The organism is Streptomyces sp. KPB2 (assembly GCF_003950055.1).
In the GTDB taxonomy this organism is placed as follows: domain Bacteria; phylum Actinomycetota; class Actinomycetes; order Streptomycetales; family Streptomycetaceae; genus Streptomyces; species Streptomyces salinarius.
The window spans coordinates 3487927-3544803 of the sequence record NZ_CP034353.1 but is presented as its reverse complement, the minus strand read 5'-3'; the positions used below and the strand labels follow the sequence as shown (position 1 = coordinate 3544803).

51 protein-coding genes and 1 riboswitch (2 of these 52 cut by a window edge) are annotated in these 56877 nt (G+C 71.9%); of the genes, 27 read left to right on the top strand and 24 right to left on the bottom strand.

Annotation, left to right across the window (positions count from 1 at the left end; genetic code table 11):
• On the bottom strand, positions 1 to 229 hold the 5' portion of the coding sequence (locus D1J63_RS15570; protein ID WP_102928295.1) for a C40 family peptidase. Its footprint begins 605 nt before the window's first position; only the first 229 of its 834 coding nucleotides appear in the window; it begins with the start codon at positions 227 to 229; its stop codon lies beyond the left edge, outside the window.
• Positions 230 to 1006: 777 nt separating this feature from the next.
• On the opposite strand from D1J63_RS15570, the gene D1J63_RS15565 reads away from it, so the two are divergent.
• The 14 genes from D1J63_RS15565 to nuoN are packed head-to-tail and all read left to right on the top strand — an operon-like array spanning position 1007 to position 17152.
• Entirely contained in the window at positions 1007 to 1366 is a 360-nt protein-coding gene (locus D1J63_RS15565) for an NADH-quinone oxidoreductase subunit A (RefSeq protein ID WP_003974383.1), read from the top strand.
• 12 nt (positions 1367 to 1378) lie between these two features.
• Positions 1379 to 1933 (top strand): NADH-quinone oxidoreductase subunit B, encoded by a 555-nt coding sequence (locus tag D1J63_RS15560; RefSeq protein WP_031035164.1) that lies wholly within the window; start codon positions 1379 to 1381, stop codon positions 1931 to 1933.
• Positions 1930 to 2685 (top strand): NADH-quinone oxidoreductase subunit C, encoded by a 756-nt coding sequence (locus D1J63_RS15555; RefSeq protein ID WP_102928296.1) that lies wholly within the window; start codon positions 1930 to 1932, stop codon positions 2683 to 2685. Before D1J63_RS15560 ends, D1J63_RS15555 begins: the two co-directional genes overlap by 4 nt.
• Complete coding sequence (locus tag D1J63_RS15550) at positions 2682 to 4004, top strand: NADH-quinone oxidoreductase subunit D (protein WP_102928297.1); 1323 nt, start codon at positions 2682 to 2684, stop codon at positions 4002 to 4004. Before D1J63_RS15555 ends, D1J63_RS15550 begins: the two co-directional genes overlap by 4 nt.
• On the top strand, positions 4001 to 4873 hold the full coding sequence (gene nuoE / locus D1J63_RS15545) for an NADH-quinone oxidoreductase subunit NuoE (RefSeq protein WP_125629316.1): 873 nt from the start codon (positions 4001 to 4003) through the stop codon (positions 4871 to 4873). The genes D1J63_RS15550 and nuoE overlap by 4 nt, the downstream gene beginning before the upstream one ends.
• Positions 4870 to 6219 carry an NADH-quinone oxidoreductase subunit NuoF gene (gene nuoF, locus D1J63_RS15540; RefSeq protein WP_176154238.1) on the top strand — a complete coding sequence of 450 codons (1350 nt, stop codon included), beginning with the start codon at positions 4870 to 4872 and terminating at the stop codon, positions 6217 to 6219. Before nuoE ends, nuoF begins: the two co-directional genes overlap by 4 nt.
• Complete coding sequence (locus tag D1J63_RS15535; protein WP_125629315.1) at positions 6216 to 8720, top strand: NADH-quinone oxidoreductase subunit G; 2505 nt, start codon at positions 6216 to 6218, stop codon at positions 8718 to 8720. The genes nuoF and D1J63_RS15535 overlap by 4 nt, the downstream gene beginning before the upstream one ends.
• Positions 8717 to 10096, top strand: coding sequence for an NADH-quinone oxidoreductase subunit NuoH (nuoH, locus tag D1J63_RS15530; RefSeq protein WP_125629314.1), 1380 nt, complete (start codon positions 8717 to 8719; stop codon positions 10094 to 10096). The genes D1J63_RS15535 and nuoH overlap by 4 nt, the downstream gene beginning before the upstream one ends.
• The gene (gene nuoI / locus D1J63_RS15525) at positions 10089 to 10784 is read left to right on the top strand and encodes an NADH-quinone oxidoreductase subunit NuoI (protein ID WP_186776977.1); all 696 of its coding nucleotides are present in this window, start codon (positions 10089 to 10091) and stop codon (positions 10782 to 10784) included. Before nuoH ends, nuoI begins: the two co-directional genes overlap by 8 nt.
• Positions 10781 to 11650, top strand: a complete 870-nt coding sequence (locus tag D1J63_RS15520) for an NADH-quinone oxidoreductase subunit J (protein WP_102928025.1) — start codon at positions 10781 to 10783, stop codon at positions 11648 to 11650. The genes nuoI and D1J63_RS15520 overlap by 4 nt, the downstream gene beginning before the upstream one ends.
• The gene (nuoK, locus tag D1J63_RS15515; RefSeq protein ID WP_006133113.1) at positions 11647 to 11946 is read left to right on the top strand and encodes an NADH-quinone oxidoreductase subunit NuoK; all 300 of its coding nucleotides are present in this window, start codon (positions 11647 to 11649) and stop codon (positions 11944 to 11946) included. The genes D1J63_RS15520 and nuoK overlap by 4 nt, the downstream gene beginning before the upstream one ends.
• A gap of 9 nt (positions 11947 to 11955) precedes the next feature.
• Positions 11956 to 13920: an NADH-quinone oxidoreductase subunit L gene (gene nuoL, locus D1J63_RS15510; RefSeq protein WP_102928024.1), complete on the top strand. Its 1965-nt coding sequence runs from the start codon at positions 11956 to 11958 to the stop codon at positions 13918 to 13920.
• Between the two features lie 5 nt (positions 13921 to 13925).
• A complete protein-coding gene (locus D1J63_RS15505; RefSeq protein WP_102928023.1) occupies positions 13926 to 15497 on the top strand; it encodes an NADH-quinone oxidoreductase subunit M in 1572 nt (523 codons plus the stop codon).
• The gene (nuoN, locus tag D1J63_RS15500) at positions 15494 to 17152 is read left to right on the top strand and encodes an NADH-quinone oxidoreductase subunit NuoN (RefSeq protein ID WP_125629312.1); all 1659 of its coding nucleotides are present in this window, start codon (positions 15494 to 15496) and stop codon (positions 17150 to 17152) included. Before D1J63_RS15505 ends, nuoN begins: the two co-directional genes overlap by 4 nt.
• Positions 17153 to 17244: 92 nt before the next feature.
• Here the strand turns inward: nuoN and D1J63_RS15495 are convergent, their stop codons facing one another.
• The gene (locus tag D1J63_RS15495; protein ID WP_125629311.1) at positions 17245 to 17844 is read right to left on the bottom strand and encodes a Uma2 family endonuclease; all 600 of its coding nucleotides are present in this window, start codon (positions 17842 to 17844) and stop codon (positions 17245 to 17247) included.
• A 192-nt stretch (positions 17845 to 18036) separates the two neighbouring features.
• Here D1J63_RS15495 and recQ point away from each other — a divergent pair, with 192 nt between their 5' ends.
• A complete protein-coding gene (recQ, locus tag D1J63_RS15490) occupies positions 18037 to 20022 on the top strand; it encodes a DNA helicase RecQ (protein ID WP_125629310.1) in 1986 nt (661 codons plus the stop codon).
• Between the two features lie 38 nt (positions 20023 to 20060).
• Here recQ and D1J63_RS15485 read toward each other — a convergent pair whose 3' ends face one another.
• Together D1J63_RS15485 and fahA are read right to left on the bottom strand one after the other, a co-directional pair.
• Positions 20061 to 20999 carry a M56 family metallopeptidase gene (locus D1J63_RS15485; RefSeq protein WP_102928019.1) on the bottom strand — a complete coding sequence of 313 codons (939 nt, stop codon included), beginning with the start codon at positions 20997 to 20999 and terminating at the stop codon, positions 20061 to 20063.
• 255 nt (positions 21000 to 21254) lie between these two features.
• Entirely contained in the window at positions 21255 to 22490 is a 1236-nt protein-coding gene (fahA, locus tag D1J63_RS15480) for a fumarylacetoacetase (protein WP_125629309.1), read from the bottom strand.
• Between the two features lie 299 nt (positions 22491 to 22789).
• Here fahA and D1J63_RS15475 point away from each other — a divergent pair, with 299 nt between their 5' ends.
• The gene (locus D1J63_RS15475; RefSeq protein WP_102928017.1) at positions 22790 to 23599 is read left to right on the top strand and encodes an HAD family hydrolase; all 810 of its coding nucleotides are present in this window, start codon (positions 22790 to 22792) and stop codon (positions 23597 to 23599) included.
• Between the two features lie 22 nt (positions 23600 to 23621).
• Here D1J63_RS15475 and D1J63_RS15470 read toward each other — a convergent pair whose 3' ends face one another.
• Positions 23622 to 24113, bottom strand: coding sequence for a transglycosylase SLT domain-containing protein (locus D1J63_RS15470; RefSeq protein ID WP_125629308.1), 492 nt, complete (start codon positions 24111 to 24113; stop codon positions 23622 to 23624).
• A 4-nt stretch (positions 24114 to 24117) separates the two neighbouring features.
• Positions 24118 to 24274: riboswitch (cyclic di-AMP (ydaO/yuaA leader) on the bottom strand.
• Between the two features lie 739 nt (positions 24275 to 25013).
• Between D1J63_RS15470 and D1J63_RS15465 the strand changes: the two genes are divergently transcribed.
• From D1J63_RS15465 to D1J63_RS15450, 4 genes are all read left to right on the top strand, one after another.
• Positions 25014 to 26024, top strand: a complete 1011-nt coding sequence (locus D1J63_RS15465) for a polyprenyl synthetase family protein (RefSeq protein ID WP_125629307.1) — start codon at positions 25014 to 25016, stop codon at positions 26022 to 26024.
• Between the two features lie 325 nt (positions 26025 to 26349).
• Complete coding sequence (locus tag D1J63_RS15460) at positions 26350 to 27588, top strand: outer membrane lipoprotein carrier protein LolA (RefSeq protein WP_125629306.1); 1239 nt, start codon at positions 26350 to 26352, stop codon at positions 27586 to 27588.
• Between the two features lie 63 nt (positions 27589 to 27651).
• Positions 27652 to 28650, top strand: a complete 999-nt coding sequence (locus D1J63_RS15455) for an ABC transporter ATP-binding protein (protein WP_125629305.1) — start codon at positions 27652 to 27654, stop codon at positions 28648 to 28650.
• Positions 28637 to 29575 (top strand): ABC transporter permease, encoded by a 939-nt coding sequence (locus tag D1J63_RS15450; RefSeq protein WP_232250503.1) that lies wholly within the window; start codon positions 28637 to 28639, stop codon positions 29573 to 29575. The genes D1J63_RS15455 and D1J63_RS15450 overlap by 14 nt, the downstream gene beginning before the upstream one ends.
• A 12-nt stretch (positions 29576 to 29587) precedes the next feature.
• Here the strand turns inward: D1J63_RS15450 and D1J63_RS15445 are convergent, their stop codons facing one another.
• Positions 29588 to 30919: a hypothetical protein gene (locus D1J63_RS15445; protein WP_125629304.1), complete on the bottom strand. Its 1332-nt coding sequence runs from the start codon at positions 30917 to 30919 to the stop codon at positions 29588 to 29590.
• 74 nt (positions 30920 to 30993) lie between these two features.
• A complete protein-coding gene (locus tag D1J63_RS15440) occupies positions 30994 to 33594 on the bottom strand; it encodes a hypothetical protein (RefSeq protein WP_125629303.1) in 2601 nt (866 codons plus the stop codon).
• A 43-nt stretch (positions 33595 to 33637) separates the two neighbouring features.
• On the opposite strand from D1J63_RS15440, the gene D1J63_RS15435 reads away from it, so the two are divergent.
• Positions 33638 to 34192 (top strand): hypothetical protein, encoded by a 555-nt coding sequence (locus tag D1J63_RS15435; RefSeq protein WP_125629302.1) that lies wholly within the window; start codon positions 33638 to 33640, stop codon positions 34190 to 34192.
• Here D1J63_RS15435 and D1J63_RS15430 read toward each other — a convergent pair.
• The 10 genes from D1J63_RS15430 to D1J63_RS15385 all read right to left on the bottom strand — a co-directional run bounded on the left by D1J63_RS15430 (position 34173) and on the right by D1J63_RS15385 (position 43445).
• Entirely contained in the window at positions 34173 to 34712 is a 540-nt protein-coding gene (locus D1J63_RS15430; RefSeq protein ID WP_125629301.1) for an NUDIX hydrolase, read from the bottom strand. The genes D1J63_RS15435 and D1J63_RS15430 overlap by 20 nt on opposite strands.
• Before the next feature lie 44 nt (positions 34713 to 34756).
• Positions 34757 to 35161 carry a DUF4913 domain-containing protein gene (locus D1J63_RS15425; RefSeq protein WP_125635491.1) on the bottom strand — a complete coding sequence of 135 codons (405 nt, stop codon included), beginning with the start codon at positions 35159 to 35161 and terminating at the stop codon, positions 34757 to 34759.
• A 5-nt stretch (positions 35162 to 35166) separates the two neighbouring features.
• Positions 35167 to 36924 (bottom strand): type IV secretory system conjugative DNA transfer family protein, encoded by a 1758-nt coding sequence (locus D1J63_RS15420; protein ID WP_125629300.1) that lies wholly within the window; start codon positions 36922 to 36924, stop codon positions 35167 to 35169.
• Entirely contained in the window at positions 36921 to 38417 is a 1497-nt protein-coding gene (locus tag D1J63_RS15415) for an ATP/GTP-binding protein (protein WP_176154226.1), read from the bottom strand. The genes D1J63_RS15420 and D1J63_RS15415 overlap by 4 nt, the downstream gene beginning before the upstream one ends.
• Entirely contained in the window at positions 38414 to 39907 is a 1494-nt protein-coding gene (locus D1J63_RS15410; RefSeq protein ID WP_102930654.1) for an SCO6880 family protein, read from the bottom strand. Before D1J63_RS15410 ends, D1J63_RS15415 begins: the two co-directional genes overlap by 4 nt.
• Positions 39908 to 40039: 132 nt before the next feature.
• Entirely contained in the window at positions 40040 to 41257 is a 1218-nt protein-coding gene (locus D1J63_RS15405) for a hypothetical protein (RefSeq protein WP_125629299.1), read from the bottom strand.
• A 1-nt stretch (position 41258) separates the two neighbouring features.
• Complete coding sequence (locus tag D1J63_RS15400; protein ID WP_125629298.1) at positions 41259 to 42023, bottom strand: hypothetical protein; 765 nt, start codon at positions 42021 to 42023, stop codon at positions 41259 to 41261.
• A 34-nt stretch (positions 42024 to 42057) separates the two neighbouring features.
• On the bottom strand, positions 42058 to 42357 hold the full coding sequence (locus D1J63_RS15395) for a hypothetical protein (protein ID WP_061443122.1): 300 nt from the start codon (positions 42355 to 42357) through the stop codon (positions 42058 to 42060).
• Positions 42358 to 42649: 292 nt separating this feature from the next.
• Positions 42650 to 42904: a hypothetical protein gene (locus tag D1J63_RS15390; RefSeq protein ID WP_125629297.1), complete on the bottom strand. Its 255-nt coding sequence runs from the start codon at positions 42902 to 42904 to the stop codon at positions 42650 to 42652.
• Positions 42905 to 42914: 10 nt separating this feature from the next.
• Positions 42915 to 43445: a DUF6668 family protein gene (locus tag D1J63_RS15385; protein WP_233645940.1), complete on the bottom strand. Its 531-nt coding sequence runs from the start codon at positions 43443 to 43445 to the stop codon at positions 42915 to 42917.
• 185 nt (positions 43446 to 43630) lie between these two features.
• Between D1J63_RS15385 and D1J63_RS15380 the strand changes: the two genes are divergently transcribed.
• The 5 genes from D1J63_RS15380 (at position 43631) to D1J63_RS15360 (ending at position 48856) form a co-directional block, all read left to right on the top strand.
• Positions 43631 to 44671, top strand: a complete 1041-nt coding sequence (locus D1J63_RS15380; protein WP_125629296.1) for a peptidoglycan DD-metalloendopeptidase family protein — start codon at positions 43631 to 43633, stop codon at positions 44669 to 44671.
• A 22-nt stretch (positions 44672 to 44693) separates the two neighbouring features.
• On the top strand, positions 44694 to 45395 hold the full coding sequence (locus tag D1J63_RS15375) for a hypothetical protein (RefSeq protein WP_176154224.1): 702 nt from the start codon (positions 44694 to 44696) through the stop codon (positions 45393 to 45395).
• Between the two features lie 8 nt (positions 45396 to 45403).
• A complete protein-coding gene (locus D1J63_RS15370) occupies positions 45404 to 46699 on the top strand; it encodes a tetratricopeptide repeat protein (protein WP_125629295.1) in 1296 nt (431 codons plus the stop codon).
• 175 nt (positions 46700 to 46874) lie between these two features.
• On the top strand, positions 46875 to 47357 hold the full coding sequence (locus D1J63_RS15365; RefSeq protein ID WP_125629294.1) for a hypothetical protein: 483 nt from the start codon (positions 46875 to 46877) through the stop codon (positions 47355 to 47357).
• A gap of 197 nt (positions 47358 to 47554) precedes the next feature.
• On the top strand, positions 47555 to 48856 hold the full coding sequence (locus D1J63_RS15360; protein ID WP_164712848.1) for a tetratricopeptide repeat protein: 1302 nt from the start codon (positions 47555 to 47557) through the stop codon (positions 48854 to 48856).
• A 26-nt stretch (positions 48857 to 48882) separates the two neighbouring features.
• Here the strand turns inward: D1J63_RS15360 and D1J63_RS15355 are convergent, their stop codons facing one another.
• Both D1J63_RS15355 and D1J63_RS15350 read right to left on the bottom strand, forming a co-directional pair.
• Positions 48883 to 49836 carry a M28 family metallopeptidase gene (locus tag D1J63_RS15355; protein WP_125629293.1) on the bottom strand — a complete coding sequence of 318 codons (954 nt, stop codon included), beginning with the start codon at positions 49834 to 49836 and terminating at the stop codon, positions 48883 to 48885.
• A gap of 162 nt (positions 49837 to 49998) precedes the next feature.
• Entirely contained in the window at positions 49999 to 50469 is a 471-nt protein-coding gene (locus tag D1J63_RS15350) for a VOC family protein (protein ID WP_125629292.1), read from the bottom strand.
• 135 nt (positions 50470 to 50604) lie between these two features.
• Here D1J63_RS15350 and D1J63_RS15345 point away from each other — a divergent pair, with 135 nt between their 5' ends.
• Positions 50605 to 51177 carry a CGNR zinc finger domain-containing protein gene (locus D1J63_RS15345; protein WP_125629291.1) on the top strand — a complete coding sequence of 191 codons (573 nt, stop codon included), beginning with the start codon at positions 50605 to 50607 and terminating at the stop codon, positions 51175 to 51177.
• An 18-nt stretch (positions 51178 to 51195) separates the two neighbouring features.
• On the opposite strand, the gene rarD is transcribed toward D1J63_RS15345, so the two are convergent.
• The 5 genes from rarD to D1J63_RS15320 all read right to left on the bottom strand — a co-directional run.
• Positions 51196 to 52266 (bottom strand): EamA family transporter RarD, encoded by a 1071-nt coding sequence (gene rarD / locus D1J63_RS15340; RefSeq protein ID WP_125629290.1) that lies wholly within the window; start codon positions 52264 to 52266, stop codon positions 51196 to 51198.
• A gap of 136 nt (positions 52267 to 52402) precedes the next feature.
• On the bottom strand, positions 52403 to 53257 hold the full coding sequence (locus tag D1J63_RS15335; protein WP_125629289.1) for an SDR family oxidoreductase: 855 nt from the start codon (positions 53255 to 53257) through the stop codon (positions 52403 to 52405).
• Between the two features lie 167 nt (positions 53258 to 53424).
• Positions 53425 to 54483, bottom strand: coding sequence for a 2-oxoacid:ferredoxin oxidoreductase subunit beta (locus tag D1J63_RS15330; protein WP_125629288.1), 1059 nt, complete (start codon positions 54481 to 54483; stop codon positions 53425 to 53427).
• Positions 54476 to 56413: a 2-oxoacid:acceptor oxidoreductase subunit alpha gene (locus D1J63_RS15325; protein ID WP_125629287.1), complete on the bottom strand. Its 1938-nt coding sequence runs from the start codon at positions 56411 to 56413 to the stop codon at positions 54476 to 54478. The genes D1J63_RS15330 and D1J63_RS15325 overlap by 8 nt, the downstream gene beginning before the upstream one ends.
• A gap of 267 nt (positions 56414 to 56680) precedes the next feature.
• Positions 56681 to 56877, bottom strand: the 3' end of a protein-coding gene (locus D1J63_RS15320; RefSeq protein WP_276209026.1) for a response regulator transcription factor. The gene runs 463 nt beyond the window's last position; the window shows 197 of its 660 coding nt (coding positions 464–660); its start codon lies off the right edge, out of view; the stop codon is at positions 56681 to 56683.

Here is a 56877-nt window from a genome sequence, read left to right as displayed (position 1 = left end):
CCGCCTGCTGCGTGACGTCCGCGGACTGGGCGACCTGAGCGGCCAGGTCGGCCGTCAGGGTGGGCAGTTCGAGGGTCTGCGTCACCGGTTCGGCCGCGTGGGCCGCCCCCGACGCACCGGCCACTGCCAGGGTGCTGAGGACGCCACCGGCAACTCCGGTCCGCATCGCGATCGTCGACGCGCTGCGGCGGGGCTTCCGGTGGCTGCGTATGTGAGCGGTGTGGGACATAGGGACAACCGGTATCAGTAGCTCCTCCATACCTTCAAGAAACGTGTGCTGCGCCACAGTTGTTCAATCAGGCCGCCGAATCCCGGGCGTGTCGCTCTTTATTGACGCCGTAACGGACATTGCGGACGGGCCGTAACCGGCCTGTGATCACGGTCTTTGATCGTTACGCCCGAATTGCCCCGCGCTTACCACTTGTTGGGACACTTGGCCAAGCCCGGTTCTCAGACGCCTCTCATGGATGTGGCACAGGTCACGGAACGGTTACCCCGGCGCGCGCGTCCGTCGCGTGCGAGGCGCCCGGGCCGCCGCGGTCCGCGAGAGGCCGCGCGCTCGTGAACGCGCGCACGTGTCCACATCGCCCCCGGCCCCTCCCTCTCACGTGTGAACGCCTCCTCTATCAAGGGTGGGCGTCCAGCGCCAATTTGCATGCAAGGGAACCATCTTGATATGGAGACGCCCCTTGCTCGCCCCCTCTGGCCAGCAGCGACGAGCGAAATTGTCACCTCTGGTGATCAGGTGAACGCTTCTTGTGTGAAGATCACTGCTCATCCGACTTCATGATCGTTCGGCAGGTGGTGGAGATCACAAAGCTTGTGCAATACCCCGTGTCGCAGATCACAGAGCGTCGGGCATAGGATGCGAGGCAGTTGGGCTTGTGACCTGCTTCACATGTTCGCGATCTTCGTCGGGACGGGCGTGGCTCGTGGGGCTGTTGGGGCGGCTGTGAGTCCAGTGCAACCGCCAGCAGTCAGTGCCGACTGAGAGGAGCGAGGAGCGGTGAACGCGTATGCGCCCATCCTCGTACTGGGAGCCCTCGGGGCAGGCTTTGCGATCTTCTCCGTGGTGATGGCCACGCTGATCGGTCCGAAGCGGTACAACCGGGCGAAGCTCGAGGCCTACGAGTGCGGCATCGAGCCGACCCCCACGCCGGCCGGCGGCGGGCGCTTCCCCATCAAGTACTACCTGACGGCGATGCTCTTCATCATCTTCGATATCGAGATCGTCTTCCTCTACCCCTGGGCCGTCACCTTCGACGCCCTGGGGATTTTCGGGCTCGTGGAGATGCTGCTCTTCGTGCTCACCGTCTTCGTCGCGTACGCGTACGTATGGCGGCGCGGCGGCCTGGAATGGGACTGAGGGGCCTTTGACATGGGACTCGAAGAAAAACTGCCGAGCGGCTTCCTGCTGACCACCGTCGAGCAGGCCGCGGGCTGGGTGCGCAAGTCGTCCGTCTTCCCGGCCACGTTCGGCCTCGCCTGCTGTGCCATCGAGATGATGACCACCGGCGCCGGCCGCTACGACCTGGCGCGCTTCGGCATGGAGGTCTTCCGCGGCTCGCCGCGGCAGGCGGACCTGATGATCGTCGCGGGCCGGGTCAGCCAGAAGATGGCGCCGGTGCTGCGGCAGGTCTACGACCAGATGCCGAACCCGAAGTGGGTCATCTCCATGGGGGTCTGCGCCTCCTCCGGCGGCATGTTCAACAACTACGCCATCGTCCAGGGCGTCGACCACGTCGTCCCGGTCGACATCTACCTCCCCGGCTGCCCGCCGCGGCCCGAGATGCTGATGGACGCCATTCTCAAGCTCCACCAGAAGATCCAGGGCTCCAAGCTCGGGGTGAACGCGGAGGAAGCGGCCCGCGAGGCGGAGGAGGCGGCGCTCAAGGCCCTGCCCACGATCGAGATGAAGGGGCTGCTGCGGTGAGCGACGCGAACAACACCGCGGGTGACGCGGGCGACGTCAATCCCGAGAAGGAACTGTCCGCCGAGAACCTCCCGGGCCAGCGCGGCCAGGGCGGCGAGGAGATCCGCGTCCAGCGCGGCATGTTCGGCGCCAACAACGGCGGCGACACCTCCGGCTACGGCGGCCTGGTCCGCTCCGTCCGGCTCCCCGGACCGGCGACCCGCCCCTACGGGGGCTGGTTCGACGAGGTCGCCGACGAACTCGAGGGCGCGCTGGAGGAGCAGGGGCTCCTGCCCGACAACGCCATCGAGAAGACGGTCGTCGACCGCGGCGAGCTGACCTTCCACATCGAGCGCGAGCACCTGGTCCGCGTCGCCCGCACCCTGCGCGACGACCCGGCCCTGCGCTTCGAGCTGTGCACCGGCGTCAGCGGCGTCCACTACCCGCACGACAAGGGCCGCGAGCTGCACGCCGTCTACCACCTGCGCTCGATCACCCACAACCGGCTGATCCGCCTCGAAGTCAGCGCACCCGACGCCGACCCGCACATCCCGTCGCTCTTCCCGGTCTACCCGACGAACGACTGGCACGAGCGCGAGACGTACGACTTCTTCGGCATCGTCTTCGACGGTCACCCGGCCCTGACGCGGATCATGATGCCGGACGACTGGCAGGGCTTTCCGCAGCGCAAGGACTATCCCCTCGGCGGCATCCCCGTCGAGTACAAGGGCGCCCAGATCCCGGCTCCGGACCAGCGGAGGTCGTACTCGTGAGCACTTCCCACGCCTCCCCGAGGGAGACGACCGAAGGCACCGTCTACACGGTCACCGGCGGCGACTGGGACGAGGTGGTCCAGTCCGCGGCCCGCGCCGACGACGAGCGCATCGTCGTCAACATGGGCCCGCAGCACCCGTCCACGCACGGCGTGCTCCGCCTCATCCTGGAGATCGACGGCGAGACGGTCACCGAGGCCCGCTGCGGCATCGGCTACCTGCACACCGGCATCGAGAAGAACCTCGAGTACCGGACCTGGACGCAGGGCACCACGTTCGTGACGCGCATGGACTACCTGACGCCGTTCTTCAACGAGGCGGCGTACTGCCTGGGCGTCGAGAAGCTCCTCGGCATCGAGGACCAGATCCCGGACCGGGCCACGATCATCCGGGTCATGCTCATGGAGCTGAACCGGCTCTCCTCGCACCTGGTGGCCATCGCCACCGGCGGCATGGAGCTGGGCGCCACCACGATCATGATCTACGGCTTCCGCGATCGTGAACTGATTCTCGACATCTACGAGCTGATCACCGGCCTGCGGATGAACCACGCGTACATCCGCCCGGGCGGACTCGCCCAGGACCTGCCCCCGGGCGCGGTGGACCAGATCCGCGAGTTCGTGAAGAAGATGAAGAAGAACCTCCCGGAGTACGACAAGCTCGCCACCGGGAACCCCATCTTCAAGGCCCGCATGCAGGACGTCGGCTACCTCGACCTGGCCGGCTGCATGGCGCTGGGCGCCACCGGTCCCGTCCTCAGGTCCACCGGTCTCCCGCACGACCTGCGCAAGACCCAGCCGTACTGCGGCTACGAGACGTACGACTTCGACGTCCCGACCGCCGACACCTGCGACTCCTACGGCCGCTTCCTGATCCGGCTGGAGGAGATGCGCCAGTCGCTCCGCATCGTCGAGCAGTGCCTGGACCGGCTCCAGCCCGGCCCGGTCATGGTCGCCGACAAGAAGATCGCCTGGCCCGCGCAGCTCGCCCTGGGGCCGGACGGTCTCGGCAACTCCCTCGACCACATCAAGAAGATCATGGGCACCTCCATGGAGGCCCTGATCCACCACTTCAAGCTGGTCACCGAGGGCTTCCGGGTGCCGCCGGGACAGGCGTACACGGCGGTCGAGTCGCCCAAGGGCGAACTCGGGGTGCACGTCGTCTCCGACGGCGGCACCCGCCCCTTCCGGGTCCACTTCCGCGACCCGTCCTTCACCAACCTGCAGGCCATGGCGGCGATGTGCGAGGGCGGCCAGGTCGCCGACGTCATCGTGGCCGTGGCGTCCATCGACCCCGTGATGGGAGGCGTCGACCGGTGACCACCTCTTCTTCGGAGCGGGGCGTCAGCCTGGGCATGCCGGAACTGCCCGCGCCCGCCTACCCGGACGACGTCCGGGCCCGGCTGGAGACCGACGCGCGCGAGATCATCGCCCGCTACCCGGACTCCCGGTCCGCCCTCCTGCCGCTGCTGCACCTCGTGCAGTCGGAGGAGGGACACGTCACGCGCACCGGGATGCGGTTCTGCGCGGACATGCTGGACCTCACCACCGCCGAGGTCACCGCGGTCGCCACCTTCTACACCATGTACCGGCGCGGGCCGAGCGGCGACTACCAGGTCGGCGTGTGCACCAACACGCTGTGCGCGGTGATGGGCGGCGACGCCATCTTCGAGTCCCTCCAGGAGCATCTCGGCGTCGGCAACGGCGAGACCACCGAGGACGGCAAGGTCACCCTGGAGCACATCGAGTGCAACGCGGCCTGCGACTTCGCCCCGGTCGTGATGGTCAACTGGGAGTTCTTCGACAACCAGACCCCGGCGAGCGTCAAGGCCCTCGTCGACGACCTGCGCGCGGGACGGCCGGTGACGCCCACGCGCGGTGCGCCGCTGTGCACCTTCAAGGAGACCGCCCGGATCCTGGCGGGCTTTCCCGACGAGCGGGACGGCGCCGTCGCGGCCGGCGGCAGCGCGGGTCCCGCCTCCCTGGCCGGGCTCAAGCTCGCCAAGGGCGAGGCGTCCGCCGCGCGCGTGGTGCACCCGCGGGACGGCGGACCGCACGACGCGTCGCAGGACCGGGCCGTGCACGACCCGTCCCCGACGGAACACCTCAGCTCGCACGACGCGCCGCAGGACACATCGGCATCCGACCCTTCCCACCCGGCAGGGCCTACCGCCGAGGAGGGGGAGTGATGACCGTGGCAGCCGAGATCAGGGGCAGCAGCCCGGAGAAGCTGCTCGCACCCGTGCTGTCGGCCTTCTGGGACGAGGACGAGTCCTGGACTCTCGACGTCTACCGGAGGCACGAGGGGTACGAGGGGCTCCGCAAGGCGCTGGCGATGGCGCCGGACGACCTGATCGCGTACGTCAAGGAGTCCGGTCTGCGCGGACGCGGCGGTGCCGGGTTCCCGACGGGGATGAAGTGGCAGTTCATTCCCCAGGGGGACGGCAAGCCTCACTATCTAGTTGTCAACGCCGACGAATCGGAGCCGGGGACCTGCAAGGACATCCCGCTCCTCTTCGCGAACCCGCACAGCCTCATCGAGGGCATCGTCATCGCGTGTTACGCCATCAGGTCTTCGCATGCCTTCATCTACCTGCGTGGTGAAGTCGTCCCAGTGCTGCGGCGGTTGCACGAGGCCGTGCGCGAGGCCTACGCGGCCGGCTTCCTCGGCGAGAACATCCTGGGCAGCGGACTCGATCTCGAACTCACCGTGCACGCGGGCGCGGGCGCGTACATCTGCGGTGAGGAGACCGCACTGCTCGACTCGCTCGAAGGCCGCCGGGGTCAACCGCGGCTCCGTCCCCCCTTCCCTGCTGTGGCCGGCCTCTATGCCTGCCCGACTGTGGTGAATAACGTCGAATCGATCGCTTCGGTTCCCGCGATCCTGAACAAGGGCAAGGACTGGTTCAGGTCGATGGGCAGCGAGAAGTCCCCGGGCTTCACGCTCTACTCGCTCAGCGGCCACGTCGCGGGACCCGGCCAGTACGAGGCCCCGCTCGGCATCACGCTGCGCCAGCTCCTCGACATGAGCGGCGGCATGCGGCCCGGCCACCGCCTCAAGTTCTGGACGCCCGGCGGCTCCTCGACGCCGATGTTCACCGACGAGCACCTCGACGTCCCCCTCGACTACGAAGGGGTGGGCGCCGCCGGATCCATGCTCGGCACCAAGGCGCTCCAGTGCTTCGACGAGACGACCTGCGTCGTGCGGGCCGTCACCCGCTGGACCGAGTTCTACGCCCACGAGTCCTGCGGCAAGTGCACGCCCTGCCGCGAGGGCACGTACTGGCTCGTCCAGCTACTGCGCGACATCGAGGCCGGCAAGGGACAGATGTCCGACCTCGACAAGCTGAACGACATCGCCGACAACATCAACGGCAAGTCCTTCTGCGCCCTCGGCGACGGTGCCGCCTCGCCGATCTTCTCCTCGCTCAAGTACTTCCGCGAGGAGTACGAGGAGCACATCACGGGCCGCGGCTGCCCCTTCGACCCGGCCAAGTCGACGGCCTGGGCCGACCGCACGGAGGTGAAGGCATGACCGTGACCACCAATACTCCCTCGGGAGGGGGAGCGGCGGCGGTCCCGCCGGAGGATCTCGTCACGCTGACCATCGACGGCGCCGAGATCAGCGTGCCCAAGGGCACCCTGGTCATCCGGGCCGCCGAGCAGCTCGGCATCGAGATCCCCCGGTTCTGCGACCACCCTCTCCTCGACCCGGCCGGCGCCTGCCGCCAGTGCATCGTCGAGGTCGAGGGCCAGCGCAAGCCCATGGCGTCCTGCACCATCACCTGCACCGACGGCATGGTGGTGAAGACGCAGCTCACCTCGCCCGTCGCGGAGAAGGCCCAGCACGGTGTGATGGAGCTGCTGCTCATCAACCACCCGCTGGACTGCCCGGTCTGCGACAAGGGCGGCGAGTGCCCGCTGCAGAACCAGGCCGTGTCGCACGGCCAGGCCGACTCCCGCTTCGACGGCAAGAAGCGGACCTACGAGAAGCCGGTGCCGATCTCCACGCAGGTCCTGCTCGACCGTGAGCGCTGCGTGCTGTGCGCCCGCTGCACCCGGTTCTCCAACCAGATCGCGGGCGACCCGATGATCGAGCTGATCGAGCGGGGCGCGCTCCAGCAGGTCGGCACCGGCGAGGGCGACCCCTTCGAGTCGTACTTCTCCGGCAACACCATCCAGATCTGCCCGGTCGGCGCCCTGACCTCGGCGGCCTACCGGTTCCGCTCCCGCCCCTTCGACCTGATCTCCTCGCCGTCGGTGTGCGAGCACTGCTCCGGCGGTTGCGCGACCCGCACCGACCATCGGCGCGGCAAGGTCATGCGGCGCCTCGCGGCCAACGAGCCCGAGGTCAACGAGGAGTGGATCTGCGACAAGGGCCGCTTCGGCTTCCGGTACGCCCAGCAGCGCGACCGGCTCACCACGCCGCTGGTGCGCAACGCCGAGGGCGAGCTGGAGCCCGCCTCCTGGCCGGAGGCGCTGCAGATCGCCGCACAGGGACTGCTCGCCTCCAGGGGCCGTACCGGCGTCCTGACCGGCGGGCGGCTCACCGTCGAGGACGCCTACGCGTACAGCAAGTTCGCGCGCGTGGCGCTCGACACCAACGACATCGACTTCCGCGCGCGCGTGCACAGCGCCGAGGAGGCCGACTTCCTGGCCTCCTACGTCGCCGGGCGCGGTCGTGACCTCGACGGCGCGGGCGTCACCTACACGTCGCTGGAGAAGGCGCCCGCCGTCCTGCTGGTCGGCTTCGAGGCAGAGGAGGAGGCGCCCGGCGTCTTCCTCAGGCTGCGCAAGGCCTGGCGCACGCACGGGCAGAAGGTCTTCTCGCTGGCCACGCACGCCACGCGGGGCCTGGAGAAGGCGGGCGGCACCCTGCTCCCCGCCGCGCCGGGCACCGAGACCGAGTGGCTGGACGCGCTCGCCGCCGGCGTCGGCCTGGAAGAGGGAGGCTCCCAGGCGGCCGAGGCGCTGCGCGCCGAGGGCGCCGTGATCGTCGTCGGCGAACGGCTGGCATCCGTGGCCGGCGGCCTCACCTCCGCCGTACGGACCGCCGCCGCGACCGGCGCCCGGCTGGTGTGGATCCCGCGCCGGGCCGGGGAGCGCGGCGCGATCGAGGCGGGCGCGCTGCCGTCGCTGCTGCCCGGCGGACGCCCGGCGACCGACCCGCGTGCGCGTGAGGAGGTCGCCGCCCTGTGGGGCCTGGCCGACCTCCCGCACCGCTACGGCCGCGACACCGGCGAGATCGTCGAGGCCGCGGCCCGGGGCGAACTCCAGGCGCTGCTGGTGGCGGGCGTCGAGGTCGCCGACCTGCCCGACCCCGCACGCGCGCGTGCGGCGCTCGACGAGGCCGGGTTCGTGGTGTCGCTGGAGCTGCGGCCCAGCGAGGTCACCGAACACGCCGACGTGGTCCTGCCCGTCGCCGCGGTCGCCGAGAAGCCGGGCACCTTCCTCAACTGGGAGGGCAGGGTGCGCTTCTTCGAGGCCGCGCTCAAGCCCGATCAGATGACCCGCCGTCTCGCCCCCACCGACGCCCGCGTCCTGCAGATGCTGGCCGACGCCATGGACGTACATCTGGGCCTGCCCGATCTGCGCACCACGCGCGCGGAGATCGACCGGCTCGGCGCCTGGGACGGGCCGCGGGCCGGCGAGCCGCTGCAGACCGCGGGCGCGCTGCCGCGGCCGGCCGCCGGGGAGGCCGTACTGGCCGGGCACCGGCTGCTCCTCGACCAGGGGCTGTTGCAGCAGGGCGACGAGGCGCTGGCCGGCACCCGGCACGCCGCACACGCGCGCGTGTCGGCCGCCACGGCCGCCGAGGCGGGCGTCAAGGACGGCGACGTCCTCGCCGTGACCGGCCCCGCCGGAGCCGTCGCGTTCCCGCTCCAGGTCACCGAGATGCCGGACCGGGTGGTCTGGCTCCCGCTGAACTCGGCCGGCACCGGCGTCGCCTCCGACGCCGGGGCACTGCCCGGAACCCTCGTCCGCATCGGTCCGGCGACGCCCGAGGGCGCCGCCCCCAAGGAGGTGGAGGCATGAGCCCGTACCTCGCCGCTGAAGACCTGTCGATGTTCGGCACCGACCCCTGGTGGCTGGTGGTCGTCAAGGCGGTGTTCTGCTTCGCCTTCCTGATGGTGACCGTGCTGTTCTCCATCGTGTGGGAGCGCAAGGTCGTCGCCTGGATGCAGCTGCGCATCGGCCCGAACCGGCACGGCCCCTGGGGCATGCTCCAGTCGCTCGCCGACGGCATCAAGCTGATGCTCAAGGAAGACGTCGTCGTCAAGCGCGCCGACAAGGCGGTCTACGTCCTCGCGCCGATCGTCGCGGCCATCCCCGCCTTCATGGCGATCGCGGTGATCCCCTTCGGACCGGCCGGCAACGAGATCTCGATCTTCGGCCACCGCACCGCCATGCAGCTGACCGACCTGCCGATCGCCATGCTGTTCATCCTGGCGGTCGCCTCGGTCGGCATCTACGGCATCGTGCTCGCCGGCTGGAGCTCCGGATCGACCTACCCGCTGCTCGGCGGACTGCGTTCCTGCGCGCAGATGATCTCCTACGAGATCGCGATGGGCGCAGCGTTCGCCTCGGTGTTCCTCTACTCCGGGTCCATGTCCACCTCGGAGATCGTCGCCCAGCAGAGCGACCGCTGGTACATCGTGCTGCTGCCGGTCTCCTTCATCCTCTACATCGTCACGATGGTCGGCGAGACCAACCGCGCCCCCTTCGACATGCCCGAGTCCGAGGGCGACCTGGTGGGCGGCTTCAACACCGAGTACTCGTCGATCAAGTTCGCGATGTTCATGCTCGCCGAGTACGTGAACATGGTGACGGTCTCCGCGGTCGCCACCACGCTGTTCCTCGGCGGCTGGCGGGCCCCCTGGCCGATCAGCACCTTCTGGGAGGGTGCCAACCACGGCTGGTGGCCGCTGCTCTGGTTCGTGGTCAAGGTCCAGTTGCTGCTGTTCTTCTTCATCTGGCTGCGCGGCACCCTTCCCCGGGTCCGCTACGACCAGTTGATGAAGCTCGGCTGGAAGGTCCTCATCCCGGTCTCCCTGGTCTGGCTGATGCTCGTCGCGACCGTGCGGGCCCTCAGGAACGAGAACTACGGCTTCAGCGACATCGCCCTCTACATCGGCGGCGGCGTCCTGGTCCTGCTGCTGTTGTCCTTCCTCGCGGACATGTACCGCGACAAGGGCGCGAAGGCCGCCGAGCAACCGGCCGAGAGCGAGGCCGCGTTCGACCCGATGGCCGGCGGATTCCCCGTGCCGCCGATGCCCGGACAGCAGGTGCCGCCGGTGCCCAGGCGCCGTCCCCGCCGGGAGCGGGAGCTGATTGTCAGTGGTGGGCCCGATACTCACAGTGACGGACCTGTGGGCGGATCTACGGATGGAAAGGAGGCGTCCGATGGCTGAGGAACACAAGGGACACGAAGAGAACGCGGAACACCGGGACCACGCGGAACACGGTGAACACAAGGGAACCGACCCCGGTTTCATGAACCCGGTGGCCGGCTTCGGCGTGACCTTCAAGGCCATGTTCAAGAAGCGGCTGACCGAGCAGTACCCGGAGCAGAAGAAGACCACCGCTCCGCGCTTCCACGGACGGCACCAGCTCAACCGCCATCCGGACGGCCTGGAGAAGTGCGTCGGCTGCGAGCTGTGCGCCTGGGCCTGCCCCGCCGACGCCATCTACGTGGAGGGCGCGGACAACACCGACGAGGAACGCTACTCGCCGGGCGAGCGGTACGGCCGCGTCTACCAGATCAACTACGCCCGCTGCATCCTGTGCGGCCTGTGCATCGAGGCGTGCCCCACGCGCGCGTTGACGATGACCAACGAGTTCGAGCTGGCCGACTCCAGCCGCGCCAACCTCATCTTCACCAAGGACCAGCTGCTCGCCGGTCTGGAGGAGGGCATGGTCGACTCGCCCCACGCCATCTACCCGGGCACCGACGAGCAGGACTACTACCGGGGCCTGGTCACCGAGGCCGCGCCCGGCACGGTCCAGCAGGTCGCGCACTCCAAGGGCGAGGTGGTCCAGGAGGGCGACTCGACCTTCGGCGGGACCGAGCCGGCGTCGGAGGAGGTGATCCGCCGATGAGCGCGCAGCTCGCCGCCTACTCGACCTCCACGGGAGAGGCCGTCCAGTTCTGGATCCTCGGCACCGTGGCGGTGATCGGCGCCCTGTGCACCGTCTTCATGAGGAAGGCCGTGCACAGCGCGCTGTGCCTCGCCGGGACCATGATCGTCCTGGCGGTGTTCTACCTGGCCAACGGCGCCTACTTCCTCGGCATCGTGCAGATCGTCGTCTACACCGGTGCCATCATGATGCTGTTCCTGTTCGTGGTGATGCTCGTCGGCGTCACCGCGGCGGACTCGCTGAAGGAGACCATCAAGGGCCAGCGCTGGCTCGCCCTGCTGTCCGGGCTCGGCTTCGGCATCCTGCTGATCGCGGGCATCGGCAACGCCTCCGTCACGGAGTTCACCGGACTCGCCCAGGCGAACGCGAACGGCAACGTGGAGGGCATCGCGTCCCTCATCTTCACCAAGTACGTCTTCGCCTTCGAGATCACCGGCGCGCTGCTCATCACGGCCGCCGTCGGCGCCATGGTGCTCACCCACCGCGAGCGCACCGAGCGCGCACGCACCCAGCGCGAGCTGTCCGAGCAGCGCGTGCGCGACGGCAAGTACCTGCCGCCGCTGCCCGCCCCCGGCGTGTACGCCCGGCACAACGCGGTCGACATCGCGGGCCTGCTGCCCGACGGCACTCCGTCCGAGCTGACCGTCAGCAAGACGCTGCGGGAACGCGGCCAGATCCGCGACGTGTCGATGGAGGCGCTGAACGACCTGAAGGCGCTGGAGCAGCGGGCCGAGGAGCGGCTGGAACGCAAGGCCGTCGGCCCGGCGGGCTCCGGACGGCCCGACACGCGGCCCGACTCCAAGCGGTCCGAGGAGGCGTCGAAGTGAACCCCGTCAACTATCTCTACCTCGCGGCCCTGCTGTTCACGATCGGCGCCACCGGCGTGCTGATCCGGCGCAACGCGATCGTGGTCTTCATGTGCGTCGAGCTGATGCTCAACGCCTGCAACCTCGCCTTCGTCGCGTTCTCCCGGCTGCACGGAAACCTGGACGGCCAGATCATCGCCTTCTTCACGATGGTCGTCGCCGCCGCGGAGGTCGTGGTCGGGCTCGCGATCATCGTGTCCCTGTTCCGTTCCCGCCACTCGGCCTCGGTCGACGACGCCAGCCTGATGAAGCTGTGAGGGGCTGAAGTGGAGAACCTGATTGCGCTGCTGGTGGCGGCGCCCCTGCTCGGAGCGGTCGTCCTGCTGTGCGGCGGACGCCGGCTGGACCGCGTCGGCCACTGGATCGGCACGCTGCTGGCCGCCGTGTCCTTCGTGATCGGCCTCGTGCTCTTCGCCGACCTGCTCGGCAACGGCGCCGAGGACCGCACCCTGACACAGCACCTGTTCAGCTGGATCCCGGTGGAGGGCTTCCAGGCCGACGTCGCCTTCCGGCTCGACCAGTTGTCGATGACGTTCGTCCTGCTGATCACCGGCGTCGGCTCGCTCATCCACCTGTACTCGGTCGCGTACATGGAGCACGACGAGCGCCGCCGCCGCTTCTTCGGCTACCTGAACCTGTTCCTCGCGGCGATGCTGATCCTCGTCCTCGCCGACAACTACCTGCTGCTGTACGTCGGCTGGGAGGGCGTCGGTCTCGCCTCCTACCTGCTGATCGGCTTCTGGCAGCACAAGCCCAGCGCCGCCACCGCCGCGAAGAAGGCCTTCCTGGTCAACCGCGTCGGCGACATGGGCCTGTCCATCGGCATCATGCTGATGTTCCTGTGGTTCGGCACCTTCGCCTTCGGGCCGGTGCTCGGCGGCCACGGGGAGGCCGGACTCGCGGCCGGGGCGGACGAGGGCAAGCTCACCGCGATCGCCCTGATGCTGCTGCTCGCCGCCTGCGGCAAGTCGGCCCAGGTGCCGCTGCAGTCCTGGCTCGGTGACGCGATGGAGGGCCCGACCCCGGTCTCCGCCCTCATCCACGCCGCGACCATGGTGACGGCGGGCGTCTACCTGATCGTCCGCTCCGGCGCCATCTTCAACGGCGCGCCCGACGCGCAGCTGGTGGTCACCATCGTCGGCGCGGTCACGCTGCTCTTCGGTGCGATCGTCGGTTGTGCCAAGGACGACATCAAGAAGGCGCTGGCCGGCTCGACCATGTCGCAGATCGGCTACATGGTGCTGGCCGCGGGCCTCGGCCCCATCGGCTACGTCTTCGCGATCATGCACCTGGTCACGCACGGCTTCTTCAAGGCCGGGCTGTTCCTCGGCGCCGGCTCCGTCATGCACGGCATGAACGACGAGGTCGACATGCGCCGCTACGGCGGACTGCGCAAGTACATGCCGGTCACCTTCGTCACCTTCGGCCTCGGCTACCTCGCCATCATCGGCTTCCCGGGCCTGTCCGGCTTCTTCTCCAAGGACAAGATCATCGAGGCGGCGTTCGCCAAGGGCGGCACCGAGGGCTGGATCCTCGGCGCGTGCGCCCTGCTGGGCGCGGCCATCACCGCGTACTACATGACGCGCGTGATGCTGATGACGTTCTTCGGCGAGGAGCGCTGGCGCAACGCCCCGACGCCGTCGCCGGCCAAGCCCGACGTGGAGCCCGCCGCCGAGACCCGCGGCGAGTACGAGCCGCCGCACCCGCACGAGTCGCCGGGGCTCATGACGATCCCGATGATCGTGCTGGCCGTCGGATCCGTCGCGGGCGGTGCCTTCTTCAGCATCGGCGACCGCTTCCTGCACTGGCTGGAGCCCATCACCGGGCACAGCCACGGCGACGCGCCGATCAGCGCCGGTACGGTCACCGGGGCGACGGTGGCCTGCATGGTCGTCGGCGTCGCGATCGCCTGGGCGCAGTACGGGCGCCGTCCGGTCCCGGCCGTCGCCCCGCGCGGATCGCTGCTCACCCGGGCCGCCCGGCGCGACCTGCTCCAGGACGACTTCAACCACGTCGTCCTGGTCCGCGGCGGCGAGCACCTCACGCGCTCCCTGGTCTACGTCGACCACACCCTGGTCGACGGAGTCGTCAACGGCACGGCGGCCTCCTTCGGCGGCCTGTCCGGGCGGATGCGCAAGCTGCAGAACGGCTTCGCGCGCTCGTACGCGGTCTCGATGTTCGGCGGTGCGGCACTCCTCGTCGCCGCGACCCTGCTGATGAGGGCGGTCTGATACCGATGTCCTTTCCCCTGCTGACAGTCACGGCGGCCCTCCCGGCCGTCGGGGCGATCGCCACGGCAGCCGTGCCGGCCGCGCGTCGCACCGCGGCCAAGTGGCTGGCGCTGCTGGTCTCGCTGGCCACGCTCGGGCTGGCCGTCGCGGTCCTGGTCCGCTTCGACCCCGACGGCGACCGCTACCAGCTCACCGAGTCCCACTCCTGGATCGCGGACTTCGGCGTCCGGTACGAACTGGGCGTGGACGGCATCGCGGTGGCGCTGATCGCGCTGACCGCCCTGCTGATCCCGTTCATCATCCTCGCGGGCTGGCACGACGCCGACCCGCTGGAGACCGGCAGCAGCCGGTGGCGGCCGACGCAGGGCTTCTTCGCCCTGATCCTGGCCGTCGAGGCGATGGTGATCATCTCCTTCGAGGCCACCGACGTCTTCCTCTTCTACATCTTCTTCGAAGCCATGCTGATCCCGCTGTACTTCCTGATCGGCGGCTTCGGGGACCGGGCGCACGAGCACGGCGAGAAGACGGCGGCGACCCAGCGGTCGTACGCCGCGGTGAAGTTCCTGCTCTACAACCTGGCCGGCGGTCTGATCATGCTGGCCGCGGTGATCGGCCTCTACGTGGTCGCCGGGAACTTCTCCCTCACGGAGATCGCCGAGGCGCGGGCCAACGGCTCGCTGGACATGGCGACCAGCACCGAGCGCTGGCTCTTCCTCGGCTTCTTCTTCGCCTTCGCGGTGAAGGCACCGCTGTTCCCGCTGCACACCTGGCTGCCCAACGCCATGGGGGAGTCGACGGCCCCGGTCGCCGTGCTCATCACGGCGGTCGTCGACAAGGTCGGCACCTTCGCGATGCTCCGCTTCTGCCTCCAGCTCTTCCCGGAGGCCAGCAAGTGGGCGACGCCGGTGGTCCTGGTCCTGGCGGTCATCAGCATCATCTACGGCGCGCTGCTCGCGGTCGGCCAGCGCGACATCAAGCGGCTGATCGCCTACGCGTCGATCTCGCACTTCGGCTTCATCATCATGGGCATCTTCGCGATGACCAGCCAGGGCCAGTCCGGCGCCACGCTGTACATGGTCAACCACGGCATCTCGACCGCGGTGCTGATGCTGATCGCCGGGTTCCTGATCTCGCGGCGCGGCTCGCGGCTCATCGCCGACTTCGGCGGTGTGCAGAAGGTCGCCCCGATCCTGGCCGGCACCTTCCTGATCGGCGGCCTCGCGACCCTCTCCCTGCCGGGGCTCGCGCCCTTCGTCAGTGAGTTCCTGGTCCTGGTCGGCACGTTCACGCGCTACCCGGTGATCGGCATCGTCGCCACCCTCGGCATCGTCCTCGCCGCGCTCTACACCCTCGTCCTCTACCAGCGGACGATGACGGGCCCGGTGAAGGCCGAGGTGACCGGCATGCCCGACCTCCGGGTGCGCGAGCTGGTGGTCGTGGCGCCGCTGGTGGCGCTGCTGATCTTCCTGGGCGTCTTCCCGAAGCCCGTGACGGACATCGTCAACCCGGCGGTGGAGCAGACCATGTCCGACGTACACAAGACGGACCCCCAGCCTGAGGTGGAGGCGGCCAAGTGAGCGCAACAGCCGTCCACAGCCTGTGGACAACGGCGGCGACGGCGGCCGACCCGATCGCCAAGATCGACGCGCCGAAGATCGAGTACGGGCAGCTGTCGCCCGTCCTCATCGTCATCGGCGCCGCGATCATCGGAATCCTGGTCGAGGCCTTCGTGCCGCGCAGGTCCCGGTACTACGCCCAGATGTTCGTGTCGGCCGTCGCCCTGATCGCGGCGTTCGCGGCGGTCGTCGCGCTCGCGGCGCGCGGGTACGGCACGACCAAGGCCGGCATCACGGCGATGGGCGCCGTCGCCGTCGACGGACCCGCCCTGTTCCTTCAGGGCACCATCCTGCTGACGAGCCTGGTCGGCCTGTTCACCTTCGCCGAGCGGCGCCTCGACCCGGAGCAGCACGGCAACCGCGTCGACTCCTTCGCCGCGCAGGCGGCCGCCGTGCCGGGCAGCGAGAGCGAGCAGAAGGCGGTCAAGGCGGGCTTCACCACCACGGAGGTGTTCCCGCTCCTGCTCTTCGCCGTCGTCGGCATGCTGGTCTTCCCGGCGGCCAACGACCTGCTGACGCTCTTCGTGGCCCTGGAGGTCTTCTCCCTCCCGCTGTACCTGCTGTGCGCGCTGGCCCGCCGCAAGCGGCTCATGTCGCAGGAGGCCGCGGTCAAGTACTTCCTGCTCGGCGCCTTCGCCTCCGCGTTCACCCTGTTCGGCATCGCGCTGCTCTACGGCTACGCGGGCTCGATGTCGTACGGCACGATCGCCCGGGTCGTCGACGGCACCGTCCAGAACGTCACCCCGGCGCTCGCGAACACCATGGGCAACGACGCGCTGCTGCTCGTCGGCTCCGCGCTGATCGTCATGGGCCTGCTGTTCAAGGTGGGCGCCGTGCCGTTCCACATGTGGACGCCGGACGTGTACCAGGGTGCGCCGACGCCCGTGACCGGCTTCATGGCGGCGGCGACGAAGGTGGCCGCCTTCGGCGCCCTGCTCCGCATCCTCTACGTCGTCCTGCCCGGCCTGCGCTGGGACTGGCGGCCGGTGATGTGGGGCGTGGCGATCGTCACGATGCTGGCCGGTGCGATCGTCGCGATCACGCAGACCGACATCAAGCGGCTGCTGGCGTACTCGTCGATCGCGCACGCGGGCTTCATCCTCGCCGGTGTCATCGCGACCACGCCGGAGGGCATCTCGTCCGTCCTCTTCTACCTGGCCGCGTACTCCTTCGTCACCATCGGCGCCTTCGCGGTCGTCACGCTGGTGCGCGACGCGGGCGGCGAGGCGACGCACCTGTCGAAGTGGGCCGGGCTCGGCCGCCGGTCGCCGCTGGTCGCGGCGGTCTTCGCGGTGTTCCTGCTGGCCTTCGCCGGTATCCCGCTGACCTCCGGGTTCTCGGGGAAGTTCGCCGTGTTCAAGGCGGCGGCGGAGGGCGGCGCGGCTCCGCTGGTCGTGATCGGTGTGATCTCCTCGGCGATCGCGGCGTTCTTCTACATCCGGGTGATCGTGCTCATGTTCTTCAGCGAGCCGCGCCCGGAGGGCCCGACGGTCGCGGTGCCGTCCCCGCTGACGATGACGGCGATCGCCGTGGGCGTGGCGGTCACGGTGGTGCTCGGTGTGGCGCCGCAGTACTTCCTGGACCTGGCGGGTCAGGCGGGGGTGTTCGTGCGCTGACGCGACGCTCGCGGCTTCGTGGCTTCACGGCTGTGGTCCGGCACCTCCTCGAGGAGATGCCGGACCACAGCCGTTCGCGGGAGAGGGGGGGGCTACTCGCCGCCGCGGCGCGGTTTGACGGCGGTCAGATCCAGGTCCATCGGGAAGGGGGCACTCACCTTCATACGCTCGCGGAAGATGCCGACGCTGGTGTAGGCACGGGTGGTGGGCTCCAGCTCGAAGGCGTGGACGACAGCGAGGCCCTTCTCGTTCTCCACCCGCCAGTAGTGGGCGATGCCCGCCCGGGCGTACTTCAGGGGCTTGGTCTCGCGGTCGCGGGAGACGGAGTCCGGCGAGGTGACCTCCACCGCCAGCACGACCTCGGTCGCAGGTACACGGGTCTGTTCGAGGCACGTCAATCCCGCTTCCCGCAGGACGATCACGTCAGCCTCCAACCGGTTCCGCCGGTCCACGTCGATGCTGAACCTGCACAGAACGTCGAGCCCTGGTACGGCGGCTGTGGAGAGCTGCCGTCCGAAGAAGCTCGTGGCCCGCTCGTGAAAGGCCGACTGCGGGCAGGGGAAGACGAGTGCCGCGTCGAGAAGTTGCGTGTGCAGGGGCAGGCCGGGAAGGCGGTCCAGGTCGTCAGCGGTCCAGCCGCCATCGGGAGGCACCGGCCATTCAAAAGGCGGGGCTTCGGGCGCCAATCTCACTCGTCCTTGCTGATAGGAGGCGGACAGTGCAGCAGGTTATCGGCTCGTAGCTTTCCGTGAGGGGTGGAGCCTGTGGATAACTCTCGGGCTGTCGGTGCGGACCCCTATCGTTGAGGCAGTGGTCGGGGCAGGACGGACCAGATGGACCGGACGGACCGGACAGGCGAGGCAGTACGTACGGGGGACGAGACGATGGGCGGGACGGGCGTGATCGGCGAGATGGCAGAGACGGCGCAGGTGAGGGACGGGGACAGCGAGGCGCTGGCCACCCTGCACCGGGTCTTCGGATACGACGCCTTCCGCGGTGAGCAGGAGGCGATCGTCGAGCACGTGATCGCCGGCGGTGACGCCGTCGTGCTCATGCCGACCGGCGGCGGAAAGTCCCTGTGCTACCAGATTCCGTCCCTGGTGAGGCCCGGCACTGGCATCGTGGTCTCGCCGCTGATCGCGCTGATGCAGGACCAGGTCGACGCGCTGCGGGCGCTCGGCGTGCGGGCGGGGTTCATGAACTCCACGCAGGACTTCGACGAGCGGCGCGTGACCGAGGCCGAGTTCCTCGCCGGGGAGCTGGACCTGCTGTACCTGGCGCCCGAGCGGCTGCGCCTGGACAGCACCCTCGACCTGCTCTCCCGCGGCAAGATCTCGCTCTTCGCCATCGACGAGGCGCACTGCGTGTCGCAGTGGGGCCACGACTTCCGGCCCGACTACCTCGCCCTGTCCCTGCTCGGCGAGCGCTGGCCGGACGTGCCCCGCCTCGCCCTCACGGCGACGGCCACCGACGCCACCCACCGCGAGATCACAGAGCGGCTGCACATGCCGGCGGCGCGGCACTTCGTGGCCAGCTTCGACCGGCCCAACATCCAGTACCGGATCGTGCCGAAGTCCGACCCCAAGAAGCAGCTCCTGGGCTTCCTGCGGCAGGAGCACCCCGGGGACGCCGGCATCGTGTACTGCCTCTCGCGCAACTCGGTGGAGAAGACCGCCGAGTTCCTCTCGCGCAACGGAGTCGAGGCGGTGCCGTACCACGCGGGCCTGGACGCGGGCACCCGCGCCGCGCACCAGTCGAGGTTCCTGCGCGAGGAGGGCCTGGTCGTCGTGGCGACCATCGCCTTCGGCATGGGCATCGACAAGCCCGACGTGCGGTTCGTCGCCCACCTGGACCTGCCCAAGTCGGTCGAGGGCTACTACCAGGAGACCGGCCGTGCCGGGCGGGACGGCCTGCCCTCCACGGCATGGATGGCGTACGGCCTCAACGACGTCATACAGCAGCGCAAGCTGATCCAGTCCGGCGAGGGCGACGAGGCATTCCGGCGCCGCGCCCAGTCCCATCTGGACGCCATGCTCGCCCTGTGCGAGACCGCCCGGTGCCGTCGCGGCCAGCTCCTCGCCTACTTCGGACAGGACCCGGACGGGGCCGGCTGCGGCAACTGCGACACCTGCCTGACCCCGCCCGAGACCTGGGACGGCACGGTGGCGGCGCAGAAGGTGCTGTCGACGGTGGTGCGGCTGAAGCGCGAGCGAGGGCAGAAGTTCGGCGCCGGGCAGATCATCGACATCCTGCTGGGCAAGCGCACCGCCAAGGTGATCCAGTTCGACCACGACCAGCTCTCCGTGTTCGGCATCGGCGAGGAGCTGACCGAGAGCGAGTGGCGGGGCGTCGCCCGGCAGCTGCTGGCCCAGGGCCTGCTCGCGGTGGAGGGGGAGTACGGCACGCTGGTGCTGACCGACACCAGCGGCGAGGTCCTGCGGCGCGAGCGGGAGGTGCCGCTGCGCAAGGAGCCCAAGAAGCCCGCCGCGGCCAGGTCGGCGGGCGGTGGACGCGGCGAGCGCAAGGCGAAGGCGGCCGCGGCCGAGCTGCCCGCGGAGCTGGTCCCCGCCTTCGAGGCACTGCGCGCCTGGCGTGCGGAACAGGCCCGCGAGCAGGGCGTCCCGGCGTACGTCATCTTCCACGACGCCACCCTCCGGGAGGTCGCCACCGTCTGGCCCACCTCGGTGGCGCAGCTCGGCGGCATCAGCGGGGTCGGTGAGAAGAAGCTGGCGACGTACGGGGAGGGCGTGGTCGGCGTGCTGGCCGCACTGGAGGGCCCGGCCACCGACGGAGGAGGACCGGCGGGGGAGGAGGAATGGGGCCCCGAGCCGGAGCCGGGACCGGAGCCCGAGCCCGACGACTGGGCGTAGGCGGCGAGCCGTCGGGCGGTGCCGTCGGGACCGTGCGGTCAGGCCAGTGCCGTCAGCCCCGGGGCGAAGGTGATCAGGAGGGGGATGAGAGGGACCAGGGCGGCTGTCGCCGTGGTCAGGGCGCGGTGGCGGCGGGGCATGCGGGGCCGGGGTTCCAGGAGGCGGTCGACCCGCTCGCCGAGCAGACGGTGGCTGGACGCGCAGGAGAGGACGCCGCGGTGCTGGTTCAGCTCGATCAGGGCCAGCGCGGTGGTCAGGTGGCCGCAGCGGCGGGAGGCGGTGTCGTCGGCCGAGAGCTCGACCAGGCGGTGGGTCTGGTCGCAGAAGTGGGCGAAGAGCGGCACGCTGGGGAAGCCGGTGGCCAGGGCGGTGGACAGGTGCAGCAGCCAGTCGTGGCGGGCCCGGGCGTGGCCGCGCTCGTGGGTCAGGACGGCGTCCAGCTGATGGTCGGTGAGCCGGTGCAGGGCACCTGTGGTGACGATCAGCTGGGGCGGGTTGCCGGGCATCCACCAGGCGTCCGGGTACTCGTCCTCCAGGACCAGCAGGGGGCCGCGGGCGGCGGGGAGCCCGGCGGGCAGGTCGGGGGCGCGCTCGCGCAGGTGGGCGCGTGAGCGGGCGCGCCGGCGGCGGGCCTCGACGAGTTCGCGGGCGAGCATCGCGGTCGTCCAGGCGGCACCGCCCGCCAGCAGGAGGGTGAGGACGGCCGCCCAGACCGGTCCGGCGGAGAGGTTGTACGCCGCGGTCACCGCGGGCGGCGCCGGAGCGAAGAGCTGGGCGCGCACGGTGCCGAAGACGGCGGTGGCGCCGAGGACGAGAGCCGTCAGGCAGCACAGCAGCACGGTGGCGACCAGGCACTGCCACACCCACAGCGCGACCACGGGATCCCGCTCGGGCCACGCGGAGCGGGTCAGCGCGCGGGGCACCGGCACCGCGGCGGTCACGGCGACGACGAACAGCAGGAGCAGGCAGACGGTCATGCCACTGGCTCCGGATCCTGGTCGAAGGATGGGCGGCTCTGGCTGTACTGGGGCTGTGCTGTGCTGAGTCGGGTGGTGCCGGCCCGGGTCGTGCGGGACCCCGGGCGCACACCGCCCGACGCCAGTATGACGGGGCCGGGCGGTGTGAGTCAGGTGTCGGCGGGCACCGGCTGTGGAATTCGGGCGCGGGCCCTGTGGGTAGGTGTGGGCGCCCGGAGGGTGGGACGTCCCGTCGGACGCCCCGTCGGACGTGCGTCAGGCCTCCCGGCCGACCACCCGTCCGGTGACCTCGCCCAGTCCGACCCGGACGCCGTCCGGTCCGGGTGCCCAGGCCGACAGGGTCACCACGTCGCCGTCCTCCAGGAACGTCCGCTTGCCGTCCGGGAGTTCCAGCGGGTCGCGGCCGTTCCAGGTCAGTTCGAGGAGCGATCCACGCTCCCGCTCGGTGGGCCCGCTCACCGTGCCCGAGCCGTAGAGGTCGCCGGTGCGCAGCGAGGCACCGTTGACCGTCATGTGGGCCAACTGCTGGGCGGCCGTCCAGTACATGGTGGAGAACGGCGGCTCGGAGACCACGTGACCGTTGACGGCGACGGAGATCCGCAGGTCGTAACCGCCGGGGCCGTCCTGGTCGTCGTTCGTGTCGTCCAGGTAGGGCAGCAGTTCGTGTGTGCGCTCGGGCGGTGCGACCCGGGCCTCGTCCAGGGCGTCCAGCGGCGTGATCCACGCCGACACGGACGTCGCGAAGGACTTGCCGAGGAACGGGCCGAGCGGGACGTACTCCCAGGCCTGGATGTCCCGCGCCGACCAGTCGTTGAGCAGGCAGAGTCCGAAGACGTGCTCGCGGAAGTCGCCGAGCCCCACCGGGCTGCCCAGGGCGGACGGCGTGCCCACCACGAAGCCCACCTCGGCCTCGATGTCGAGACGGACGGACGGGCCGAAGACGGGAGCGGCGTCGGCCGGGGCCTTGCGCTGCCCCGACGGGCGTACGACGTCCGTGCCGGAGACGACGACCGTGCCGGAGCGGCCGTGGTAGCCGATCGGCAGGTGCTTCCAGTTCGGGGTGAGGGAGTCGGCGGCGTCGGGGCGGAAGATCCGGCCGACGTTGCGGGCGTGGTTCTCGGAGGCGTAGAAGTCGACGTAGTCGGCGACCTCGAAGGGCAGATGCAGGGTCACCGACGACAGCGGGTGGAAGAGGGGTTCGAGGACCTCGCGGTGGGAGGGGACCGTCACCCACGCCGTCAGCGCCCGCCGCACGTCCGACCAGGCCGTACGCCCGGCGGCCAGCAGCGGGTTGAGGGTGGGCCGCGCCAGCAGGGACGCGTACGGCGAGCCGAGCGCGTGGGCCGCCGCTCCCGCGTCGAGGACGTGGTCGCCGAGCCGGACGCCCACCGTCGGTTCCGTCCGCTCCTGCGAGCCGGGGATCGAGAACACGCCGTACGGAAGGTTGTGCGGGCCGAAGGGGTCGCCCTCGGGGACATCGAAGGGGGGCATCGGGTGCTGCCTCGCTTTCGTGCTCGCCATGTGCGCCGTGCGCGCTGTGTGTCGTGCGGGCCACGTTACGGGTGACCCCCCGGTCTTGGGCAGTGCGGCCGGAGGCGGCGTCCGGCAGGTCGCGCCGTCGTCGACCGGTGCACGGGCCCCGAGCCGGCCTCGGCCGGGGATGCGTCAGGTTGTGAGCACGATCGGGCGTCGGTGTGCATCCGTGGCCGGGTCCGAACGCACTCGCTACGTCCTCGTTCGGAAGCGGTCGCGGGTGAGTCGGACGGGTGCGGTGTCCGTATTCTCTGATCATGGACCGCACCGCATATTCACTCGTCGCCACCGACCTGGACGGCACGCTGCTCCGCGGCGACGACACCGTCTCCGAACGGTCGCTGGCCGCGCTGGCGCGGGTCGCCGGGGCGGGTGCGCGGCACCTGGTGGTGACGGGCCGGCCGGCCCCCCGGGTGCGCTCCCTGCTCGACCGCCTCGGCTGCACGGGGCTCGCGGTGTGCGGGCAGGGCGCGCAGGTGTACGACGCCGGCGCGCACCGCATGCTGTGGTCGGTCACCCTGGACCGGGAGCTGGCCGAGACCGCGCTCGGCAAGATCGAGGCCGAGGTGGGCCAGGTGCACGCCGCCGTCGACCAGGACGGCGTCGACGGGCTGACGCTCATCGAGCCGGGCTACCTGATGCCCCACCCCGCCCTGCCCGCGGTGCGCGTCGAGCGGCGTGAGGAGTTGTGGCGCACGCCCATCACCAAGGTGCTGCTGCGCCACTCCGAGCTGACCGACGACGAGTTGGCGGCGACGGCGCGCGCGGTGGTCGGTTCCCTCGCGACGGTCACCATGTCGGGGCCCGGCACGGTCGAGCTCCAGCCGTGCGGCATCACCAAGGCGACCGGCCTGGCCCTGGCCGCCGAGCATCTGGGCCTGCGGCGGCGCCACACGATCGCCTTCGGGGACATGCCCAACGACATCCCCATGTTCCAGTGGGCGGCCCACGGCGTCGCCATGGCCGGGGCCCACCCCGAACTCAAGGCGGTGGCCGACGAGGTCACCACGACGAACGAGGACGACGGCGTGGCCGTCGTCCTCGAGCGGATCTTCGGTACTTCTTAGCGGGCCATCGCGGCGGTGCGGCTCAGTACGCGCTGAAGACGTTGTCCATCGAGCCGTAGCGGTCGGCCGCGTAGTTGCAGGCGGCGGTGATGTTGGCGACGGGGTCGTACGGGTCCCAGGAGGTGCCGGGCACGTGGTACGCCTGGAAGGTCGGGTCGATCACCTGGAGCAGGCCCTTGGACGGGGTGCCGTTGATGGCGTTGATGTCCCAGTTGTTGATGGCCATCGGGTTGCCGGAGGACTCCCGCATGATGTTGCGGTAAATGCCGTCGTAGGTCCCGGGGATGCCGTGCTGGGCCATGATGTCGAGCGACTCGCGGATCCAGCCGTCGAGGTTGTTCGGGTACGTCGTCGCCGCCGTGGTGGCGGTCGTGGCGGCGGCCGGGGTGGCCGCGGAGGCGGTGGTGGCGCCGATGAGCGGCAGCGCGAGCACCGCGGCACCGGTGCCGGCCACGGCGAGCTTGCGGGCGAGGCGGCCGGTGAAGGCGTGACGGATCTGACCGTTGGCAGACATGCTGTGTCCCTCTCCTTACGCCTACGAGGTGAGCTGTCGGGTTCGGGCGGGGAGGTGCCCGGCCGCGCCCCTGACGGGTACGGCTTCACCCCTAGCCGCTCCGGTGGTGACCGGTGCGGCGACTTACCTGGGTCCCCCGCTCCTGCCGGCGAGTGTGTTGGGTGCATGACTGTGCGACGGGCGGTGGCAGGATTCGGCGTCCGCCCGACAGGCCGGGAACGTATGCGAGAGCACATGTCCGGAACAAGTGCAGGAATCACCCAACGCGCCTGTTGACCTTGGTCTGGGGTGTTTGTGGCTCTTGATCCTTTGCGGCTGTCAACCCTCAACTGGCTTGCGGGGCAAAGGGAGGGCACAGGTTCCGGCGAGGTTGCCTGCGAGGGGATCCGAGTGAGCCAACTCACTGCCCTCAACAAGCACGGCAAAACGGGCATTAGCCTCAATCGTGAGTCAACCGGCCCTCGATGGGGACGGCTTCGGGTGTCGAGGGAGGGTGAGGGGGAAGCGGGGAGGGGTGGACCTGCGGGGCGGGACCGGTAGGACGGGGTCGGCAGAGCGGGGTCGGCAGGGCGGGCGTGTCGTGTCTGCGGGACGGGCGCGCGTGTCGATTGGGTGACGTTCTCGAAGTGCGGGCCGTTGTGAGGAGTGGTGGGATCTTGGACGGCGACTTCCGGCCCGCTCGCCCTTCGGGGTCCGGCTCATCCTCTGGTGATATCGATCAAAATCTGCTCATATCACCTGATCAAAAACATACCGTTCATGATCTGATACCGACCGGCCTGTAACGGTGGGCGCTAGCGGTGATCGAAACGTGACCGGATACGCTGACTTGAGTGGTGGCAGCGACCTATCGACAAACCAGGTAATCGCCAGTAGACACCAGCAGACAGGAGACCCCTCGTGACCGTCGTCGGGCCGTTCGGGCTGAGCGTGCGGGACCAGGCTCTGGAAGCCGATGTCCAGGCCGGATTGGTTGCTGTCGAGGAAGGGTTGCTTGAGGCAACCAAAAGCGAGGTGCCGTTCATCACGGAGGCCGCCCAGCACCTGGTGCGGGCCGGCGGGAAACGGTTCCGGCCGCTGCTGGTGATGCTCTCGGCCCAGTTCGGCGACCCCTACGCCCCCGGGATCGTCCCCTCGGCCGTGGTCGTGGAGCTGACCCACCTCGCCACGCTGTACCACGACGACGTGATGGACGAGGCCGCCGTGCGGCGCGGGGTGCCCAGCGCCAACACCCGCTGGGACAACTCGGTCGCGGTCCTCACCGGCGACTTCCTCTTCGCCCGCGCCTCGCAGATCCTCGCCGATCTCGGACCCGAGGCGGTCCGCGTCCAGGCCCTCGCGTTCGAGCGGCTGGTCACCGGCCAGATCCTGGAGACGGCCGGCCCCCAGGACGGCCGCGACCCGGTCGACCACTACCTGGACGTGCTGGGCGGCAAGACGGGCTCGCTGGTGGCGGTCTCCTGCCGGTTCGGCGCGATGATGTCCGGCGCCGACGAGACGGTGGTCGACGTGCTCACCCAGTACGGCGAGCGGCTCGGCGTCGCCTTCCAGCTGGCCGACGACGTCCTGGACATCGCCTCCGACTCCGACGAGTCCGGCAAGACGCCCGGCACGGACCTGCGCGAAGGCATCCCCACCCTGCCCGTGCTGCGGCTGCGCGAGCGGGCCGCCCGGCTGGGGCTCGCCGAGGACATCGCCCTGTGCGAGCTGCTCGACTCGGACCTGAGTGACGACGCACGGCACGCCGAGGCGCTGCGCCTGCTGCGCGCCCATCCCGCCCTCGAACAGGCGCGCCGGGACACCGTCCGGTACGCCAAGGAGGCCCGGGCCGCGCTGGCCCCGCTGCGGGAGTGCGACGCGAAGGCCGCGCTGGTGGAGCTGTGCGACGCGGTGGTGCACCGCGCCGGGTGACCGCCACCCCGCTCCGCACCTCACGAGCCGTCCGCTCCGCCCCGTACCCTCACGAGCCGTCCGCCCCGCCCCCACTGACACGTGCCGTCCGCCGGGTGCCGTACACCGGCCCCTACGGGCCGGGGGAGCCGTCGCCCCTCCGTGTCATCCCGCAGGAGTAGGCGGAGTTGAGTCCGCGGTCTGACGCCTGCGCTCCGCTGATTTGGTCAGATGGACACTACGGACACACACCAATCCTCACCGATTCGGGTGAGAATGGCGGCTCACGGGTGAACACGTGCGAGGTCGTGAGACAGCCGCCGCCGACGACGGAGGTAGGGCACACATGGCACCGATCGATTCCGACGACAACAGGACCGCCGGGGAGGGCGAGGAGCTGCGCGCCGGGCGGCGCAAGGCCGCGCGGTACGTCGTCCCGGTCGCGGTGATGGGAGTGGCGGCCGCGACGATCGGGCTGGTTCCCGCGCTCGCCGACTCCGGGGACCCCGACCTGCCGAAGGTCACGGCGGAGCAGCTCATCGAGAAGATCGCCAAGTCGGATGTCCAGCAGATGTCGGGCACGGTGCGGATCAACACCGATCTGGGCCTGCCGGACCTCGGCGGCCTGGAGAGCGGCCTGATGTCCGGCATGTCCGGAGGTCCGGGCGCGGGCGGGGACGGCGAGGGCTCCGCCGCCGACCCGTCGGCCAAGCTCACCGAGCTGGTGTCGGGCAGCCACACGCTCCGCGTCGCGGCCGACGGCCCCGACCGGCAGAAGCTCTCCCTGCTGGAGAACGCCGCCGAGTACAGCCTGATCCACAACGGCGACGACGTCTGGGGCTACGACAGCAAGTCCAACGAGGTCTACCACTCCACCACCTCCGGCAGCGACGGACGGCCGGGGAAGGACGTGCCGGAGAAGGACGTGCCGGCCACCCCGAAGGACTTCGCCGACCAGGCGCTCAAGGCGGTCGACGACACCACCTCCGTGACCGTCGGCGGCACCGCCCAGGTGGCCGGCCGGGACGCGTACCGCCTGGTCGTCGAGCCCAAGCAGGAGGGTTCCACGGTCGGTGCGATCACCGTGGCCGTGGACGCCGAGACCGGCACGCCGCTGAAGTTCACGCTGACTCCGGCGAGCGGCGGCGCCGCCGTGGTGGACGTGGGCTTCACCAAGGTCAGCTTCGCCAAGCCGGACGCGTCGACGTTCGACTTCACGCCGCCCGAGGGGGCGAAGGTCACCGAGGCCGACGAGAGCGCCAAGGCTCCCGAGCACGGGCGCCCGGCCGAGGGCGGGCTCGCCGAGGGCCTGGACGGCCTGAAGGTCGTCGGCGAGGGCTGGAACGCGATCGCCACCTTCGACACCGGCGCCCGGGGCGGCCTGCCCACGGCATCCCCGGACGGCGACCTCGGCGCTCTCGGCGGCTTCCTCGGCTCCTTCGGCGACCAGGTCAAGGGCGACTTCGGCTCGGGCACGGTCTTCAAGACCCGCCTCGTCAACGCCCTGATCACCGACGACGGAAAGGTCTACGCCGGTGCGGTCACCAAGGACGCGCTGGTGAAGGCGGCCGACGCCGCGCAGTAGGACGTACGCGACACGCCCACTCCGTAGGGGGCGCAGGACGAAGTGAGGGAAACGAGGGAGCCGATGGCCGAACCGTCCGCCACGGAGCCGAAGCGCCCGGACCGCGAGCCGGACCGGGGGGAGAGCGCGGACGGCGCCGTCATCGCCACCCGCGGGCTCACCAAGCGCTACCGCGGCGGGCAGCTCGCCGTCGACGGTCTGGACCTGACCGTCCCGGCGGGCAGCGTCTTCGGCTTCCTCGGGCCCAACGGCTCCGGCAAGACCACCACCATCCGCATGCTGATGGGACTGATCGAACCCACCTCGGGCAGCGCCCGGGTCCTGGGCCGGCCCATGCCGCGCGCGTCCCGCACCGTACTGCCCCGGGTCGGCGCCCTCATCGAGGGCCCGGCCCTGTACGGCTTCCTCTCCGGGCGCGACAACCTGCTGCGCTACGACGCCGCCGACCCGACCGCCGACCCGCGCACCCGGCGCGAGCGCGTCGCCGCGGCGCTCGACCGGGTCGGCCTCGCGGCCGCCGGCGGCAAGAAGGCGAAGGCGTACTCGCTCGGCATGAAGCAGCGGCTCGGCCTCGCCGCGGCGCTGCTCCAGCCGCGCCGCCTGCTCGTCCTGGACGAGCCGACCAACGGGCTCGACCCCCAGGGCATGCGCGAGATCCGCACCCTCGTGCGCGAACTGGCCTCCGACGGCACCACCGTCTTCCTCTCCTCCCACCTGCTGGACGAGATCGAGCAGGTGTGCACCCACGCCGCCGTGATGGCACAGGGGCGGCTGATCACCCAGGGTGCGGTCGCCGACCTGTCGGCCGGGGCGCGCGGCCGGCTGGTGGTGACCACGCCCGACCCGGGCGACGCGGCCCGGGTGCTGAAGGAACAGGGGGCGGCCGACGTGGTCGTCGACGGTGACCGGGCGACGGCCGAACCACCGGAGCGCGACCTTGCCGAGGTGAACGCGGCGCTGGTCGCGGCCGGGGTCCGGGTCAGGGGCTTCGCCCTGGAACGCGCCTCGTTGGAGGACGCCTTCGTGGCGCTGACGGGAGAGGGATTCGATGTCGCGGGCTGACGTGCGGGGCGAGCCGGTGGAGGAGTCCGAGGCCACTGCGCCCGGTACGGCGCCGGGCCCGGGCGCCGTGCGGAGCCCGAGCCCGCTGTGGTCGCTCGGGCTGCTCCGCAGCGAACTGCTGATCACGTTCCGGCGCTGGCGCACCCTCGCCCTGCTGGCCGTGCTCGCCGCCGTGCCGATCCTGGTCGGCATCGCCGTGAAGATCGAGACGAGCGACGGGTCCTCGCTGGGCGGTGGCGGCGGTGGCGGCGAGGGACCGGCGTTCATCTCGCAGATCAGCAACAATGGGCTGTTCCTGGTCTTCACCGCGCTCGCCGCGACCCTCCCGTTCTTCCTGCCGATGGCCATCGGCGTCGTGGCGGGCGACGCGATCGCGGGCGAGTCGAGCGCGGGCACGCTCCGCTACCTCCTGGTCGCCCCGGCCGGCCGCTCCCGGCTGCTGCTGACCAAGTACGCGACGGTGATCGCCTTCTGCCTGGCCGCCACCCTGGTCGTCGCGGTCTCGGCGCTCGCGGTCGGCGCGCTGCTGTTCCCGGTCGGCGACCTGATCACCATCTCCGGCACTCGCATCACCTACGCCGAGGGTCTGGGGCGGGCGCTGCTGATCGCCCTGGTGGTGGCCGCCTCGCTCGTCGGCGTCGCGGCCCTCGGCCTGTTCGTCTCCACCCTGACGGGCAGCGGCATCGCGGCGATGGCGACCACGGTGGGGCTGCTGATCACCGTCCAGATCCTCGACCAGATCCCGCAGCTCGACGCCCTCCAGCCGTACTTCTTCTCGCACTACTGGCTGTCCTTCGCCGACCTGATGCGCGAACCGGTCTACTGGGACGACCTGGTCAAGAACCTGGGCCTCCAGGCCCTCTACGCGGCGGTCTTCGGCTCGGCGGCCTGGGCCCGGTTCACCACCCGCGACATCACGGCGTGAGGAGGGGCGGCCTCAGCGGGCCTGCCGCACCGACAGGAGCAGGGCGTCGTCGTCCCCCCTCCGGACGAACAGGGCCCCCTTGCCCAGCGCGGCGGCCGGCACCAGGGTGTCCCCGGGCAGCGCCTCGGGCGTCCCGGTGCCCTTCGGCACCACGACGCCCGCCCCCGGGCCCGTGGTGCCGTACGCGGTGCCGTCGTCGGTGACGGCGGTGACCGTGACGCCCGGCCGGTCGCCCTCGGCGGCCAGGCACCGGCCCGTGCCCGCCCGGACGTCGAACAGGACCGGGCCCAGACCCAGACGGGTGCCGTTCGGCGAGGCCACCGGCGCGCTCGGGGTGTCCGGGCCGTCGTCGTCGCAGACGGTGCTCGCCAGCAGCCGGCCGCTCGCCAGGTCGTGTGCCGACCACACGTAGGAGCCCGCGGAGCCGGCCGCCCGCCAGCGGGCGACGAACATGCCGTCGCGGACGCCGGCGAGGGTGCCGTTCTGCTCCCCGCTGACGAACGTCCGGCCCGTCTCGACGCCGTCGGGCGCGATGTCCTCGCCGCTCCAGCCGCCCGGCACCCGGATGCCGCCCGACGCGCCGCCTACCACGGGCCCGTCGGGGGTGACGGCCACCACGGTGCTGCCGGCGCACATCGCCGAGTCGCAGTCGGGGATCAGCCCGGCGGGATCGTCGTACCGTGTCACGCGGCCGGTGCCCAGGTCCACGACGGCCCGGTGATCGCCGGCCGAACGCCAGGAGAGCAGCAGCCCGGCGCCGCCGTCCCGGGCCTGGACCGAGCCCTCCTGCGTGTTCACCGGGATCTCGACCTCGTGGAGCGGGGCGACGGAGTCGCCGGAGGCGTCCAGCGGGTAGACCCCGATCCGGACGGTCTCCTTCTCCTTGGTCAGGGCGCCGTCGGTCCGCTCACCTACCGCCCACGCGGCCAGATAGGTGCGGTCGCCCTGACGTACGGCGGTCAGCCGGGGCGCCGACGGGCCGCCGGGTGCGTCCGGGTCCGTCGCCGGGACCCGGTAGGCGGCGCTGGTCCAGCGCACCTTGCCCGTCGCCGCGTCCCGGACCCGGACCGCGTAGCCGTCGCCGTCGCCGGAGGGCTCGACGTAGGCGACCGTGCCGCCGACCGCGACGACCGGCTCGGCCCCGGTGTCCGAGGGCGCCCGGCCCGCTTCCTCGTCCCAGCCCTTCCCCCCGTCGAAGGCGGGGGGAACGGGGAGTCGGGGCGTGGCGTGGCCACCCTCCGGGCCCTGCCCCGCGCCGTCCCGCTCCCCGTCGTCGCCCGAGCCGCACCCGGCGAGCAGTACCGCGGCCAGGGCGGCCGCCAGTGCGGTCCTCGTGGTGCGCATCTTCCGTTCCTCCGTGCTGGCTCGTCGTCAGGTACCCCGGACGCGGATGCGCCGGGCGGAGCGGCCGTGGGCCGTCACCGGGCGGGCCCGCCGCCCCCGCCCGGCTGCGGCGGTTTCGGCAGCCGGGGCGGCGTCGCCGGGCCACCGCCGGCCGGCCCGGTCCCGGGCGCGTTGCCCGGACCGGAGGGTCTGCGCCCGGACTGGAGGCGGGCCGCGCCGGCGATCGGGTTGGTGCCCGCACCGGCGACCGGAGTGCTGCCCGTCCCGGCGGCCGGGGGAGTGGTGCCCGTCCGGGCCGTCGGCGCGTTGCCGGACTGCTCCGCGCGGTGCTTGGCCAGGTGGGAGCCCTGGAGGGCGGTGGCCATGAAGCCGGCCGCCACGTTGCCGCTCTCCGGTGGCGCCGTCCTGCGGTCGACGACGGCCAGCCTGGCCATGTCCTTCTCGCTGAAGACGTTGCCGGGCAGCATCCGGGAGGCGGCCCCCGTCACGTCGACCGTGTGCTGCCGGTCACCCGCCTGGAAGTGCAGCCGGTAGCCGAGGTACTGCTCGCTCCTGTCGAAGAGCAGCTCGCCCTTGACCTGGCCGCCCTGCTGCCGGGCCCAGGCGTCGAGGGTGTCCGCGGCCTGCGGCAGCCGGGCCACCCGGCCCAGGCAGGCGACGTAGGCGTCCCCCTCGACGTCGCGGGCCTTGAGCCGGACACCGCCGTCCGGGGCGCGGACCGTCTCGACGGCGCCCAGCCGCTGATTGGGGACGGTGACCAGGCGCCCGTTGCCGCCGAGTTCGGCGTCGTACTGCCGGCGCATCGCCAGGTACTGGGAGTCGTTGTGGAGGACCCAGGGCGCCGCGGTGCCCACCATGGTCACCCGGGCGTTCGGATTGCCCTCCAGGATGATCTCCGTGTTGGCGATGGCGCCGCCGCCGATGCCGGCGATCACCCAGTTGTCCGCGACCGTCGGGTCGTAGGCCCCGTCGCCGACCTCGTCCCCTAGCAGCACCCGCCCGGGAGCCTCGGCGGTCGCCTGCTCCCATTTCGCGGTCGCCACGACGGTCTCCCTGGCCCGCGCGGCCGGCGAGTCGTCGCCGGCCGCCCGCAACGCGTCGGCCACCGCCGGCTCGGCCAGGATGTCCAGGGCGGCCGCGGCCCGGCCCGGTCCCTCCGGCAGCGCGGCCAGCCGGTCCCGGGCCTGGAGCGCCTCGGGGGTGGCGACCGTGCCGAGGTGGTCCCCGAGCGCCCGGGCGGCCTCGTCCATCGTCGGCACCTGCCGGTTCACGCCCGGTACGACCTCGGGGGGAACGCCCGTGGCCACCAGCGGGGTGCCCACCACCTCGACGGTGACCGGGGGCGAGCCGTCGGCCGGGGAGATCTCGGCGAGCAGCCGCCCGTCGTCGGCGAGGTTCAGCGAGGCACGACCGTCGACCAGCGGGCCGCGGGCGGCCGCGGTGTCTTCCCACAACTGGAGCGCCGACAGCGAGACCCGGTCCTTCGGGTCCCCGAACTGGTACGGGTCCCAGCCCACTTCGCGCAGGTGCCGCACCTGGTCGGCGGACTGCACGATGCCCTTGATGGGGTCCACGTGCCAGCGGCCCCGCGAGTCGACCAGCAGGACGTCGGGGTCGCGGCCGGCGAGCGCGGCCCCGCCGCCGATCATGATCTCCCGCTGCGGGTACCGGCCCTCGGGCAGCGTGGCCGCCTCGGCACGCAGCTCCTCCAGCGTCCGCAGCCCGGTGTCGGTGCGCTGCCGGGCCGCTTCGTCCCGGGCGGCGCCGAGCTGCTCCCGGGGGATGGGCGTGCCGTCGGGGCCGAGGCCCGGCAGCGGGAACGCGGGGGCGGAGCCCAGCGGGGCGCTGTTCGCGCGGCCCTCCGCCACCCGGGACCGGTGCTCCTGGAGCACCTGGGCGTCGGCGGGGGCCAACTGGTCGATGGGCCTGCCCAGCTCCCGCAGCGCCCGCCGGGCGTCCGTCGTCAGGTGCCGCCCCACCGTGTCGGTGCGGATCGCGACCGCGTACTGCTCCAGCGTCCGGGCCGCCGTGTCGTCGGCCGGCGCGCCCACCCGCAGGCCGGTGTGGTCGATCAACTGGGACAGCTCGCCGCGGGCCTCCTGGCGTTGCGCGGCGGTCAGCGCCCCGTCGTTCATGCGTTCCGTGAGGTAGTTCAACTCGCCGATCCGGCCCAGGTCCTCGTCGGACAGCCGCGGTCGTTCCGGCAGCGCGGCGCCGCGGCCCAGCATGTCGGCGGAGGCGGGTGCCTCGGCGCGCTCGGCGCGGTCCCGCACGGAGAGCAGCTCGTTGACCTCGTGGCTCAGCGCGCGGCCGATCTGCTCGGGCGCGATGCGGTCGGAGAGCTGGACGACGTGGTTGTCGGAGGCGGTGTTCACGAAGCTGCGCGCCACGGTGCGCTCGGGCAGCGACGCGGACTCCAGCCGGACGGTGAGGGCCCTGGCGTTGTCGTCGGACAGCGAGAAGAAGCGGCGTCCGTCCTCCTCGACGATGCCGTTCACCCGCAGCCGGTCGGCGTACAGCGCCTGGACCACCACGGGCAGCGCCGCCTCGGCCTCGGCGAGCACGCGCTCGTGCGGAAGGCGGGTGCCGCTGTCCGCCCGAAAGCCGGTGCCGAGGACGTCCGTGGCCGTGATGACCGTCTCCTCCGGACGTTCCCTCTCGTCGCGCTGGTTCACTGACGTCTCCCCCCTGCGCCTATGAGCCCCGTAGAATCCTGCCATGTTGATCGCTCGTTCGTTGCAAGAGGCGCACCTCTACATCGACCTCCACCCCTGTGCGTGCGGGGCCGAGCAGTTCGCGCGCGAGCACCGGCTGGAGGATCACGACGGCGCCCTGACCGCGGTCTTCGAGGGCACCTGCCCCCAGTGCGGGCGCGCCCGGTCCTTCGCGTTCCGCATGGCGGACGAACTCCCGCCCGCGCCGCCCGCGTTCGGGGGCGATGAGCCGTCGAGCATCGTCGACCCGGGCGAGTTCATGTGGGTCAGCGACGAGATCTCCACCGAATCCGGCCTGCGCCTGCTCAACACCGCGCCGGCCGAGCACCGGGCGATGCGCCCGTCGACGGCGTACGCGATCGCCGCGCTGGAGGAGGTCGCCAAGTTCCTTCCCCCGGGCGGGAACAGCGTCCCCGAGGACCGATTCGTCTCGGAGCGCGGCCGGGCCCTGTACGCCAAGGACCCCGAGCGGTTCACCCGGGAGGAGATCGGGGCGGCCCTGGAGCTGAAGCGGTCCATCCTCGCCGGCATCGACCACTTCAGTCCGCCGCGGGGCTGAGGTCCAGCAGCAGTGCCATGACGCCGACCAGCGTGGCACTGCTGACGATCTCCCGGCGGGCGATCATCGCGCCGATCCGGGAGAGGGGTATCCACTCCAGCCGGTCCGACTCGTTGCGCTCGGTCGGTTCGCCGATCCGCACGGCGTCGTCCGTGCGGAAGACGAAGTGCCGGGCGTCGGTGATGCCGGCCGCGGGCTCCGCGCAGACCAGCTCGCGCACCGTTCCCGCACGCCATCCCGTCTCCTCCTCGAGCTCGCGCGCGGCCGCCCGCGCGGGCTTTTCGCCGTCCTCGACCAGCCCCATGGGCAGCTCCCACGCCCAGGTGTCCGTGACGAAGCGGTGCCGCCACATCATCAGCACCCGCCGCTCGCCGTCGACCGCCGCCGTCACGGCGACGTCGCGCAGCCTGACCACGTGGTAGTCGGTGCGGGTGCCGTCCGGCTGCTCGACGTCCAGCGCGCGCAGCCGCACCCACGGGGTGTCGTGGACGACGCGTTCGGAGTGGACGGTCCAGCGCATGAGGTCCTCCCTGGTCTGTTCGCCGGATGTGTGCCGCGGGTGCGTCAGCCGTCGTACGCCTCGACCGACGGCGCCTCCTTGGGCCGGTGGCCGCCGGGCCGGCACCCGGCGAACGGGCCGTTGGGGGCGCGGAGTTCGGTCATCACCGGGCCGAGGTGGTCCCGGTGCCAGACGGCCGGACCGGAGACGCCCGCCTCCGGGTCCGTGTACTCCTGCCAGGCCAGCCACAGGGCGTGCAGCCGGGCGACGGCCTCCAGGTGCTCCCACCAGCGCGGGCACCAGGGCTGCCCGGAGGTCACCTCCCGGCCGTAGACGGGGAGCAGCAGGTCGGAGACCCACAGGGCCAGGTTCCGCATCTCCTCGGCGTACTCCTCGCCGTCGAGATAGAGGATGAAGGCCGGCGCCTGCGGCTGCTCCGGCGTGGGGTCCGCGTCGTGGGCGGGGGGCATGGTGGTCACGGGAACGCCTTCTCTGCGGCTCGGGCGGTGATGGCCTTCACTTCGGCCTGGGCGGCGGCCTGGATGCGGTCGGCACCCGGCTCGGCGTACCAGGGCCGAAGCCGTACCAGGGCCGGCCGGACGCCGGTGGCCAGCAGCAGCGCGGTGCCCTTGGGCAGGGCGCGGATGCGGTCGGCGGGCATGATGCGCTCCAGGCGGTAGGAGGTGGAGCGCGACCGGCCGTCCCTGCTGCGGGAGACGCTGACCGTCGACACGTCGTGCTCGCCGACCAGCCGGGAGACCTTCTCGACGAAGTCGGCGTCGTCCAGTCCGGCGCCCAGCAGTTTGATGGTGGCGGCGCCCCACAGCGCGTCCATCCCGGCCTCCCCCCAGACCCGTACCCCCTGCCGGTAGCTCTGCAGCAGCGTGACGATGTTGATGCCGCGCGAGCCGAGGTGGGAGTAGAGGTCGGGCAGGTCGGAGATGCGGCAGACGTTGGCGGCCTCGTCCAGCACGGCCGTCATCGGCGGGTCGAGGCGCCCGCCCAGCCGCTCGGCGGCGACCACACCCGCGCGCAGCACCGAGTCCGCCGCCGCCGCGATGACGCCCGCCGCCGAGCCGCCGCCGTCCTTCGAGAGCAGGTACAGCGTGTCGCGGGACAGCGCGTGCTGCTCCGGACGGAACTGCGGCACCGCCGCGTCCGGCGTCACCCAGGCGGCGATGGCCGGGTCGAGGAGGCAGGCCACGCACTGGCGGGCCGTCTCGTAGATGCCGTCCCGGGTCTCGACGGCGCCCTGGACGGTGCCCTGCAACTGGTCGGCGAGGGCCGGCATGGCGGCGTCGCGCAGCAGGTCGACGGGGGTGCGGTCGGCCGGGTCGGCCAGCCAGGACAGGACGTCGACCACCCCGCGCCCGCCGCGGTTGGCGGCGTGGAAGAGCGCGGTGAGCGTGTTCTGCGCCGCCGAGATCCAGAAGTCGCGCTTGGAGGCGTCGTCGTTGACCGCGCCGACGAAGTGCCCGGCCAGGCGCCGGGCGCCCTCGATGGTGGCGGCGTCGGCCAGCATGTCCCACCACATGCCGCGGTGGGTGTGCGCGATGCCCTGCGGGTCGAACACCCAGACCCGGCCGGTGCGTTCGCGTTCGGCCCGGGTGACGCTGTAGACGTCGGACTTGTTGGAGGTCAGCAGGACGCTGCCCTGGGCGCGCAGGACGCGGGGGACGGCGATGCCGGTGGACTTGCCCGCGCGCGGGGCCATCAGGTCCAGTTCGACGTCCTCGAAACTCGACCGCAGTTCGGGGCCGTTCGGCTCCAGGTCGCCCAGCAGGTTGCCGGTCTCGTCGGGTTCCAGTCTGGCGGCCTTGGACAGGGACGGGCGCAGTTCCCTGGCCCGGGCCCCGGCGCCCTTGGGCAGCAGTCCGGCCAGTTCCTTGCGGCCGGCGAGACCGTCGGGGCGCCGGCCGCGGCCGCGCACCAGGACCACCGCGGTGACCACGAGGGCGAGGAAGACGCCGAAGACGACGGCGATGCCGGCCGTCACCGCACCGCTGGACGCGTCGGGCCACAGTGCCCCCGGACCGTCCTGGACCAGGGTGGCCAGGGTGGACAGGGTGAACGGCGGCGGGTTCCAGCCGCCGCCGGCCAGCGCCGCGCCGAGCGTGCCGCCCAGCCAGGCGCCGGCGAAGACGCCGCCGACGAGGACGGCCACGGCCGGGATGATCCACGCCAGCAGGTCGTCCCCGGTGCCGTGGCCCTTGCGCGTGGGGCGCGTGCTCATCTCGCTCCCTCCCCCTGCTTGGCGAGGTTCAGCTCGTTGCCGGTCCAGCGGGTGTTGGTGTTGTGCAGGGCGCGCTCGGTGTCGGTGATGGACACCTTGATGGGGATGCCGGGCCGTCCGCCGACCTTGATCAGGAAACGGCCCCGGCCCGGCGGCTCCTCGTTGATGCCGGTGCCCGCCCAGCCCGGCGGGGACGACCAGGAGGAGACCAGTTCGATCTCGCGTTCCGACATGCCGACGATCTCGCCCAGCTCCCGCATCTCCGTGCGCGGCAGCCCCGCGCACACGACCATGCCGGCCCGCTCCACGAAGCCGCGCGCCTTGGCCCGGTCGGCCTCGCTGCCCAGCGCCTCGGCGTCCTTGAGCGTGTGGGTGATCTTGGCGTCGCCGAGTCCGAGGGAGCGGTTGAGGCGGGTCAGGGCGTCGATCCGCTCGACGATGCCGGAGGCGGCGCGCAGCGGTCGCCACAGCTCGTCCAGGACCGTGAAGAACCAGCGCTGCGGGGCCAGCCCGGCGTCCGCGAGCGCGTGCGCGGCGGCCACCGTGCCGAGCCCGTCGGACCAGGCGGCGAGCATCGCCGCGGCGGTGAGCTGGGTGTCGGCCTCGCCGATGCGGGAGATGTCCACGCAGACGGCCGGTGACGCCGGGTCGATCCGCGTCGAGGTCTCGGTGGCGAAGGTGTCGCCGAGCGGACCGTCCAGGATGCCGAGCAGCGAGCGGTGCAGCGGGTCGACGGCTTCCTGGTAGCGGCCGATGTCGCCCCGGTCCAGCGTGACGGCGCGCACCCGGTCGGGGCCCTCGTCCAGGACCCGCAGCAGGTCGGGCAGGAGCGGGGCGCGACCGCGCTCGGTGCGGTCCACGAGGTGGTGCAGACAGGCGGAGAGCACCGACTGCTCGTGGTCGTCCATGGGCCGGCCGCGGACGATGGTGATGAGCGCGGCGACCATGTTGAGCACCCGGCCGTGGGCCTCGGCGGCCAGGACCCGCCCGCGCTCGCCGCCGAGCCGTACCGCCGCCTCGCCCATGGCGCCGGGGTCGAGGACGTTGATGCCGCCGACGCCGCGCCCGATGGAGATGACCTGGCCGCCGAGGGCGCGCACGGTGTCCGCGTAGTCGGGCTTCAGGTCCCCGAGCACCAGTGGGGTGACGCCGGTCGCCGTCAGGCCGATGAGCATCCGGTTGATCAGCGTCGACTTGCCCAGCCCCGGCATGCCCAGCATGAACAGGGAGGGGTTGGAGATGTAACGGGCCCGGGTGAACCAGGAGATGGGGTCGCCGCAGACCGTCGCACCGGTCTGCAGGTGCTGGCCGAGCGGTACGCCGGTCATGGGGGCGCCCGATCCCGCCGCGAACGGCCACAGGCCGCAGGCCTGCACGGTGGTCGCCCGCCACATCGCGGGCGGGTCCACATGGGCGACCTGGCCGCCGCCGGGGCCCGGCCAGCCGCGTGCGGGCACCGTGGGTGCCCGGGGCGGTTGCTTCTGCTTGCTCACAGGGCCTCCCGGATCTGGTACGGAACGAGGGTGTGCTCCCACGGCAGCAGCCCGACGGGCAGCGTGCAGGTGAACGCCGAGGCCTGCATCCGGTCGGCGGGGCGCAGCACGATGCGGGAGGACGCCTGGAGGTTGCGCATGGTCACGGCCGCGTCCTCCAGGTCCTGCTCGGAGTCGACGGTGACCGTGGCCATCAGCGAGAACTCCACCAGCCCCGCGCCGGACGCCTCTTCGGCCGCCGTCTGCTCGGCCGCCCGCACCTCGGAGCTGGCGCGGGCCTGCACCAGCCCGCCGCGCGAGCCGGCCATGAAGTGGGCGGAGCGGCGGTCGGACTCGACGATGCGGGCGGAGGTCGCCGGGTCGATCGGCCGGTAGATCAGCGAGATCCGCTTGCGGCGGGTGCCCGCGGCGGGTTCCAGCAGGCCGCGCAGCACGCTGGAGCGGACGGTGCCGCGCGGCGCGAGCGTCAGCATCCAGGTGCGGGAGACACCGGAGTCGTGCTTGTAGGCGTGCACGGTCTCGACGGCGGCCGCCGGCCCCGCGTCGTCCCACTCGATGCCGGTCGAGGTGTGTTCGGCGCGGGTGCTGAGCACGTCGGGGGCGACCGCGGGGTCGTAGGCGACGCGCACGATCTCGGCGAGCCGCTCCGCCGAGAGCGGGTACGCGGAGCCGCCGCCCGCGGCGATCAGGCCGGACAGCAGGCCCGGCAGCCGCATGGACAGGTCGGTGACGACGTCGTCGGTGCTGCGCTTGGGTCCGGTGGTCGGGCCGTAGGTGAGGGCGACGTAGGTGTGCATCTCCGAGGAGGCGGCGGGATAGCGCTCGACGACCTCCTCCATGACGGCACGGGCCGCGGCCGGGGCGTCGGGCGTGATGCGCGGCAGGACCTCGGCCGCGAGCCGGGTGCCGGTGTCCGGGGCGGTCTCGACCACGACCTGGGCGCCGCGCAGACCGGGCTCGTGGGAGAGCCGGGCCAGCCAGTCGCCCCAGGACGCCACCCAGATGTCGACCTGCTCGGGGTCGACGAGCGAGCCGCCGTCCGGATCACAGCCGATGACGAGCGTGTAGAGGTTGCGGCCCGGGTGGTGGAGCACGCCGAACGGACGGTCGTACGCGTCCCGGCCCTCGTGCATCTTGGTGCGGGCGAGGAGACCGGGGGGCTGGAAGCGGCCACCGGGGCGCCGCGAGAGCGGGCCGGAGACGTACGTGGTCGAGCCGTTGGCCTTGCGCCTCATCCAGCCGATCCGGACGGCGAGGACCTGGTAGACGTTGCGGCCGTCGGCGGTGCGCAGCGCCAGCGGGGCCAGGAAGATCCCGACCGGGACGAGCACGGCGACGGCGAGCATCAGGGAGACCAGCGAGGCCAGCAGCGCCAGCAGGAGCCCGCCGAAGGCGACGACGGTGCCGAGCAGGCCCAGCGGGCCAAGACCGGGGCGGCGCGGCCGCCGCCAGTTCCCGTAGGTGGGACGCGTCATGGCGTCGGTGGACATGGTTTTCCTTCTTCCGGCTTCTGCTCGGTGAGCGGAGTGGTCGGGCGGGTGGGACGGGGCGGTGGCGGTGGGACGGGGGCCGGGAACCGGGCCGGGAGGACGTCCCGGCCCGGCCCCCGCGCCGCCGGGCGGCTACTGGTTGTGGCCCTTCATCCCGTCGTTGTCGTCCAGGGAGTTGACGACCTCCGAGGCTGCGGCGACCTGGGTCTGCACGACGACCGCGGCGGCCTGCGCGGCCAGCGCCACTCCGCCGGTGGCGGCTCCGGCAGCCGCGCCTCCCGCGGCGCCTCCGGCACCTCCCGCGGCGCCACCCGCGCCCCCGGCTCCGGCGCCGCCTCCTGCTCCGGCTCCGCCACCGCCCGCTCCGGCCCCGGCGGACGGGGAACCCTGCGGGGCGGCGGACGAGCCTCCGCCGCCACCCCCGCCCCCGCCTCCACCGGCGGATCCGCCCGCGATGCTCACGGCGCCGCTCGCGAGGTTGTTGACGGCGTTGAGGGCGACCGTGCCGCCGGAGGTGCCGCCGAGTGCCGCGGTGGCCGGGACGATGAGCTTGAGCAGCGCGGGCAGGGCGAAGACCGCCAGGATCAGCATGCCCATGCCGGCGATGGTCCGGGTGAGGTCCTTGGTGCCCCTGGCGTCCTGGGTCATCGCCGTCGCCGAGAAGATGATGAGCGCGGCGGCGGGTTTGTAGAGCAGCCAGGCGGCCAGCCAGCCGACGTGCTTCTTCCACCAGCCCTCCCCCCACCCGGTCATGGAGGCGGACGCGGCCAGCGGCAGGGTGCCGATCAGCATGATCATGACGCCGATGCGGATGTACATCAGGACGATCTGGACGAACGCCGACAGCATCACGAGCAGGCCGAAGACCAGCACGAGACCGGGCTGGCCCAGGGTCATCACGCCGAGCATCTCGGATGCCTGGCCGCCCAGGTCCGACTTGGCGTAGACCTCCTCGGCGTAGGCGTCCGAGGCCCGCATCAGCGCCCCGGCCGCCGGGACCGCGATGGCCCCGGCGAGGAGTACCTTCCACATGCCCATGAAGGCGACCTTCATGGACTGGCCCCGGCGGTCCAGGGCCATCCGTATCGCCGCCATCAGCAGCGAGGCCACGGCCACGTAGCCGACCAGCCAGTTGAGCTCGCCCTGAATGGTGTTGATGGGTCCGCCGGTCTCGCCGGCCTTGATGCCCAGCCACACGCCGTTGAGCGACTTGAGCACTTCGGACGCGGCCTCGCCGATGGCCTTGGCGAACACCTCGACGGCTCCGCTGGTGACGCCCTCGCCGATCTCGCCGAGGCCCCACTCCAGGCCCTCGCCCACACAGTCGTAGACCTTCCAGGTACAGGCCATGTCAGGCCTCCCAGGTGACGAAGCCCTGGGTGCCACTCACCTGCGCCATGCCGGAGTACACCGAACCGTCGGCACCGGGCACGATCTTCCAGTCGCCCTCGTGCCACCGCACGGTGACAGAGGCCGTGCCGTACACACCCGCGTTGGGTCCGCGGAGCAGGAGCATCACTGTCGCCTCTTCCTTGTCGTACGCCAGGATCGAGAAGCCCGCGTAGCCACCAACGTCGGCCTTGCCCGAGGTGGGCTTGTCCTCCTCCTGCGAGCGGCTGGAGACCAGCGCGTCGCGGCCCGGGCCGGGGACGACCTGCCGCTTCATCACGTCACGCCAGCCCGGATAGCTGAAGTGGTCCGTGATGGCCTGGGCGGCGAGCACCGCACCCATCGGGGTGTGTGCGTAGCAGGACCAGACGGGGCCGTCGTAGGTGCGCGGCCCGGCCGACTTGGAGACCGGGACGAGGCCCGTTCCGTTGGCCTTCCACTCGAAGTCCTCGGGAACGGCCGTCGGCTTGGTCTGGTCGCTGTCGTCGGTGCGGCAGCCCGCGGGCCGGGCATCCGGCTTCGCGCTGCCGCTCGGCGTGGGGGTGGCCGGCGGCGGCGTCGGACCGCCGTCGGCGCGGTCCGACGAGCCGCCGCCGCTCATCAGCGCGATCAGACCGATGACCAGCAGCGTCGCCAGGAACCCGGCCGACAGGATCCAGCCCCGCTGCTGCCAGAAGGGCTTCTCCCACTCCCCGCTGCCCCCTCGGGATCGACCGGGGTTCACCATGTCGGTACTTCTCTCTGTTGGGACGCGGGGCGCGTCAGCCGAAGACGAAGGTGACGACGGGGCCGGCGGTGGCCACCAGGACACAGCCGCCCAGCACCATGCCGAGGCGGCCCATGTGCTCGGAACCCTCGCCGCGGCGCATGGAGATGGCCATCATGGCGCCGGTGATCAGCACACCGGCGACACCGGCCGCGGTACCGGCCCAGGCGAGGATGCCGAGCACGGTGTCGACCTTGCCGGTGAGCGCGCCCGGGGCGTCGCGGGTGGGGTTCGGTACGTCACCGTCCGCCAGGACTATGGTCCGGTGTGCCTTGGTGACGAGCGTGTCCAACATGTTCTCTCCCCGATGCGGTCGGCCTGAGGGCCGATCAGATGAACGCTGTTCGCTGTGGTTCGGCCGGTAGTGGTGCCGGCCGGCGGCGTCGACGTGAGTCTTGTGATCCCAGTGGCGTCGCGCCATGTCGTGTGACGAATCAGCACCACGCTGTGACATGTACGTGGCATTCGAGACGGGAAGGTTCCCGTCCGGGGTGCCGACTTGATGCCGACTCGGTGCTGGTGCTGGTGCTGGTGCTGGTGCTGGTGACGGTGTCGGTGTCAGTGCCGTCGTGCGGCCCGTCGTCCGGTCATCCGTTCAGGAGGAACGACACGAGCGGCCCCGCGGAGGCGCCGATGACGCAGGCGCCCATCACCATCAGGAACTCCCGCAGGTGCTCCTCCACGTCGCCCGTCTTCACGGCGAGCGCCATGCGGGTCCCGACGATGATCAGTCCCGCGACGCCGGCACAGGTGACCAGCCAGGCCATCCAGCCCAGCACCGTGTCGAGTTCACGGGTGACGTCCGCACCGACGGCGAGTACGGTCGTCGTTCCAGTGCTCATCGGATACTCCTCATGACATGCGTACGGGTGGGGCGGCCAGCAGGGCGGCCAGTGCGGCCGTCTCCTTGGGCGCCGGCGCGTTCAGGTCCCCGGTGCGCCACGCCGGCGTCCAGGGCACGCGGTGCACGTCCGCCGCCGAGCCGATGACCTTGATGCGCTGGTGCAGCGACCGGGGCAGGCGTCCCGGCGCGTCCGCGACCAGGACCACGGCGACGAGTTCGAGGCCCGGCGGCTGGTCCCCGCGCCGGAACACGTCCAGGGCGCGGGAGACCGCCTGCAGACCGGCGGCGTGGGTGCGGCCGACCAGCAGTACGCCGTCGGGCTCCCCCTGCTCGGGCCGGGGCCAGGTGCGTCCGCCGTCGACGCCGCCGAGGACGGCCGCGAGGGTGGACGTGCCCGCTCCTCCGTGCGCGCCGACCCAGGCCAACTGCCGGGCCGGGGGCGCCGCACGGGGGTCCGGGCCGACGTCCTGCGACGGGGTGCTCCCGTCGAGGGGACCGCGAGTCCAAATCTCCGGTCCTGTCAGCGCGTTGCTGCTCACCGCCAAATCTCCCCCCGTGTCGGTTCAGCGGAACACCGTGTGATCATCACTGATGACCGGGTGGCTGATAACACCCTGTGAGGCTCTGGGACGAGTCTGTGACGAAGCGGTGACCTGACGGGGCATCGCCTACGGGGAGACTCAAGCAGTCTTTTCACGACCGGAGTTGGACCCGAGGGGGGTTGATGTCGCAGAACGGGGGAGGCGCGGCGGCCTGGGTGATCGGTGGTTCGGTCGCCCTGGTGCTGACACCCGTGATCATGATGGTCGCGGTCAGCGGCGGCTCGAGTGCCGCGGGCGGCGGCGCGGGCAGCGGGGTCGGCGGGGGCCTGAAGGGGGGTGCCGTGCCCGCGCAGTACGTTCCGTGGGTGCTCAAGGCCGGCGCCCTGTGCGACGTGATCAAGCCGGCCGTCGTGGCCGCCCAGATCGAGGCCGAGTCCGGCTGGAACCCGAACGCGGTGTCCCCGGTGGGTGCCGAGGGCCTGTCCCAGTTCATGCCCGGCACGTGGAAGACGTGGGGCCGCGACGACGACGGCAACGGGCGCGTGTCGCCCTACGATCCCGGCGACGCGATCATGGCGCAGGGCCGCTACGACTGCGCGCTCGCCAAACAGGTGGAGGGTTACAAGAAGCGCGGCGAGGCCTCCGGCGAGACGCTGGACCTGGCGCTGGCCGCCTACAACGCGGGCCCCGGAGCCGTCCAGCAGTACCACGGCATCCCGCCGTACACCGAGACGCGCAACTACGTCGCCCGCATCAAGTCCCTGATACCCAAGTACGAGTCGGTCGACGACCCGCCCGGCAAGGTGCCGCCGGGGCAGCGGATGGCCATGCCGCTGCGCGGCAACCCGCCCGTCACCTCGCCCTACGGCATGCGCTTCCACCCGATCCTGCACGTCAACAAGCTGCACACCGGCATCGATTTCGGCGCGACACAGGGCACGCCGTTCCTCGCCGCGCGGGACGGCAAGGTCACCTTCGCCGGCTGGTCCAACGGCTACGGCAACCGGGTGGTCATCTCGCACGGAACCATCGACGGCAAGGAGGTGTCGACCACGTACAACCACATGTCGGCCTTCAGCGTCTCGGTGGGACAGCGCGTCAAGGTGGGCCAGCAGGTCGGCGCGGTGGGCTCCACCGGCTACTCGACCGGTCCGCACGCGCACTTCGAGGTGATCCAGAACGGCGACTACGTCGATCCCGCACCATGGCTGGGGTTGAAGTGACGGCACAGGCCAGGGGGACACGATGAGAAAACGCTCCGCACGGGCCCTGCGCGGGCCCGCGGCCACCGCGCTCACGGTGGCCACCGGCCTCGCCCTGCTCTCCGGGTGCGGCCTGTCCGACCACCGCGAGACCGGCGCCCAGGGCGCGGGCACCGGATCGGCGCAGCCGTCCATCGCCCCGAAGGCGCCGGTGCCGCCCGGAAAGCCGCTGGGGCCCGACGCGCACGTGCCCGACACCGGCGTCGTCGACGACAACGACGCCACGGCGGTCTCCACGGCCTGGGCCGAGACGACGTACGGCTACGACACCGAGTACGACACGAGTCCCCAGGACGCGGTGCTGCGCGGCATCCGGTGGTGCACGGAGCGCAAGGCGGCGGCCGAGCGCGGGTACCGGCCCGCCGGCGGCCCCGGGAACGAGTGGATCACCTGGGCCCGCCACCGGGCCTGGACCACCGTGGACGTGAGCAGCGAACTCGAGGACGACGCCCCGCCGGACGGGGAACGGATCGCCTACCGGTCCCTGGTCGTGTCCGGCACCGCGCACGGCCGGGACGGCTGGGAGGGGACCGGCCCCCGGCTCAACGCCTACGTGAAGCTGGTGCGCGCGGGCGTCGGCAAGCCGTGGCGGGTGGACGACGTGACGGTCGTCGAGGCGGCGAGACCACCCTCGCCGAGCACGTCGGCGACCGCCGGTGCACCGTCCGACGATCCCAGGCAGTGAGGGAACCGATGCCCAGATTCAGTCGCAGCGAGAACAAGCGGCGGAGGAACCAGGCCGCACGGGAGCAGGCGCCCGCCTCCGGACTCAAGCCCATCGAGGTGCACGTCACGGCCGACGGGAGAGCCACCGTGGGCGGCCTGCCGGTCGTCGCCGGCGCCGGTGAGAGCGTCCAGAGCGCCGTGCTGGACTACCTCCACCGCCTGGTGCTCGCCACCGGTCACGCCGTCGCGGCCACCGTGCACGACGAGCGGATCGGCTACCTCACGCCGGTCCGCGTCGAGGCGGACGGGTCCAGTGCCTTCGCCGGGGAGCCCGTCCCCCTGCCCCGGGACGTGATGGCGGCCGCGCGGGCCGTGGCCGAGGAGCACGTCTCCGAGCGCGCCCAGGCGGTCGGCGCGCCGGCGGCCGCAGCCGTGCCGGACGAGCACCCGGTGGTGCGCGAGCAACCGTCCACCATGCCGCTCAGGGCCGTCGCGGCGGCGGCGCAGCCCGTCCGGGACAAGTCGACGAGGGCCCTGCGCGCGGTACCGGACCCGGCTCCCGGCGCACCGCTTCCCGCGGCGCGGGAGCCCGAACGGGGCCCGGCGACGGCACCGGTCCCGGCGGCGGAGGCGAAGCCGGACCCGCGGCCCGGGGCGGCGCGGGGCGAGACGCGGCCGGAAGCCCGGCCGGAGGGGCGGTCCGAGGTCCGGCCGGAGGGGCGGTCCGAGGCGGTGCGGTCCGAGGTGCGGTCCGAGGCGGTGCCGTCCGGGCGGACGGCACCACTGGACCCGGCACCGGTGGACCCGGCGTCGACGGATGTCAGGAGCCCGTCCCTGCTGGCGGAGCCCGTCCAGCGGATCAACGAGGCCGTGCGCATGGGCCGGATCGAGTCGGCCGCGGCCATGGCGGAGCAGACCATCGCCTCCGCGGTGCAGCGGCTGGGCGCCGAGCACCCGGAGGTGCTGCAGCTGCGGGAACTCGCGGCCTACATCGCCTACCTGGCCGGCGACGCCCACCGCTCCTTCGTACTCTCCATGGCGCTCGCACGGGTGCGGCGGGGCAGCGACGACCAGGGCGCCTTCGGCAACGTGATGAGCGCGGCGGCCGCCTGGCGGGCGCTGCGGGACCCCGCACTGGGGCTGGCCCTCGGACACGAACTGATCTCGCTGTGGGACGCGATGGCCGCGGCAGGCGGTGCCGCCGCGGCCGACCCCTCCCAACTGGAGTCCGCCCGGGCCCGGATGGGCCGCCTCGCCGATCGGGCGCGCGGCGTGGGCGAAGGCCGGAGCGAAACGGAGGGACCGCGTGCGCAGGACCGGTGACACCGCTCCGGGCCCGGGCGGGGGCCGCCCCCGCACGCCGTCCCCGCGGGGGACCTCCACGCAACAGGGCCCATCGGGGCGGCCCGGCCCGGCGGCCGCTGTCCCCGCCGAGCAGCGGCACCGGAGCCCTCGGCGGGAGGCCGCCCTGAGGCGCTCGCCGCGCCCGCGCGTCGAGGTGACGTTCAACGAACTGACCGGCACCGCGAGCTGGCGCACCGTCACGCCGGGCGGCGGCCCGGCCCGGCACGGACGTGCGGGGGCGGGCGGCGGTGAGGCGTACCCCGGTGCGTCGCGGGCGGCGGCGCTGCGCTCGCCGGGCGGCGCGCCGGGGGCACCTGCCCGGGGCGCCGCGCCGATCCCCGTGCGGCCCGCGAGCGTGCGCGCGGTCGTGAGCACGGCGGGGGTGTCCGCCTCGGGGGACCGGCAGGGCGCGCGGCTGGCGCAGACCGCCCTGCTCCGGTCGCAGGTCCAGGGCGACCTGTCCAGGGCCGCGCGCATGCCCCAGGCCGTGGCGGCCCGTCTCGGCACCACCGTGCCCGCCCACCTCACCGCCCTCTCCGCGGCCCGTGCGAACACCCTCCGCACGGCCGCCGGTACCCCGCGCCCGGCCGCACCGGCGCCCCCGTCCCCGGCCCGCCGGGGCCCGTCCGGCCGCTGATGCCCGGGAAGCCGCCGACGGGCGGGGCGTGCCCGCCGACGGCTTCCCCGCACCTGGAACGAGCCTGTGACACCCCGGTGACGTGAGAACCGGGAGCGAGCGGAGAGACTCGACGGTAGGTGCACGACAGGCATGACAGGCTCTGGACGGCAGGGAACGGAAACCGCCGACGGAAGCCGCCGATGAGTGGGGGAGCGATGTCTCGACTCGGCAGCGACAACCAACGGGAGCACGAGCACGCCGAGCGCTCGCCCGATTCCGTGGCGACGCCGATCGACGTCCGCGTACCGGAGGGCGGCCCCGGCGTACGCGGCGCCTCGGTCGACGGCGCACTGGTGGTGGCGGCCCCGGGCGAGGAGATCCAGAACGCCGTCCTGAACCGCCTCCACCGCCTCGCCCTCGCCGCCGGCCACCCCGTCCTCGCCACCATCCACGACCGGCGCGTCGGCTACTCCGTCCCCCTCCGGGTCGACCCGGACGGCTCCAGCCACCTCGCCGCGGACCCGGTGCCGACGGGCCCGGTGCCGGCGGACCCGCTGCCGACGGGCCCGCTGCCGACGGACCCGACCCCGGAGGAACCCGAGGAGGCTCCCGTACGGCAGGACCGGCGCACCCGCATACTGCGCTCGGTGGCGCCGGTCGCGGACAGCGCGCCGACCTTCACGCTCCGCGCCCTGCCGGAACCGGCCGGGGGCACGCCACCCGGCACGGTGGCACCGCCGACGGGCGTCTTCGGGCCGCCGCCCCGCATGGACGGTGCCGCCACGACCGGCGCCCCGGAAGAGGCGGAGCCGCTGCCCGTACCCGGCCCGGTCGCCGTCACCCGGCCGCCCGCCGGCCCGAAGCCGCCCGCCGACTCCGCACCCGCACCCGCACCCGTGTCGACGGCAGCCGCCCCCGCCCCGGACCTCGGCCCCCGACCCGACCCCTATTACGACCCGGACCCCAAGCCCACCCCCGCCCGCGGGTTCGACGCCGTGGCCGAGGCCGTGCTCGGGGACGCGCCGCTCACCGCGCCGGGCGACGCCACCAGTCCCGCGCTGCTCGCGGAGCCGACGGCCCGTATCAACGAGGCCGTCAAGGAGGGCCGTACGGAGGCCGCGGCGCGGCTGGCGGAGCGGACGGTGACGGAGGCCTCGGCCACGCTGGGGCCGGAGCACCCCGAGGTACTCCGGCTCCGCGAACTCACCGCGTACATCGCCTACCTGTCGGGCGACCCGGACCGTGCCTTCGAGCTCTCCCTGGAGCTGGCCCGGATACACCGGCGTTCGGGCGACGCCGAGGCCGCGTACGGCAACGTGCAGAGCGCGGCGACCGCCTGGCGCGGCGTACGCGACCCCGCACGGGGCCTGGAGCTGGGGCACGACCTGGTCGGCCTGTGGGGCGAACTCGCCGCCGAGGACGGCCCGGCCGCCGAGGACCCCGAGGAACTGGAGTCCGCCCGCACCCGCATGGGCCGCCTCACCGAACGAGCCCGCGCCGGCGCCCAGGTGGGCTGACCCGGCCCGGGTGGGGCCGCCGGTTCTTACTGCGACAGTTCCCAGACCGCGTACGCGATGGCGTCGCTGTTGTGGTCCAACGCCGTGTCGTCGATGTTGGCGGTCGTGTCGCAGGACGAGTGGTAGCAGCGGTCGAAGGGCTGGCCCACGGTGCCGCCCCACTTGGCCGCCTGCGCGGACGTCTTGCGGTAGTCGGCGCCGCTGAAGAGGCCGCCCACGGGGACGCCCGCGTTCTTGAAGGGCGCGTGGTCGGAGCGGCCGTCGCCCTCGGTCTCGATCTCCGTGGCGATGCCGAGGCCGGCGAAGTAGTCCTTGAACGTCCGCTCGATCGTGGGGTCGTCGTCGTAGACGAAGTAGCCGGGGTTGGGGGAGCCGATCATGTCGAAGTTCAGATAGCCGCTGATCTTGGCGCGATCGGCGGAGCCGAGGCTGTTGACGTAGGCGCGGGAGCCGACGAGCCCCAGCTCCTCCGCGCCCCACCAGGCGAAGCGCAGGTGCTTGCCGGGCTGGTAGCCGGACCGGGCGACGGCGAGCGCGGTCTCCAGGACCGCGGAGGAGCCGGAACCGTTGTCGTTGATGCCGGGCCCCGAGGTGACACTGTCCAGATGTGACCCGGCCATGACAACCTGGTTCGCGTCGCCACCGGGCCAGTCGGCTATCAGGTTGTAGCCGGTGCGGCCGGAGGCGGTGAACCGCTGGACGCGGGTGGTGAACCCGGCGGCGTCCAGCTTGGCCTTCACGTAGTCGAGCGAGGCCTGGTAGCCGGCGCGGCCGTGGGCGCGATTCCCGCCGTTCGCCGTGGCGATCGACTGCAGTTGCGCCAGGTGGGCCTTGACGTTGGTGAGCGATATGTCGGGCGCCGCGGCGGCCGCCGGGTGCGCCGGCGCGGACACCGCGCCGGCGGCGGAACCGCCGGTCACCAGTGTGGCGACGGCGACGGCGGCGGCCGTCAGTGCACGCCCGGAAAGGAGGAGCTTCATGTGGGGGGCTCCGAATTCCTAGGGGGTCCCTGGGGGAGGACTCCGCAGTGAATGGGGTGCCTGGATGGTGCGGGCGTGACTGACCCGCCGTCAAGACCGCTATTCGGCCACGGAGTCGCACATACCGGAGCCCTCCCGCCCCGCCTCGGACGGCACCGGTCCCTAGTGGACGCAGAACTCGTTCCCCTCGGGGTCCGTCATCACCACCCACTCCCCGCCCGGTTCCTTCACCTGTCGCTGCACGCTAGCCCCCAGTGCCCGGAGCCGGGCGACCTCCTCCTCGCGCCGCCCGTCCGCCGCGTGCACGTCGAGGTGGAGCCGGTTCTTGCCGGTCTTGGCCTCCGGCACGCGCTGGAACAGCAGCCGCCGTCCCAGCCCGGTGCCGCTCTCCTCCTGGACCGGGTCGTCGGGGTGCCGTACGGCGGCGAGGTCCCGCCAGGCGCGGCGGCCGTGGGACTCGACGGTCAGCTCCGCCGGTACCGCCCCGAAGCCCAGCAGTTTCTCGATGAGCGCGCTGTTGTCCTCCACGTCGTAGTGGAGGGCCGCGGCCCAGAAGTCCGCCTGTGCGTGCGGGGCGGCCGCGTCGATGACGATCTTGAAGTGCAGGGGGTTCGGTCTTGAGGTCGTTGTCATGTAACCACTTATACTGGTTTCATGAGGGAGCGGGTGGCGGAATCGCCGAAACGGGCGGAAGGGCGTGCGGGGGCGGACCGGCCGGAAGCGTCGGGCCCGGCCCCGGCCCCGGGGCGTCCCCCCGGACTGACGCTCGTGTCCCACGAGGGCAGGCCGTACCGCTTCGACCCGGGCGCGCTCTGCCTCGAACTGCTGACGACCGGAGGACCCGGCGCCTTCGCGCGCTGGGAGGTGCTGCACGAGCCCGCCGACCTGGTGACCTGGGCGGAGCGCAGCCGGCTGCCGGACGGGCTGGAGCTGACCGTGGACCGGACGGACGTGGCACGGGCCAGGACCCTGCGCGACGCCCTCTTCCTGCTCACCGCCGACCGTGCCCACGGACGGCCGCTCCACCCCGGCCACCTGGACGCCGTCAACGCCGCTGCGGCCGAGCCCCCGCTCGTCACCCGCCTCGAACCGGACGGCACCCGCGGCTGGGCACCGGGCGCCACGGGCGCCCGCCTGCTGTCCACGGTGGCGCGCGACGCGATCGAGCTGTTCACCGGTCCGTACGCGGACCGCATCCGCGAGTGCGGCGCCCACAACTGCTATCTGCTCTTCGTCGACACCTCACGCCCCGGACGCCGCCGCTGGTGCGCGATGGAACACTGCGGCAACCGGGAGAAGGTCCGGGCGCACCGCGCGCGGCAGACGCCGGAGAAGCGCTGATTCGGCACCCGCACGGAGCTACGGCTTGGCCGCCCCGACATCGTGCTGCTCGGACGTGTCCGACGCATCCGGGGCGGCGGGGGAGACAGGTGCCGGGGTTCCGGAGGCCACGACGCCCTGCTCGCGCGCGGCGGCGTCCCCCTTGACCGGCGCGACGCCCGCGCCCGTCCGGTCCAGCTGCTCCCGCAGCGCCCGCGCGGTCCGGCGAGCCGTGCGCAGCGCGTCCCAGGTGAGCAGCGTCAGCGCCAGCCAGACCAGCCCGAAGCCGGCCCAGCGCTCGGGCGGCATGGCCTCACCGAAGTACAGGACGCCGAGCACGAACTGGAAGACCGGCGCCAGATACTGCAGCAGCCCCAGCGTGGACAGCGGCACGCGGATCGCCGCCGCGCCGAAGCAGACCAGGGGGATCGCGGTGACGACGCCGGTCGCGGCGAGCAGGGCCGAGTGGCCGAGGCCCTCCGAGGTGAAGGTCGACTCGCCCTGCGAACCCAGCCACAGCAGGTAGCCGAGCGCCGGCAGGAACTGGATCGCCGTCTCGGCGGCGAGCGACTCGACGCCGCCGAGGTTGACCTTCTTCTTCACCAGTCCGTAGGTGGCGAAGGAGAAGGCGAGGCAGAGGGAGATCCAGGGCGGCTGCCCGTAGCCGATGGTGAGGACGAGCACGGCCGCGAAGCCGGTGGCGACCGCCGCCCACTGCGCGGGCCGCAGCCGCTCCTTGAGCAGCAGCACGCCCATCGCGATGGTGACCAGCGGGTTGATGAAGTACCCGAGCGAGGCCTCGACGACGTGGCCGCTGTTCACGGCCCAGATGTAGACGCCCCAGTTGACGGTGATGACCCCGGCGGCCACCGCGACCAGGGCGAGCCTGCGGGGCCGGCGCAGCAGCTCGCCGGCCCAGGCCCAGCGCCGTACGAAGAGCAGGGCGACGGCGACGAAGGCGAGGGACCACACCATCCGGTGGGCGAGGATCTCACCGGCTCCGGCGGGCTTGAGCAGCGGCCAGAACAGGGGGACGAGCCCCCACATCCCGTACGCCGCGATGCCGTTCAGCAGGCCTATGCGCTGCTCGCTCCTGGACGACCCGGCCACGGGCACCTCCTTCTCGCACACGGCATGCCGGGGACGGGGAGGCATGCCAGGACGAAGGTAGCGCCGCACCCGGCCGCCTGTCATGCCCGTATCGCAATACGGTCATGACAGGCGGGTGGGAGGGGAAGGGCGGAGGTCAGCCCTTGAGTGCGGCGGTGATCGCCTCGGCGAGCGGCGTCGTCGGGCGGCCGGTCAGCCGGGACAGGTCGCCGGTGGAGACGACCAGCTCGCCCTTGGCGATGGCGGCGTCCACGCCCGCGAAGACGTCCGCGAGCGGTCCGGGCAGCCCGGCGCCAGTCAGGATGCCGGTGTAGGCCTCGACGGAGACGGGGTTGTAGACGATCTCCCTGCCCGTCTGCCGGCTCAGCTCGGCGGCGTACTCGGCGAAGCTCCATGCCTCGTCGCCGCCCAGCTCGTACGCGGTGTTCTCGTGCCCCTCGCCGGTCAGTACGGCGACGGCGGCGGCCGCGTAGTCGGCGCGGGAGGCCGAGGAGACGCGGCCCTCGCCGGCCGCCTGGACGACGGCGCCGTGCTCCAGGACCGGGGCGAGCTGCTCGGTGTAGTTCTCGTGGTACCAGCCGTTGCGCAGCAGCACGTACGGCACGCCGGAGCCGACCAGCACCTCCTCGGTGGCGCGGTGGTCGTCGGCGAGCGCCGCCCTGAGGCTCTCGGGGGCGCTGGTGTAGGCGAGCAGGGCGACGCCGGCCTTCTTCGCCGCGTCGATCACGACCGTGTGCTGCCGCACGCGGCCCTTGTCGAACTCGTTGCCGGAGATCAGCAGGACCCGGTCGCCGGCCGCGAACAGGCCGTCGAAGGTCTCGGGGGAGTTGTAGTCGGCGACCGCGAGCCGCACCCCGAGGGCGGCGAGGTCGGCGGCCCGGTCGCGGTCCCGGACGACCGCGGTGACCTGGTCGGCCGGCACCTTCTCCAGCAGCTGCCGCACGACGTGGCGGCCGAGGTGTCCGGTGGCTCCGGTGACGACGATGCTCATGGTTTCAGTGCTCCTAGTGGGGGTGCGTTGCCACTAACTCTAAGAGCTGCGCTAACTGAATGAAAGTGCACACTTTGAAGTAAGGTACTTACCTCTACGTAAGCCAGAGGGGCCCGGACGGGATGCGTCCGGGCCCCTCTGGCGTGCTGTGAACGGCGGGTGCTGGGTCAGCCGACGACCGTCCAGGTGTCGTTGCCGGCGAGCAGCGCGGCGAGGTCGCCCTTGCCGTCTCTCTCGACGGCGGTGTCGAGCTGCTCGGACATGAGCGTGTCGTAGACCGGGCGCTCCACCGACCGCAGCACGCCGATCGGCGTGTGGTGCAGGGTGTTCGGGTCGGCGAGGCGGGAGAGCGCGAAGGCCGTGGTCGGGGACGCGGCGTGGGCGTCGTGGACCAGGACGTCCGCCTCGTTGTCCGCGGTGACGGTGACCACCTCCAGATCACCGGTGCGCGGATCCCGTACGACGCCCTTGGCCCCGTCGGTGCCGAAGCGGATCGGCTGCCCGTGCTCCAGACGGATCACGGCCTCCTCGGCCTGCTCCCTGTCCTTGAGGGCCTCGAAGGCGCCGTCGTTGAAGATGTTGCAGTTCTGGTAGATCTCGATCAGGGCCGTGCCCGGGTGCTCGGCGGCCTGCCGCAGGACCTCGGTGAGGTGCTTGCGGTCCGAGTCGACGGTCCGGGCGACGAAGGACGCCTCCGCGCCGAGGGCCAGCGAAACCGGGTTGAACGGCGCGTCCAGCGACCCCATCGGCGTCGACTTGGTGATCTTGCCGACCTCGGAGGTCGGGGAGTACTGGCCCTTCGTCAGGCCGTAGATCCGGTTGTTGAACAGCAGGATCTTGAGGTTGACGTTGCGCCGCAGGGCGTGGACCAGGTGGTTGCCGCCGATGGAGAGCGCGTCGCCGTCGCCGGTGACGACCCACACGCTCAGGTCCCGGCGCGAGGCGGCGAGACCGGTGGCGATGGCGGGGGCGCGGCCGTGGATGGAGTGCATCCCGTAGGTGTTCATGTAGTACGGGAAGCGGGAGGAGCAGCCGATGCCGGAGACGAAGACGATGTTCTCCTTCGCCAGACCGAGCTGGGGCATGAAGCCCTGCACGGCGGCGAGGATGGCGTAGTCACCGCACCCGGGGCACCAGCGCACTTCCTGGTCCGACTTGAAGTCCTTCATGGACTGCTTGCCCTCGGCCTTCGGCACGAGCTGGAGCAGTGCGTTGCCGTCAGCCATCGATGGCCTCCTTCAGGACCGTGGCGAGCTGTTCCGCCTTGAACGGCATGCCGTTGACCTGGTTGTACGACTGGGCGTCGACCAGGTACTTCGCCCGGATCAGGGTGGCGAGCTGGCCCAGGTTCATCTCCGTTACCACCACCTTGTCGTACCGCCGCAGCACCGCGCCGAGATTGGCGGGGAAGGGGTTGAGATGCCGCAGGTGGGCCTGGGCGATCTCCTCACCCGCGGTGCGCAGCCGGCGCACGGCCGCGGTGATGGGCCCGTACGTCGAGCCCCAGCCCAGCACCAGGGTGCGCGCGCCGTCCGGGTCGTCGACCTCCAGGTCGGGGACGGCGATGCCGTCGACCTTGGCCTGCCGGGTGCGGACCATGAAGTCGTGGTTGGCCGGGTCGTACGAGATGTTCCCGGTGCCGTCCTGCTTCTCGATGCCGCCGATCCGGTGCTCGAGACCCGGGGTGCCCGGCACCGCCCAGGGCCGGGCGAGGGTCTGCGGGTCGCGCTTGTACGGCCAGAACACCTCGGTGCCGTCGTCCAGGGTGTGGTTGGGGCCCTGCGCGAACCGCACCGCCAGATCCGGCAGCTCGTCCGGCTCGGGGATCCGCCACGGCTCGGAGCCGTTGGCGAGGTAGCCGTCGGACAGGAGGAAGACGGGCGTGCGGTAGGTCAGGGCGATGCGGGCCGCCTCCAGGGCGGCGTCGAAGCAGTCGGCCGGGGTGCGCGGGGCCACCACCGGCACCGGCGCCTCGCCGTTGCGCCCGTACATCGCCTGCAGCAGGTCGGCCTGCTCCGTCTTGGTCGGCAGCCCGGTGGAGGGACCGCCGCGCTGGATGTCCACGACCAGCAGCGGCAGCTCCAGCGACACGGCGAGCCCGATCGTCTCGCTCTTGAGCGCCACGCCGGGACCGCTCGTCGTCGTCACCGCCAGCGAGCCGCCGAAGGCCGCGCCGAGCGCCGCGCCGATCCCGGCGATCTCGTCCTCCGCCTGGAAGGTGCGCACGCCGAAGTTCTTGTGCCTGCTCAGCTCGTGCAGGATGTCGGAGGCCGGGGTGATCGGGTACGAGCCCAGGAACAGCGGCAGGTCCGCCTGCCGGGACGCGGCGATCAGGCCGTAGGCCAGGGACAGGTTCCCGGAGATGTTGCGGTAGGTGCCGGGCGGGAACGCCGTCGCCGCCGGTGCCACCTCGTAGGAGACCGCGAAGTCCTCGGTGGTCTCACCGAAGTTCCAGCCCGCGCGGTAGGCCGCGATGTTGGCGGCGGCGATGTCGGGCTTCTTCGCGAACTTCGACTTCAGGAACTTCTCCGTGCCCTCGGTGGGCCGGTGGTACATCCAGCTCAGCAGCCCGAGCGCGAACATGTTCTTGGAGCGCTCGGCCTCCTTGCGGCTGAGGTCGAACTCCGTGAGCGCCTCGACGGTCAGGGTCGTCAACGGCACCGGATGCAACCGGTAGCCGTCGAGAGAACCGTCCTCCAGCGGCGAGGTGTCGTAGCCGACCTTCTGCATCGCCCGCTTGGTGAACTCGTCCGTGTTGACGATGATCTCCGCGCCGCGCGGCAGATCGCCGACGTTCGCCTTCAGCGCGGCCGGATTCATCGCCACCAGCACGTTGGGCGCGTCGCCCGGCGTGAGGATGTCGTGGTCGGCGAAGTGCAGCTGGAAGGACGAGACACCCGGCAGGGTGCCGGCGGGCGCCCGGATCTCGGCCGGGAAGTTCGGCAGCGTCGAAAGATCGTTGCCGAACGACGCCGTCTCCGAGGTGAAACGGTCGCCGGTGAGCTGCATCCCGTCGCCCGAGTCCCCCGCGAACCGGATGATCACCCGGTCGAGCCGGCGGACGTCCTTCGCCCCGACCGGTTTGCGCTGCGCTCCCACGACGGTCTCGTCGGTTCCGTCGGTCTGCTCCGCTGGGCTGCTGACCTGGCTGGTCACTTACTGGACCTCCCTCGGGACGGCTGTCCGGGGACTGGTCTCCCACCGACCGTCCCGGGATCAACACTACGTCCGCACACCATGACTTCCGGTGGACATTCGCATGATGGACACGACTTCGAGACGGCCCACGGCCCTGTGTTTCCAAGGCTTCCCGCCCCTGGCACCGACGAGGACGCACCCTGCCGTCCTCCGGTTTCTCATGCGTCCGGATGAGCGTCGAGGGACCGGGCCGGGCCGGTGCTTCCGAGGCGTGGGCCGCTGATGTCAGGAGTTGAGATACGTGAGCACGGCGAGCACCCTGCGGTGATCACCGTCGCTGGGGGACAGGCCCAGCTTCATGAAGATGTTGCTGACGTGCTTCTCGACGGCGCCGTCGCTCACGACGAGCTGCCGGGCGATCGCCGAGTTGGTCCGGCCCTCGGCCATCAGCCCCAGCACCTCCCGCTCGCGCGGGGTGAGCC

Bases quoted from the DNA above. Each gene is read 5' to 3' on its own strand.
- D1J63_RS15450 (WP_232250503.1), top strand. From the start codon at position 28,637: ATGTCGCGGGCTGACGTGCGGGGCGAGCCGGTGGAGGAGTCCGAGGCC.
- D1J63_RS15560 (WP_031035164.1), top strand. From the start codon at position 1,379: ATGGGACTCGAAGAAAAACTGCCGAGCGGCTTCCTGCTGACCACCGTC.
- D1J63_RS15410 (WP_102930654.1), bottom strand. From the start codon at position 39,907: ATGTCCACCGACGCCATGACGCGTCCCACCTACGGGAACTGGCGGCGG.
- D1J63_RS15370 (WP_125629295.1), top strand. From the start codon at position 45,404: ATGCCCAGATTCAGTCGCAGCGAGAACAAGCGGCGGAGGAACCAGGCC.
- D1J63_RS15395 (WP_061443122.1), bottom strand. From the start codon at position 42,357: ATGTTGGACACGCTCGTCACCAAGGCACACCGGACCATAGTCCTGGCG.
- nuoH (WP_125629314.1), top strand. From the start codon at position 8,717: ATGAGCCCGTACCTCGCCGCTGAAGACCTGTCGATGTTCGGCACCGAC.
- D1J63_RS15330 (WP_125629288.1), bottom strand. From the start codon at position 54,483: ATGGCTGACGGCAACGCACTGCTCCAGCTCGTGCCGAAGGCCGAGGGC.
- D1J63_RS15425 (WP_125635491.1), bottom strand. From the start codon at position 35,161: ATGCCCCCCGCCCACGACGCGGACCCCACGCCGGAGCAGCCGCAGGCG.
- D1J63_RS15505 (WP_102928023.1), top strand. From the start codon at position 13,926: ATGTCCTTTCCCCTGCTGACAGTCACGGCGGCCCTCCCGGCCGTCGGG.
- D1J63_RS15455 (WP_125629305.1), top strand. From the start codon at position 27,652: ATGGCCGAACCGTCCGCCACGGAGCCGAAGCGCCCGGACCGCGAGCCG.
- D1J63_RS15475 (WP_102928017.1), top strand. From the start codon at position 22,790: ATGGACCGCACCGCATATTCACTCGTCGCCACCGACCTGGACGGCACG.
- D1J63_RS15375 (WP_176154224.1), top strand. From the start codon at position 44,694: ATGAGAAAACGCTCCGCACGGGCCCTGCGCGGGCCCGCGGCCACCGCG.
- D1J63_RS15335 (WP_125629289.1), bottom strand. From the start codon at position 53,257: ATGAGCATCGTCGTCACCGGAGCCACCGGACACCTCGGCCGCCACGTC.
- D1J63_RS15535 (WP_125629315.1), top strand. From the start codon at position 6,216: ATGACCGTGACCACCAATACTCCCTCGGGAGGGGGAGCGGCGGCGGTC.
- recQ (WP_125629310.1), top strand. From the start codon at position 18,037: ATGGGCGGGACGGGCGTGATCGGCGAGATGGCAGAGACGGCGCAGGTG.
- D1J63_RS15420 (WP_125629300.1), bottom strand. From the start codon at position 36,924: ATGAGCACGCGCCCCACGCGCAAGGGCCACGGCACCGGGGACGACCTG.
- D1J63_RS15485 (WP_102928019.1), bottom strand. From the start codon at position 20,999: ATGACCGTCTGCCTGCTCCTGCTGTTCGTCGTCGCCGTGACCGCCGCG.
- D1J63_RS15390 (WP_125629297.1), bottom strand. From the start codon at position 42,904: ATGAGCACTGGAACGACGACCGTACTCGCCGTCGGTGCGGACGTCACC.
- D1J63_RS15405 (WP_125629299.1), bottom strand. From the start codon at position 41,257: ATGGCCTGTACCTGGAAGGTCTACGACTGTGTGGGCGAGGGCCTGGAG.
- D1J63_RS15355 (WP_125629293.1), bottom strand. From the start codon at position 49,836: ATGAAGCTCCTCCTTTCCGGGCGTGCACTGACGGCCGCCGCCGTCGCC.
- D1J63_RS15360 (WP_164712848.1), top strand. From the start codon at position 47,555: ATGTCTCGACTCGGCAGCGACAACCAACGGGAGCACGAGCACGCCGAG.
- D1J63_RS15435 (WP_125629302.1), top strand. From the start codon at position 33,638: ATGTTGATCGCTCGTTCGTTGCAAGAGGCGCACCTCTACATCGACCTC.
- D1J63_RS15470 (WP_125629308.1), bottom strand. From the start codon at position 24,113: ATGTCTGCCAACGGTCAGATCCGTCACGCCTTCACCGGCCGCCTCGCC.
- fahA (WP_125629309.1), bottom strand. From the start codon at position 22,490: ATGCCCCCCTTCGATGTCCCCGAGGGCGACCCCTTCGGCCCGCACAAC.
- D1J63_RS15350 (WP_125629292.1), bottom strand. From the start codon at position 50,469: ATGACAACGACCTCAAGACCGAACCCCCTGCACTTCAAGATCGTCATC.
- D1J63_RS15430 (WP_125629301.1), bottom strand. From the start codon at position 34,712: ATGCGCTGGACCGTCCACTCCGAACGCGTCGTCCACGACACCCCGTGG.
- D1J63_RS15400 (WP_125629298.1), bottom strand. From the start codon at position 42,023: ATGGTGAACCCCGGTCGATCCCGAGGGGGCAGCGGGGAGTGGGAGAAG.
- D1J63_RS15520 (WP_102928025.1), top strand. From the start codon at position 10,781: ATGAGCGCGCAGCTCGCCGCCTACTCGACCTCCACGGGAGAGGCCGTC.
- D1J63_RS15460 (WP_125629306.1), top strand. From the start codon at position 26,350: ATGGCACCGATCGATTCCGACGACAACAGGACCGCCGGGGAGGGCGAG.
- D1J63_RS15380 (WP_125629296.1), top strand. From the start codon at position 43,631: ATGTCGCAGAACGGGGGAGGCGCGGCGGCCTGGGTGATCGGTGGTTCG.
- nuoI (WP_186776977.1), top strand. From the start codon at position 10,089: ATGGCTGAGGAACACAAGGGACACGAAGAGAACGCGGAACACCGGGAC.
- D1J63_RS15445 (WP_125629304.1), bottom strand. From the start codon at position 30,919: ATGCGCACCACGAGGACCGCACTGGCGGCCGCCCTGGCCGCGGTACTG.